49 protein-coding genes (2 of these 49 running past the window's edge) are annotated in these 57,671 nt (G+C 61.7%); 17 read left to right on the top strand and 32 right to left on the bottom strand.

Annotation, left to right across the window (positions count from 1 at the left end; all coding sequences use genetic code 11):
* The 4 genes from carB to BT108_RS00500 all read right to left on the bottom strand — a co-directional run.
* Window positions 1-1,961 carry the 5' portion of a carbamoyl-phosphate synthase large subunit gene (gene carB / locus BT108_RS00515; RefSeq protein ID WP_072292599.1) on the bottom strand. It extends 1,270 nt beyond the left edge of the window, so 1,961 of the gene's 3,231 nt are visible here — the first part of the coding sequence; it begins with the start codon at window positions 1,959-1,961; its stop codon lies beyond the left edge, outside the window.
* A gap of 60 nt (window positions 1,962-2,021) precedes the next feature.
* Complete coding sequence (gene carA / locus BT108_RS00510) at window positions 2,022-3,161, bottom strand: glutamine-hydrolyzing carbamoyl-phosphate synthase small subunit (RefSeq protein ID WP_072292598.1); 1,140 nt, start codon at window positions 3,159-3,161, stop codon at window positions 2,022-2,024.
* 143 nt (window positions 3,162-3,304) lie between these two features.
* A complete protein-coding gene (dapB, locus tag BT108_RS00505; protein WP_072292597.1) occupies window positions 3,305-4,123 on the bottom strand; it encodes a 4-hydroxy-tetrahydrodipicolinate reductase in 819 nt (272 codons plus the stop codon).
* Window positions 4,124-4,266: 143 nt separating this feature from the next.
* Window positions 4,267-4,890, bottom strand: a complete 624-nt coding sequence (locus BT108_RS00500; RefSeq protein ID WP_072292596.1) for an outer membrane protein assembly factor BamE — start codon at window positions 4,888-4,890, stop codon at window positions 4,267-4,269.
* Between the two features lie 73 nt (window positions 4,891-4,963).
* On the opposite strand from BT108_RS00500, the gene fur reads away from it, so the two are divergent.
* The 7 genes from fur (at window position 4,964) to pgm (ending at window position 13,143) form a co-directional block, all read left to right on the top strand.
* Window positions 4,964-5,392: a ferric iron uptake transcriptional regulator gene (fur, locus tag BT108_RS00495; RefSeq protein WP_072292595.1), complete on the top strand. Its 429-nt coding sequence runs from the start codon at window positions 4,964-4,966 to the stop codon at window positions 5,390-5,392.
* Window positions 5,393-5,564: 172 nt separating this feature from the next.
* Complete coding sequence (locus BT108_RS00490; RefSeq protein WP_072292594.1) at window positions 5,565-7,268, top strand: acetolactate synthase 3 catalytic subunit; 1,704 nt, start codon at window positions 5,565-5,567, stop codon at window positions 7,266-7,268.
* A 94-nt stretch (window positions 7,269-7,362) separates the two neighbouring features.
* Window positions 7,363-7,854, top strand: a complete 492-nt coding sequence (gene ilvN / locus BT108_RS00485; protein ID WP_072292593.1) for an acetolactate synthase small subunit — start codon at window positions 7,363-7,365, stop codon at window positions 7,852-7,854.
* A gap of 68 nt (window positions 7,855-7,922) precedes the next feature.
* On the top strand, window positions 7,923-8,939 hold the full coding sequence (gene ilvC, locus BT108_RS00480) for a ketol-acid reductoisomerase (RefSeq protein WP_072292592.1): 1,017 nt from the start codon (window positions 7,923-7,925) through the stop codon (window positions 8,937-8,939).
* A gap of 69 nt (window positions 8,940-9,008) precedes the next feature.
* On the top strand, window positions 9,009-9,782 hold the full coding sequence (gene pssA, locus BT108_RS00475; protein WP_143142322.1) for a CDP-diacylglycerol--serine O-phosphatidyltransferase: 774 nt from the start codon (window positions 9,009-9,011) through the stop codon (window positions 9,780-9,782).
* Window positions 9,783-9,792: 10 nt separating this feature from the next.
* Complete coding sequence (gene pgi, locus BT108_RS00470) at window positions 9,793-11,433, top strand: glucose-6-phosphate isomerase (protein WP_072292591.1); 1,641 nt, start codon at window positions 9,793-9,795, stop codon at window positions 11,431-11,433.
* Between the two features lie 27 nt (window positions 11,434-11,460).
* Window positions 11,461-13,143, top strand: coding sequence for a phosphoglucomutase (alpha-D-glucose-1,6-bisphosphate-dependent) (gene pgm, locus BT108_RS00465; protein ID WP_255369554.1), 1,683 nt, complete (start codon window positions 11,461-11,463; stop codon window positions 13,141-13,143).
* Window positions 13,144-13,158: 15 nt separating this feature from the next.
* On the opposite strand, the gene ppk2 is transcribed toward pgm, so the two are convergent.
* Both ppk2 and BT108_RS00455 read right to left on the bottom strand, forming a co-directional pair.
* Window positions 13,159-14,133, bottom strand: coding sequence for a polyphosphate kinase 2 (gene ppk2, locus BT108_RS00460; RefSeq protein WP_255369553.1), 975 nt, complete (start codon window positions 14,131-14,133; stop codon window positions 13,159-13,161).
* A 10-nt stretch (window positions 14,134-14,143) separates the two neighbouring features.
* The gene (locus BT108_RS00455; protein ID WP_072292589.1) at window positions 14,144-15,751 is read right to left on the bottom strand and encodes an inorganic phosphate transporter; all 1,608 of its coding nucleotides are present in this window, start codon (window positions 15,749-15,751) and stop codon (window positions 14,144-14,146) included.
* A gap of 1,798 nt (window positions 15,752-17,549) precedes the next feature.
* Here BT108_RS00455 and BT108_RS00445 point away from each other — a divergent pair.
* The gene (locus tag BT108_RS00445; RefSeq protein ID WP_072292587.1) at window positions 17,550-19,181 is read left to right on the top strand and encodes a hypothetical protein; all 1,632 of its coding nucleotides are present in this window, start codon (window positions 17,550-17,552) and stop codon (window positions 19,179-19,181) included.
* A 386-nt stretch (window positions 19,182-19,567) separates the two neighbouring features.
* A complete protein-coding gene (locus tag BT108_RS00440; RefSeq protein WP_255369552.1) occupies window positions 19,568-20,914 on the top strand; it encodes a porin in 1,347 nt (448 codons plus the stop codon).
* Between the two features lie 33 nt (window positions 20,915-20,947).
* Here the strand turns inward: BT108_RS00440 and BT108_RS00435 are convergent, their stop codons facing one another.
* The 10 genes from BT108_RS00435 to BT108_RS00390 form a co-directional block, all read right to left on the bottom strand.
* Entirely contained in the window at window positions 20,948-21,388 is a 441-nt protein-coding gene (locus BT108_RS00435) for a GNAT family N-acetyltransferase (protein WP_255369551.1), read from the bottom strand.
* A gap of 49 nt (window positions 21,389-21,437) precedes the next feature.
* Complete coding sequence (locus BT108_RS00430; protein WP_072292585.1) at window positions 21,438-22,742, bottom strand: adenylosuccinate synthase; 1,305 nt, start codon at window positions 22,740-22,742, stop codon at window positions 21,438-21,440.
* A 52-nt stretch (window positions 22,743-22,794) separates the two neighbouring features.
* Window positions 22,795-23,967, bottom strand: coding sequence for an ATP phosphoribosyltransferase regulatory subunit (locus BT108_RS00425; protein WP_072292584.1), 1,173 nt, complete (start codon window positions 23,965-23,967; stop codon window positions 22,795-22,797).
* A gap of 159 nt (window positions 23,968-24,126) precedes the next feature.
* Window positions 24,127-24,312, bottom strand: coding sequence for a DUF2065 domain-containing protein (locus BT108_RS00420; protein WP_072292583.1), 186 nt, complete (start codon window positions 24,310-24,312; stop codon window positions 24,127-24,129).
* A gap of 96 nt (window positions 24,313-24,408) precedes the next feature.
* Complete coding sequence (gene hflC / locus BT108_RS00415; protein WP_072292582.1) at window positions 24,409-25,287, bottom strand: protease modulator HflC; 879 nt, start codon at window positions 25,285-25,287, stop codon at window positions 24,409-24,411.
* Window positions 25,288-26,481, bottom strand: a complete 1,194-nt coding sequence (gene hflK, locus BT108_RS00410) for an FtsH protease activity modulator HflK (RefSeq protein WP_072292581.1) — start codon at window positions 26,479-26,481, stop codon at window positions 25,288-25,290. It abuts the gene before it with no gap.
* A 220-nt stretch (window positions 26,482-26,701) separates the two neighbouring features.
* Entirely contained in the window at window positions 26,702-27,847 is a 1,146-nt protein-coding gene (hflX, locus tag BT108_RS00405) for a GTPase HflX (protein WP_072292580.1), read from the bottom strand.
* A complete protein-coding gene (gene hfq / locus BT108_RS00400; RefSeq protein WP_072292579.1) occupies window positions 27,840-28,085 on the bottom strand; it encodes an RNA chaperone Hfq in 246 nt (81 codons plus the stop codon). Before hfq ends, hflX begins: the two co-directional genes overlap by 8 nt.
* Before the next feature lie 296 nt (window positions 28,086-28,381).
* Entirely contained in the window at window positions 28,382-29,380 is a 999-nt protein-coding gene (locus BT108_RS00395; protein ID WP_072292578.1) for a cytochrome-c peroxidase, read from the bottom strand.
* Window positions 29,381-29,620: 240 nt separating this feature from the next.
* Entirely contained in the window at window positions 29,621-30,172 is a 552-nt protein-coding gene (locus BT108_RS00390) for an RNA pyrophosphohydrolase (protein ID WP_072292577.1), read from the bottom strand.
* Between the two features lie 207 nt (window positions 30,173-30,379).
* Here BT108_RS00390 and BT108_RS00385 point away from each other — a divergent pair, with 207 nt between their 5' ends.
* Entirely contained in the window at window positions 30,380-32,089 is a 1,710-nt protein-coding gene (locus BT108_RS00385) for a proline--tRNA ligase (protein WP_072292576.1), read from the top strand.
* A 44-nt stretch (window positions 32,090-32,133) separates the two neighbouring features.
* Here the strand turns inward: BT108_RS00385 and BT108_RS00380 are convergent, their stop codons facing one another.
* The 5 genes from BT108_RS00380 to ilvA form a co-directional block, all read right to left on the bottom strand.
* The gene (locus BT108_RS00380; protein ID WP_072292575.1) at window positions 32,134-32,640 is read right to left on the bottom strand and encodes a TlpA family protein disulfide reductase; all 507 of its coding nucleotides are present in this window, start codon (window positions 32,638-32,640) and stop codon (window positions 32,134-32,136) included.
* Window positions 32,637-33,887 (bottom strand): YihY family inner membrane protein, encoded by a 1,251-nt coding sequence (locus BT108_RS00375; protein WP_072292574.1) that lies wholly within the window; start codon window positions 33,885-33,887, stop codon window positions 32,637-32,639. The genes BT108_RS00380 and BT108_RS00375 overlap by 4 nt, the downstream gene beginning before the upstream one ends.
* An 83-nt stretch (window positions 33,888-33,970) precedes the next feature.
* Window positions 33,971-35,503 carry a 2-isopropylmalate synthase gene (locus BT108_RS00370; protein ID WP_072292573.1) on the bottom strand — a complete coding sequence of 511 codons (1,533 nt, stop codon included), beginning with the start codon at window positions 35,501-35,503 and terminating at the stop codon, window positions 33,971-33,973.
* 542 nt (window positions 35,504-36,045) lie between these two features.
* Window positions 36,046-37,332: a porin gene (locus BT108_RS00365; RefSeq protein WP_255369550.1), complete on the bottom strand. Its 1,287-nt coding sequence runs from the start codon at window positions 37,330-37,332 to the stop codon at window positions 36,046-36,048.
* A 606-nt stretch (window positions 37,333-37,938) separates the two neighbouring features.
* The gene (gene ilvA / locus BT108_RS00360; protein ID WP_072292571.1) at window positions 37,939-39,456 is read right to left on the bottom strand and encodes a threonine ammonia-lyase, biosynthetic; all 1,518 of its coding nucleotides are present in this window, start codon (window positions 39,454-39,456) and stop codon (window positions 37,939-37,941) included.
* Window positions 39,457-39,693: 237 nt separating this feature from the next.
* Between ilvA and BT108_RS00355 the strand changes: the two genes are divergently transcribed.
* Together BT108_RS00355 and BT108_RS00350 are read left to right on the top strand one after the other, a co-directional pair.
* Window positions 39,694-40,566 carry a phosphoribulokinase gene (locus BT108_RS00355; protein WP_072292570.1) on the top strand — a complete coding sequence of 291 codons (873 nt, stop codon included), beginning with the start codon at window positions 39,694-39,696 and terminating at the stop codon, window positions 40,564-40,566.
* Window positions 40,567-40,670: 104 nt separating this feature from the next.
* Window positions 40,671-42,914, top strand: a complete 2,244-nt coding sequence (locus tag BT108_RS00350) for a UvrD-helicase domain-containing protein (protein WP_072292569.1) — start codon at window positions 40,671-40,673, stop codon at window positions 42,912-42,914.
* Window positions 42,915-42,934: 20 nt separating this feature from the next.
* On the opposite strand, the gene BT108_RS00345 is transcribed toward BT108_RS00350, so the two are convergent.
* The 4 genes from BT108_RS00345 to BT108_RS00330 all read right to left on the bottom strand — a co-directional run bounded on the left by BT108_RS00345 (window position 42,935) and on the right by BT108_RS00330 (window position 46,000).
* On the bottom strand, window positions 42,935-43,657 hold the full coding sequence (locus tag BT108_RS00345; RefSeq protein ID WP_072292568.1) for a BPSS1780 family membrane protein: 723 nt from the start codon (window positions 43,655-43,657) through the stop codon (window positions 42,935-42,937).
* A gap of 57 nt (window positions 43,658-43,714) precedes the next feature.
* Window positions 43,715-44,665, bottom strand: a complete 951-nt coding sequence (locus BT108_RS00340) for a homoserine kinase (protein WP_072292567.1) — start codon at window positions 44,663-44,665, stop codon at window positions 43,715-43,717.
* Between the two features lie 188 nt (window positions 44,666-44,853).
* Complete coding sequence (locus tag BT108_RS00335; RefSeq protein WP_072292566.1) at window positions 44,854-45,213, bottom strand: DUF2782 domain-containing protein; 360 nt, start codon at window positions 45,211-45,213, stop codon at window positions 44,854-44,856.
* Window positions 45,214-45,271: 58 nt separating this feature from the next.
* On the bottom strand, window positions 45,272-46,000 hold the full coding sequence (locus BT108_RS00330; RefSeq protein WP_072292565.1) for an LOG family protein: 729 nt from the start codon (window positions 45,998-46,000) through the stop codon (window positions 45,272-45,274).
* Between the two features lie 20 nt (window positions 46,001-46,020).
* Between BT108_RS00330 and polA the strand changes: the two genes are divergently transcribed.
* The 5 genes from polA to rplS all read left to right on the top strand — a co-directional run bounded on the left by polA (window position 46,021) and on the right by rplS (window position 50,987).
* Window positions 46,021-48,753 carry a DNA polymerase I gene (gene polA / locus BT108_RS00325; protein WP_072292564.1) on the top strand — a complete coding sequence of 911 codons (2,733 nt, stop codon included), beginning with the start codon at window positions 46,021-46,023 and terminating at the stop codon, window positions 48,751-48,753.
* A gap of 168 nt (window positions 48,754-48,921) precedes the next feature.
* Window positions 48,922-49,191: a 30S ribosomal protein S16 gene (gene rpsP, locus BT108_RS00320; protein ID WP_072292563.1), complete on the top strand. Its 270-nt coding sequence runs from the start codon at window positions 48,922-48,924 to the stop codon at window positions 49,189-49,191.
* A gap of 16 nt (window positions 49,192-49,207) precedes the next feature.
* Window positions 49,208-49,720 carry a ribosome maturation factor RimM gene (gene rimM / locus BT108_RS00315; RefSeq protein ID WP_072292562.1) on the top strand — a complete coding sequence of 171 codons (513 nt, stop codon included), beginning with the start codon at window positions 49,208-49,210 and terminating at the stop codon, window positions 49,718-49,720.
* Window positions 49,721-49,780: 60 nt separating this feature from the next.
* Entirely contained in the window at window positions 49,781-50,602 is an 822-nt protein-coding gene (gene trmD, locus BT108_RS00310) for a tRNA (guanosine(37)-N1)-methyltransferase TrmD (RefSeq protein WP_072292561.1), read from the top strand.
* Window positions 50,580-50,987: a 50S ribosomal protein L19 gene (rplS, locus tag BT108_RS00305; protein WP_072292560.1), complete on the top strand. Its 408-nt coding sequence runs from the start codon at window positions 50,580-50,582 to the stop codon at window positions 50,985-50,987. Before trmD ends, rplS begins: the two co-directional genes overlap by 23 nt.
* A 33-nt stretch (window positions 50,988-51,020) precedes the next feature.
* Here rplS and BT108_RS00300 read toward each other — a convergent pair whose 3' ends face one another.
* The 7 genes from BT108_RS00300 to aceE form a co-directional block, all read right to left on the bottom strand.
* Window positions 51,021-51,566: a c-type cytochrome gene (locus BT108_RS00300; RefSeq protein ID WP_083566066.1), complete on the bottom strand. Its 546-nt coding sequence runs from the start codon at window positions 51,564-51,566 to the stop codon at window positions 51,021-51,023.
* A gap of 89 nt (window positions 51,567-51,655) precedes the next feature.
* Window positions 51,656-52,102: a DUF411 domain-containing protein gene (locus BT108_RS00295; RefSeq protein ID WP_255369566.1), complete on the bottom strand. Its 447-nt coding sequence runs from the start codon at window positions 52,100-52,102 to the stop codon at window positions 51,656-51,658.
* Between the two features lie 210 nt (window positions 52,103-52,312).
* Window positions 52,313-52,780 (bottom strand): 23S rRNA (pseudouridine(1915)-N(3))-methyltransferase RlmH, encoded by a 468-nt coding sequence (gene rlmH / locus BT108_RS00290; RefSeq protein ID WP_072292557.1) that lies wholly within the window; start codon window positions 52,778-52,780, stop codon window positions 52,313-52,315.
* A gap of 34 nt (window positions 52,781-52,814) precedes the next feature.
* The gene (rsfS, locus tag BT108_RS00285; protein WP_083566065.1) at window positions 52,815-53,294 is read right to left on the bottom strand and encodes a ribosome silencing factor; all 480 of its coding nucleotides are present in this window, start codon (window positions 53,292-53,294) and stop codon (window positions 52,815-52,817) included.
* Window positions 53,291-53,965 carry a nicotinate-nucleotide adenylyltransferase gene (gene nadD / locus BT108_RS00280; protein WP_072292556.1) on the bottom strand — a complete coding sequence of 225 codons (675 nt, stop codon included), beginning with the start codon at window positions 53,963-53,965 and terminating at the stop codon, window positions 53,291-53,293. Before nadD ends, rsfS begins: the two co-directional genes overlap by 4 nt.
* A gap of 100 nt (window positions 53,966-54,065) precedes the next feature.
* Window positions 54,066-55,391 carry a dihydrolipoyllysine-residue acetyltransferase gene (gene aceF / locus BT108_RS00275; protein ID WP_255369549.1) on the bottom strand — a complete coding sequence of 442 codons (1,326 nt, stop codon included), beginning with the start codon at window positions 55,389-55,391 and terminating at the stop codon, window positions 54,066-54,068.
* Window positions 55,392-55,408: 17 nt separating this feature from the next.
* Window positions 55,409-57,671: the 3' portion of a pyruvate dehydrogenase (acetyl-transferring), homodimeric type gene (gene aceE, locus BT108_RS00270; RefSeq protein WP_072292554.1), read on the bottom strand. It continues 410 nt past the right edge of the window; 2,263 of the gene's 2,673 nt are visible here — the last part of the coding sequence; the start codon falls outside the window, past its right edge; it ends in the stop codon at window positions 55,409-55,411.

The following is a 57,671-nucleotide window of genomic DNA, read 5'->3' as shown; positions in this document are numbered from 1 at the left end:
GGCACGCCGCAGGATTCGAGATCGCGCGCCAGCTTCAGAGGCGTCTGTCCGCCGTACTGCACGATCACCCCGAACGGCCGTTCCACTTCGACGATCTCCAGTACGTCTTCCAGGGTGAGCGGCTCGAAGTAGAGGCGATCGGAAGTATCGTAATCGGTCGAAACGGTCTCGGGATTGCAGTTGACCATGATGGTCTCGAAGCCGTCCTCCCGAAGAGCCAGCGCCGCATGGACGCAGCAGTAGTCGAATTCGATGCCCTGGCCGATGCGGTTGGGGCCACCGCCCAGCACCATGATCTTCTTGCGCCCGCTCGGCAGCGCCTCGCACTCTTCCTCGTAGGTAGAGTACAGATAGGCCGTGTGCGTGGCAAATTCGGCGGCACAGGTGTCGACGCGCTTGTATACCGGGTGCAGACCGAGCTGATGGCGCCTGGCGCGCACTGCGAGCGGGGTCGTGTCCATCAGTTTCGCCAGGCGCTGGTCTGAGAAACCGCTGCGCTTCAGGGTGCGTAGCGACACCATGTCGAGTGCTTCCGGCCCGGCACCGGCAAGCAGCCGCTCTTGCCTGATCAGGTCCTCGATCTGCGCCAGAAACCACGGATCGATATGCGTCAACTGATGGATCTCCGGGAGCGTCATCCCGCATCGAAATGCATCCGCCACATACCAGATGCGCTCCGGCCCCGGGTCGCCCAGCTCGGCCTTGATGACCTCGACGTCGACACTTTTCTCGTCCAGCCCGCTGACGCCGATCTCGAGCCCCCGCAGGGCCTTCTGCAGCGACTCCTGGAACGTGCGCCCGATCGCCATGACCTCGCCCACCGACTTCATCTGGGTGGTCAGGCGGTCATCGGCCTGGGGGAATTTCTCGAACGCAAAGCGCGGTATTTTGGTGACCACGTAGTCTATCGCCGGCTCGAACGAGGCCGGCATCGCCCCGCCGGTGATGTCGTTGGCAAGCTCATCCAGCGTGTAGCCCACCGCGAGCTTCGCAGCCACCTTGGCGATGGGGAATCCGGTTGCTTTCGAAGCCAGCGCGGAGGAACGCGAGACGCGCGGGTTCATTTCGATGACGAGCATGCGGCCATCCTGTGGATTGATCGCGAACTGCACGTTGGATCCGCCCGTCTCCACGCCGATCTCGCGCAGCACCGCGATCGACGCGTCGCGCATGATCTGGTATTCCTTGTCGGTCAGCGTCTGGGACGGCGCGACGGTGATGGAATCCCCGGTGTGGACGCCCATGGGATCGACGTTCTCGATCGCGCAGACGATGATGCAGTTGTCCTTCCGGTCGCGGATCACCTCCATCTCGAATTCCTTCCAGCCGATCACCGATTCCTCGATCAGCAGTTCCCGGGTGGGCGAAGCCTCCAGCCCGCGCTCGCAGATGCCGAGGAATTCCTCGCGGTTGTAGGCAATACCGCCACCGCTCCCGCCCATGGTGAACGACGGACGTATGATGGCAGGATATCCGACCATGGCCTGCACCTGCAGCGCCTCCTCCACGCTGTGCGCGATGGCGGAACGCGCGCTGCCCAGGCCGATCCGGCTCATGGCCTGCTTGAACTTCTCCCGATCCTCGGCCTTGTCGATCGCCTCCCGCGAGGCGCCGATCAGTTCGACCCCATACTGCTTCAGCACGCCGTTCTTCGCCAGGTCGAGGGCACAGTTCAATGCCGTCTGCCCCCCCATGGTCGGCAACAGCGCATCCGGACGCTCCAGCGCGATGATCTTCTCCAGCATGGGCCAGATGATGGGTTCGATATACGTCGCGTCCGCCATCTCGGGATCGGTCATGATCGTGGCGGGGTTGGAGTTCACCAGAATGACGCGATATCCCTCTTCGCGCAACGCCTTGCACGCCTGTGCCCCAGAATAGTCGAACTCGCACGCCTGGCCGATGATGATCGGGCCAGCGCCGATGATGAGTATGGAATGCAGATCGGTGCGCTTAGGCATGGCCGCGGCCCGAGGCGAAGCATGCGGAAGAAGGGCGCTCAGGCCCGCGTCCCCCGCATCTCATCGATGCTCCTCCATCAATCCCGTGAATCGGTCGAAAAGATAGTCCAGGTCGTGCGGTCCAGGGCTGACCTCCGGATGCCCCTGGAAACAGAAGGCACGTCGGCCGCTCAGCTCGAATCCCTGCAGGCTGCCATCGAACAGCGACACATGCGTGACGCGCGCATGCCCGGGCAGCGTATCCATATCGACCGCAAAACCGTGATTCTGGCTGGAGATCATGACCCGCCCGGTATCCACCTCCTGTACCGGGTGATTGGCGCCGTGGTGGCCGAATTTCATCTTGACGGTCCGGGCCCCGCTGGCCAGCCCGAGGAGCTGGTGCCCCATGCAGACGCCGAAGATCGGCACGTCCGCCGCGAGCAGTTCCCGGGTGGCAGTCACGGCGTAACCGCAGGCTTCCGGATCGCCGGGGCCGTTGGAGAGGAACACGCCGTCGGGTCGCAGGGCCAGGACTTCATCCGCACGGGTAGCTGCGGGCAGGACGGTGACGCGGCATCCGCGCTGCGCCAGCTTGCGCAGGATGTTGCGCTTGATGCCGAAATCGAGAGCGGCCACATGAAACCGCGGGTCTTCCCGAACTGCATGGCCCGATCCCCATTCCCACTCGCCTTCGTTCCATTCGTAGCGCTGCCCGCAGGTCACCTCGCACGCCAGATCCATGCCGACCAGGCCGGGAAATTCGCGCGCGCGCGCAAGCGCCGCAGCTTCGTCGCAGTCGCCCGCCATGAGACACCCTCCCTGCGCGCCCTTCTCCCGCAGGATGCGGGTAAGCCTGCGCGTATCGATGTCGGCGATCGCCACGACGCCCTGCCGCTCGAGATATGCCTGCAAGGTCCCGGTCTGGCGCCAGCTGCTGGAGACAAGGGGAAGGTCGCGGATTACCAGGCCCGCCGCGTGTACCCGCTCGATCCCGCCGGATTCGACATCCTCGGCGTTGACGCCGGTACTGCCGATGTGGGGATAGGTCAGCGTGACGATCTGCCGGCGGTAGGAAGGATCCGTAAGGATTTCCTGATACCCGGTCATGGCGGTGTTGAACACCACCTCACCGGTACTGGTGCCCGGCGCGCCGATGGAGGTGCCGCGGAACACGGTGCCGTCGGCAAGTGCGAGAACAGCATGCGGGCGTTGCGGCACGAAGAACTCCTGAGAATGCACGGGCACAGCGTGAAAAACGGGACAAACCAGTCATTCGCCCCGTTTACAGGGTCGAGATTATACGCCCAAAGGGCAGACCCCACAACGAAACCCGGCGCACAGCCTGTTTCGGACGACAGGGATCAGGAGGCGGAAGCGCGCAGCCCGAGCACGTCCTGCATGTCGAACAGGCCTCGTCGCCGGCCGGCAAGGAAACGGGCGGCACGCAACGCCCCCTCGGCGAAGGTGGCGCGGCTGCTCGCCTTGTGCGAGATTTCGATGCACTCGCCCGTGCCGGCGAACAGCACCGTATGATCGCCTACGATGTCGCCGCCGCGCACTACCGAAAAGCCTATGGTGCCGGGCATGCGCTCGCCGACGTTGCCTTCCCGGCCATATACCGCAATCTCCGGCAGGCTGCGGCCCAGCGCCTGCGCCACCACCTCGCCCATGCGCAAGGCAGTGCCGGAAGGCGCGTCGACCTTGTGCCGATGGTGCGCTTCGATGATTTCGACGTCATATCCCTCGTTCAGAACGCCGGCGGCCATTTCCAGCAGCTTGAGCGTGATGTTCACGCCTACGCTCATGTTGGGCGCGCACACGATGGCGATGTCTGCCGAGGCCGCCTCGATATCCCGCTTCTGGAGTGCCGAAAATCCGGTGGTGCCGATCACCATGTTCACGCCCAGCCTGCGGCAGGCCTCGAGATGAACGAGCGTTCCCTCCGGCCGGGTAAAGTCGATCAGCACGCCGCTGCCGCTCAGCGCCGCATCCATGTCATCCGTGATGGCGACACTGCAGGAAGCGCCGATCAACTCCCCCGCGTCCCGATCCAGGTAGGGGCTGCCTTCCCGCTCCAAGGCCGCGGACAACCGCATGTCCGCCGTCCGCGCGAGCGCCTCCAGCAGCGCCCGGCCCATACGCCCGGCGCTGCCGGCGATCGCCACGTTGAGAATCGTCATCTATCCATGTCCCGGAGGTTCGGCGAATGCTGCAGATCGAGGGCTCGTTGCCTGGATCCACGGCGCCGACCCCATCATCGCGGGTCCTGCGATACCGCTTGCGGCTCCAGTCTTCATCCCATTCGGCTCTTCTTCCTGCTTTTTTATTCCTTGGGCAGGTCCACTCCCGCGTGGCCCCTGTCAGCCGCCCGCAACGGAACCTGCCGCGGCACCACCGGTTGCAGTGTCGGCAGAACGGGAGCCTTGCCCGGGATCGACGCACCGCCAAGAACCGCACCTCTGCCCGAATCCCGGACGTCATCCGTCGCGATGGCACTCAGCACCGGCGCATCCTCCCCGGTCTCCTCCCCCGTCTCCGCCTCAGCATGCGGCGCGGACTGCCCGGTTGTATCGGTGAAGGAAGCCATACCGGCTTCGCTCTCCGATGGAGGCGACGTGAAGGCAACCGGGGGAGCGAAGCTGCCTTCCGTGCGCACCACCTCGTCGCCCTCAAAGAATACCGTCAACTGACGCTGCTCCATCAGCCTGCCGCGTTGTTCCAGTCGATAGACGTAATCCCATCGATGGCTGTGGAAAATGTCACTGATCATCGGCGAACCCAGGACGAAGCGCACCTGCGACCGGGTCATGCCCGGCTTCAGCTTGTCCACCATTTCCTGAGTGATCACGTTCCCCTGCTGGATCTCGATCTTGTAGAGCAACGAGGGAACGGAAGAGCATCCGGCGAGCGGCAAAAATGCCAGCAGCGTGAGTATTTTCGCGCGCATCGCGGCAGCGTATGTTTTCAAAGCAGGCCTGACGTTATATGATACCGTAAATGACCTACCGGATGAACAAGCCATGAGCAAGCCAAGCGACCTGAAGACCATGGGACTCAAGGCCACGCTGCCGCGGCTCAGGATACTCAGGCTGTTCGAGAACAGCCCGGTGCGGCATCTGTCCGCCGAAGACATCTACAAGACGCTGATCAACGATGGCGACGACATCGGACTTGCCACCGTCTACCGCGTATTGACGCAGTTCGAACAGGCGGGCCTGCTGGAGCGCCACCATTTCGAGAGCGGCAAGGCCGTGTTCGAACTGGCCAGCGACGCCCATCATGATCACCTGGTGTGCCTGCAGTGCGGTCGCGTCGAGGAATTCTACGATGCGGAGATCGAAAGGCGTCAGACCAGGATCGCCAAGGAGCGCGGCTTCACCATCAGCGAGCACTCGCTCGCGCTCTACGCGGATTGCACCAAACCGGCCTGTCCCCACCGCAAAGAGTAACATAAATCCAGCACCCGGACCGTCGCCTCCGCATCCGTCGAGCACCCATCCGGCTCCGCCGCCGGGATCGGTGCAAAGGGATTGACCAAAGACCGGGTAACCATTACTGTTCACTGTTTCACTCATCGTCATTCACCATTAACTGTCGCCACTCAACGGAATCCACGAAAGCATGAGCACGGAATTGACAGGCGCGGAAATCACGGTGCGCTGCCTGCAGAAGGAGGGGGTGGACTACGTCTTCGGCTACCCTGGCGGAGCCGTGCTGTATATCTATGACGAATTGTTCAAGCAGGACAAGGTCAAACATATCCTGGTACGGCATGAACAGGCGGCACTCCATGCCGCGGACGGCTACGCCCGGTCGGGGAACAAGGTCGGCGTGGCCCTGGTCACCTCTGGCCCCGGCGTCACCAACGCGGTCACAGGCATCGCCACCGCCTACATGGATTCGATCCCTCTGGTCGTCATCAGCGGACAGGTGCCCACTCCCGCCATCGGCCTGGACGCCTTTCAGGAGGTCGACACGGTGGGCATCACGCGTCCCTGCGTCAAGCATAATTTCCTCGTGAAGGACGTGGATGAGCTCGCCAACACCATCAAGAAGGCATTCTACATCGCTTCGACCGGCCGGCCTGGTCCGGTGCTGGTGGACATCCCCAAGGACGTGAGCCAGCAAAAAGCGCATTTCGCGTATCCGGAAAAAATCAGCATGCGCTCCTATAACCCGGTCACGAAGGGCCACTCGGGGCAGATCAAGAAAGCTGCCCAGCTCATTCTGGGCGCCAGGCGGCCAATGATCTACACCGGTGGCGGCGTGATTCTGAGCGATGCTGCCGCAAAGCTGGGAGATCTCGTGAGAACCCTGGGCTTTCCCTGTACCAACACCCTGATGGGGCTGGGAGGCTATCCGGCCACCGATCGGCAGTTCGTCGGGATGCTGGGGATGCACGGCACCTACGAAGCCAACATGGCGATGCAGCACTGCGACGTGCTGATCGCCATCGGCGCCCGCTTCGACGACCGCGTCATCGGGAACCCCAAGCATTTCTATAATGAAGACCGCAAGATCATCCACATCGACATCGATCCCTCGTCCATATCCAAGCGCGTCAAGGTCGACGTTCCCATCGTCGGCAGCATTCCCGACGTGCTGGAGGCGCTCCTCAAGCTGCTGAAGACCGGCAAGGACAGCCCGGACCACTCGGCGCTGGACGCATGGTGGGCGCAGATCGACTCCTGGCGTGCGCGCGACTGCCTCAAGTACGATCGCGCCAGCGCCATCATCAAGCCGCAGAGGGTGATCGAAACTCTCTACAAGGTCACCAAGGGCGCCGCCTTCATCACCTCCGACGTCGGCCAGCACCAAATGTGGGCGGCACAGTTCTACAAGTTCGACCAGCCGCGCCGCTGGATCAATTCCGGCGGTCTGGGCACCATGGGCTTCGGCCTTCCGGCGGCGATGGGGGTACAGTTCGCCAACCCGAAGGGGACGGTAGCGTGCGTCACCGGCGAAGCGAGCATCCAGATGTGCATACAGGAACTCTCCACCTGCAAGCAGTACGGACTCCCGCTCAAGATCATCAACCTGAACAACCGCTACATGGGGATGGTGCGACAGTGGCAGGAATTCTTCCACGGCAATCGCTACGCCGAGTCCTACATGGACGCGCTGCCCAACTTCGTCAAGCTGGCCGAGAGCTACGGGCATGTCGGCATGAAGATCGAGCAGCCCGGCGACGTCGAGGGGGCGCTGAAGGAGGCATTCAAACTCAAGGACCGGCTGGTGTTCATGGATTTCATCACCGACCAGACGGAAAACGTGTTTCCGATGGTGCCCGGCGGCAAGGGACTTTCCGAGATGATTCTGGTATGAGCCCGTTCACCAAAGCGGGGGATGTCGTGGCAGAACCCGCCGTGCAGGATTGTGCGGCAGGGGCGCGCCGAACCACTGCCGGACTGCCGTAGCCATGCGACACATCATTTCCCTGTTGATGGAAAACGAGGCGGGCGCGCTGTCGCGCGTGGCCGGGCTGTTCTCCTCGCGCGGATATAACATCGAATCCCTGACCGTGGCGGCTACCGAAGACCCGACCCTGTCGCGCATGACGCTGGTCACCGCCGGATCGGACGATGTCATCGAGCAGATCACCAAGCAGCTGAACAAGCTGATCGAGGTGGTCAAGGTGGTGGATCTGAGCGACGGCAACCACATCGAGCGCGAACTGATGCTGATCAAAGTGCGCGCGATCGGCAATGATCGCGAGGAGATCAAGCGCATGGCCGACATCTTCCGGGGCCGGATCATCGACGTCACCGACCGCTCCTACACCATCGAACTCACCGGAACCGGTGCAAAGCTGGACGCCTTCATCGAGGCCATGGAGCCCAGCGCCATCCTGGAGACAGTGCGTACCGGCGCCTCGGGCATCGGCCGGGGCGAGCGCATACTCAAACCCTGAGGCGCCGGCAGGACGAGGTCTTCCAGCTTTCGGCCGCGGTAATTTTTCATCTGAGCGAAAAGGAAATCATGAACGTCTATTACGATAAGGATGCCGATCTGTCGCTGATACAGGGCAAAAAAGTCACCATCGTGGGCTACGGGTCGCAGGGCCACGCGCACGCCAACAATCTCAGCGATTCCGGTGTGACGATCACCGTAGGCCTGCGGCGCGATGGCGCATCGTGGAGCAAGGCCGAGGCAGCCGGACTGACAGTCAGGGAAGTGCCCGATGCGGTCAGGGAAGCCGACGTCGTGATGGTGCTGTTGCCGGACGAGCAGATCGCCGCCGTCTACGCGTCGGACATCGAGCCCAATCTCAGGCAGGGTGCCGTGCTTGCATTCGCGCACGGCTTCAACATCCACTACGGTCAAGTTTCGCCGCGTGCGGATCTCGACGTCGTCATGATCGCCCCCAAGGGACCCGGCCATCTGGTGCGCTCCACCTACCTGCAGGGCGGCGGAGTGCCTTCGCTCATCGCAGTGCACCAGAATCCGTCCGGGCAGGCGCGCGAACTGGCTCTCTCCTACGCCGCCGCCAACGGCGGCACCCGGGGAGGCGTGATCGAGACCAATTTCCGCGAAGAAACCGAGACCGACCTGTTCGGCGAGCAGGTCGTCCTGTGTGGGGGCCTGACAGCCCTGATCCAGGCCGGTTTCGAAACCCTGGTGGAGGCGGGATACGCACCGGAAATGGCCTATTTCGAATGCCTGCACGAGGTCAAGCTGATCGTGGATCTGATCTACGAAGGCGGGATCGCCAACATGCGCTATTCCATTTCCAACAATGCCGAATATGGTGATGTCTCGCGCGGACCGCGCATCGTGACCGATGCCACTCGCGCCGAGATGCGCAACATCCTGCGCGAAATCCAGACGGGACAATATGCCCGGGAATTCATCCTCGAGAATCGTGCCGGCGCACCCATGCTGAAGGCCAGTCGGCGCCTGGCGTCCACGCATCCGATCGAGACGGTGGGTGCCAGGCTGCGCGACATGATGCCCTGGATCAGCAAGAACAAGCTGGTCGACCAGGCGAAAAACTAGCGATCGGCCCCGCCCTGCGCGATGTCGATCGGTTATACCACGACGCCGGCACCCCCGGCGCTGCACGCTATGATGCATGATCCCCATCTCCCGCGCCTCATGCTCAAATCCAAGCTGCGGCGGCGTGGCATCTATCTGCTGCCCAACCTGTTCACCACTGCGGCATTGTTCGCCGGGTTCTACGCCATCATCCAGGCGATGAACGGACGCTTCGAGCACTCCGCGGTATCCATCTTCATCGCCATGATGCTGGATGGACTGGACGGCCGGGTGGCACGCCTGACGCACACCCAGAGCGAGTTCGGCGCAGAATACGACAGCCTGGCGGACATGGTCTCGTTCGGGGCCGCACCCGCCCTGGTGGTCTACGAGTGGGCCCTGAAGGATCTGGGCAAGCTGGGCTGGATCGCGGCATTCGTCTACTGCGCCTGCGCCGCGCTGCGGCTGGCTCGCTTCAATACCAACCTGGGCATCGTGGACAAGCGTTTTTTCCAGGGGCTGCCCACCCCGGCCGCCGCCGCACTGATCGCCGGACTGGTGTGGGTGATGCTGGACTTCGACTTCACCGGACGGGACATACGCTGGCTGGCGTGGGGAATCACCCTGTTCGCGGGCCTGACGATGGTCAGCAACCTCCCCTATTACAGCGGCAAGGACATCAACCTGCGCAAAAGCGTACCGTTCATCACCATCCTGCTGCTGGCCCTGTTCTTTTTCGTGCTGATACCCAGCCATCCACCCATGGTGCTGTTCTGCCTGTTCCTGCTCTATGCCCTGTCGGGCTACGCCCTGTGGCTGTGGCGACGGGTCAAGAAAAGAAAGGCCATGGAAGCGACACCCTGACAACGGTGCCATGACCCGAATCCCGCCCCTGACCGACCTCCCCGCCTGGCAGGCACTCAAGACGCACCACGCAGCGATCAAGGGGCTGCACCTGCGCCAGCTCTTCGCGGAGGACGCCGGACGAGGCCAACGCTTCGCGGCCGAAGCGGCAGGCATCTACCTCGACTACTCCAAGAACAGGATCACCGCCGACACACTGCGACTGCTCGTGCGACTGGCCGAGGCATGTGGCCTGCGCGAGCGCATCGACGCCATGTTCTCCGGCGAGCGCATCAACCTGACGGAAGACCGCGCCGTCCTGCACGTCGCCCTGCGCGCGCCGGCGAGCGAACGTATCCTCGTCGACGGCATCGACGTCGTTCCTGTGGTGCACGCCGTGCTGGAGCGCATGGCCGCGTTCTCCGACCAGGTGCGCAGCGGCCGATGGCAAGGCCACACGGGCAGACGCATCCGCACCGTCGTCAACATCGGGATCGGCGGCTCGGACCTGGGGCCGGTGATGGCCTATGAGGCCCTGCGCCACTACAGCACGCGAGATATCGATTTTCGCTTCGTCTCCAACGTGGATGGCACGGATTTCAAGGAAGCCGTATCCGATCTGGCGCCGGAAGAGACGCTGTTCATCGTCTGCTCGAAAACCTTCACCACCTCCGAGACGCTCGCCAATGCCCACGCAGCACGCCAGTGGCTACTGGATGCCATGGTGAGCAGCCGCGCCGTGCGCAGGCATTTCGTCGCAGTCTCGACCAATGCCGAGGCGGTGGCGGCGTTCGGTATCGATCCCGTCAACATGTTCGGTTTCTGGGACTGGGTCGGGGGACGCTACTCGATGAGCTCGGCGATCGGCCTCTCGACCATGCTCGCCGTCGGTGCGGACAATTTTCGCGCCATGCTGGCCGGCCTGCACGCCATGGACCAGCACTTCCGCCGTACCCCTTTCGAGCGGAATCTTCCTGTTCTGATGGGGCTGCTCGCGGTCTGGCACGCCAATTTCTTCGACGCCCGGACGATGGCCGTGCTGCCCTACGATCAGTACCTGAAGCGCTTTCCGGCATACCTGCAGCAGCTGACGATGGAAAGCAACGGCAAGCACGTCACCCTTGCCGGCGCGCGGGCCGACTACCAGACCTCGCCGGTGATCTGGGGCGAACCCGGTACCAACGGCCAGCATTCGTTCTATCAGCTTCTTCACCAAGGCACGCAACTGATCCCTTGCGATTTCATCGGATTCTGTCAGACCCTCAATCCCGTGGCGCACCACCATGACCTGCTGATGGCAAATCTGTTCGCCCAGACCGAGGCCCTAGCGTTCGGCAAAACCACCGAGGAGGCCAGGGCCGAAGGAACGCCGGACTGGCTCAGCATGCATCGCAGCTTCGAGGGAAATCGCCCCACCAACACCCTCCTGGCGGAGCGGCTCACGCCGCACGCGCTGGGAGCACTGATCGCGCTTTATGAGCACAGCGTTTTCACTCAGGGCGTAGTCTGGCAGATCGACTCGTTCGACCAATGGGGAGTCGAGCTCGGCAAGGCGCTGGCACAGCGCATCATGCCGGAACTGCAGGCCGCGGACCGGTCGCCGCTGGCGCACGACAGCTCGACCAACGCGTTGATACGACGCTATGTCGGGATCCGCGATACCCGCACCTGAGCGGCGGTATTTCCGGCAGGGGTGGTCGTGACGGATCGCGCCCCTGCAGCGTACGGCATGGCCGGACAGGTCAATCCCCTGGCGGGAACGCCGGCGCCCCCCGCAATGCTGTTGAACGTGCCCCGGCTCGTTACCGCCTACTACACCCAGCAGCCCGACTGGTCGATACCCACGCAGCGGATCGCCTTCGGTACCTCGGGGCATCGCGGCAATGCATTCGATGCCAGTTTCAACGAATGGCATGTGCTGGCCGCCACCCAGGCCATCTGCCGATACCGCAAGCGGCAGGGGATCGACGGCCCGCTGTTCCTGGGAATCGACACGCATGCCTTGTCCGAACCGGCCTACGCCAGCACGCTCGAGGTGCTGGCCGCGCACGGCGTCGACGTGATGTTGTCGGCAGGGAACGAATATACTCCTACCCCTGCCGTCTCTCATGCAATCCTGGCATACAACCGCGGCCGCGCGCGAGGTCTCGCGGATGGTATCGTCCTCACACCCTCGCACAACCCGCCCGAAAGCGGAGGACTCAAGTACAATCCGCCCCACGGCGGCCCGGCCGGCGTCGAGGCCACCACCGTGATCGAGTCCATGGCCAATACCTTCTTGAAGAACAGGCTCAGGGGGGTGAAGCGGCTGCGCTTCGAACAGGCCCTGTGCGCGGCAACCACGCACCGCTATGATTTCCTGGGCGCCTACGTCGGCGATCTCGGCCACGTCATCGATCTGAAAGCGATCCGTGACGCAGGCATCCGCATGGGAGTGGATCCGCTGGGTGGTGCAGGGGTACGCTACTGGCAGGCCATCGCCGAACGCCACCGGCTGGATCTGAGCGTCATCAACGACACCGTGGACCCCACCTTCCGGTTCCTGACCCTGGACTGGGACGGCCGGATCCGCATGGATCCCTCCTCTCCCTACGCCATGCGCGGCCTGATCGGCATGAAGGATCGTTTCGACATCGCCTTCGCCTGCGACACCGATCACGACCGGCACGGCATCGTCACTCCCAGCGCCGGGCTGCTGCCGGCAGACCGCTATCTGGCCGTGGTCGTACGCTACCTGTTCCGCCATCGCCCTGCCTGGCGCGACGGGGTGGCGGTGGGCAAGACGATGGTGAGCAGCCGGATCATCGATCGCGTGACCGAGGCGCTGGGTCGGCCGCTGTACGAGACGCCGGTCGGCTTCAAGTGGTTCGTGGCCGGCCTCCACGACGGCAGGCTCGGGGTCTGTGGCGAGGAAAGTGCAGGAACATCGTTCCTGCGCCGGGACGGCACGGCCTGGACCACGGACAAGGATGGCATCGCGCCGGCACTGCTATCGGCCGAGATCACCGCACGCGAGGGCCGGGATCCCGGCCTGCTCTACCAAACGCTGGAGCAGCAGTTTGGCGCCTCCCTGTTCGAACGCCAGGATACGCCGGTCACACCGGAGCAGAAGAACCTACTGGCACGGCTTTCGCCGCAGCAGATACACCTCCCCCGGCTGGTGGGCGAACCCGTCGAGGCCGTGCTCACGCACGCTCCCGGCAACGACGCGCCCCTGGGCGGCTTCAAGGTGATTGCGCGAAACGGCTGGTTCGCAGTGCGCCCGTCCGGAACCGAGAATCTCTGCAAGCTGTACGCCGAGAGCTTCGCGGGAAGCGACCATCTCCACCGCATCCTGGAAGAGGCCCGCCACCTCGTCGCCGCGGTGCTGACGACAGCGTAACGCGCCAGAACCGAATCAGTATACGTCGGGAACGAACATCTCGCGCGGCACCGGATGCCGCGAATAGTCCGGATGATGGATGCGATCGGGCAGGATGACGGTTTCGCGCTCCACCTCGGCGTAGGGAATCTGGTCCAGGAAATGGCGGATACAGTTGAGTCTGGCCTTCTTCTTGTCCACCGCCTCGACGATCCACCACGGCGCCTCGACAATGTGGGTGCGCTCCAGCATATACTCCTTGGCCTGGGTATACTGCTCCCACTGGCGCCGGGACTCCAGATCCATCGGGCTGAGCTTCCACTGCTTCAGGGGATCATGCATGCGCATCCGGAAGCGCAGGTACTGCTCCTCGTCGGTGATGGAAAACCAGTACTTGATGAGGACGATACCGGAGCGGACCAGCATCTTCTCGAATTCCGGAACGCTGCGGAAGAATTCCTCGTACTCCTCATCATTGCAGAAACCCATGACCCGCTCCACGCCTGCCCGGTTGTACCAGCTCCGGTCGAACAGCACGATCTCGCCGCCCGACGGCAGGTGCGACACGTAGCGCTGGAAATACCACTGGCTGCGTTCGCGCTCGTTCGGCGCCGGCAGCGCCGCCACCCGGCATACGCGGGGATTGAGCCGCTGGGTGAAGCGCTTGATGACACCCCCCTTGCCCGCCGCATCGCGCCCTTCGAACAGCACGGCCACCTTGAGCTTCCTGTGCACCACCCAATCCTGCAGCTTGACCAACTCTCCCTGCAGACGGAAAAGCTCCATGAAATAGAACTTCCTGTCCACGTCCCTACCAGCCGCATTCGCCCCAGTGTCGGCGATCCATTCATCCAGGCGGCGGTCGTCGAACTCCATCTCCAGTTCCTCGTCCAGGCTATCCGTCCTGTCGGCCCGGATATGGCGCTCCAACTCCAGGCTTGCCGGATTCTCGCAGTGCGCTTCGGCGTCCAGCGGGACCTGGGCGGATTGGATGGGAGTCGGATGGTCCAAGGAGTGAAAACTAGAATAGGGTTGCGAACAACCAGTACAGGGAACCGGAAAGCAGCATCGCGACAGGCAGCGTCAGCACCCAGGCCATGGCGAGGTTGCGCACGGTACCCCATTGCAGGCCGGACTGGTTGGCCACCATGGTACCAGCCACGCCCGATGACAGCACCTGGGTGGTGGAAACCGGCAGGCCGTAGAGGTCGGCGGCGCCGATGGTGGCCATGGCCACCAGTTCCGCGGACGCGCCCTGGGCGTAGGTCAGGTGGGATTTTCCGATTCTCTCGCCCACCGTCACCACGATGCGCTTCCATCCCACCATGGTGCCCAGCCCCAAAGCAACTGCCACGGCCACCTTCACCCAGAGCGGAATGAACTTGGTGGCATCGTCGATATTTTTCTTGAAGGCCTTGAGGTTGGCGCGGGTATCCTCATCCAGCCCCACTGCCTCATCCTTTTCCAGGAAACGAATGGTTTCGGAAGTGAGGTACATGTCGTTACGGACGTTGGAGATCGCCTGCATCGGTACCCGAGCGAGGCTGCCATACTGTTTCACCTGCCTGCCGATGTCGCCGACCATGCCGGCAAGCGCCGGCAAAACCGCGGCATCGTACATCCGCGTGCGCACGTACTCGGAAAGCACCTGGCGAGGATCGGCAGGAACCGCCCCGGTGCCGGTGCCGAGCAAGGCCTCCTCGGTGACATGCGCAACTGCCGCGAACTGCGTCACCCGGTCCACGGGCATCGCGCGGTTCAAGGCATAGGCAGTGGGCACGGTACCGATCAGTATCAGCATGATCAGCCCCATTCCCTTCTGTCCATCGTTGGAACCATGGGCGAATGAAACCCCGGTACAGGTCAGGATCAGCAGGCCACGAATCCACCAGGGCGGCGGCGTATTGCCCTTCGGTTCCCGGTAGAGCGCCTGGTTTTTGACCAGGGCGCGCAGCGTGAGGAGCAGGAGCGCAGCGCAGAGGAAGCCGATGAGGGGCGAGAGCAGAAGAGAGTAGCCGACCTTGCTCGCCTGGCCCCAGTCCACGCCACTGGTGCCGTCACGTCCGTGCATGAGTGCATTCGCGATGCCGACGCCGATGATGGAGCCGATCAGGGTATGGGAGGAAGACGCCGGCAGCCCCAGCAGCCATGTAGCTAGATTCCAGACGATGGCCGCGATCAGCAAGGCAAACACCATCGCGAACCCGGCACTGGAGCCCACCTGGAGGATCAACTCCACCGGCAGCAGGGAAATGATGCCGAAGGCAACGGCGCCACTCGAGAAAAGCACCCCGAGAAAATTGAACAGCCCGGACCAGAGCACGGCGAAGTTGGCGGGTAGCGCGTGCGTGTAGATGACCGTGGCCACCGCATTCGCCGTATCGTGGAAACCGTTGACGAACTCGAAGCCGAGCGCGATGAGCAGCGCGATTCCCAGCAGGATATAAGGCAGCCAGGCGATGGCCACGTCTCCCGCGGCGCTGATGTCCGTCGTCAAGCTGTATGCGGCAAACGCCAGACCCGCGGCCAGCAGGCCGAAAAAAATGAGGACGGTGGCGAGGCCCGCATGGTGATCGAGCTCGGGACGAGGATCGGAGGAAACCGGCGTGAAATGCCCAACTGTGGTCATGGAGGAACCTGCTTGCGGAAACTGGATGGAAAAATCCTAGCAGCGTTATTATGCAGAAATATTACAATCATCCTCCAGACGGTCCGGGGTGCGCATCACCTTCCCTGCATCGGTTCGCAAGTCTTCCACGGCAGGCGGAATCCGACGGGAGGCCTGCTCATCTGCCTGCACCCGCCCATGCTGGTATCGAGCGCGCGGGCTGCCACGGTGCGCCGGGGAGAATATATTGCACCCACCGTGGAATGACCTCCGGAATGCGCTGCAGACCATCCGTGCATACGGATGACGGCAATGGCCGTCATTATGGCCGACCCCTGCCGCGATCTCCCTCCTGGGTGATACCGCAGCATGCGTCTGGAGGAAGAAGGAATCGGCGGGGCACTCGCCGCCGTATATCTGAAAACCCGGCAGAAAGCGGAATGGATGGACCCGGAAACAAGCTGCTCCTTGCCATCCTGATGAATCTCTTACAACAAGATGACATTTTCTTCACCGGTGCTGTGCTAAGCTGAATAGACATGGGCACCGGATTCGCATATAGATGCCATCAACATATTAACGCGCATGATGGGTCTTCCCTGCTCTGATAGGGCTGCCAAAGGCGTCCATCACCATCGCCCCGTACTCTCCGAACATGAACGGACAGACTGGAAACGCAAGACCGTTTCGGCGAGCGCACTCGACGAGCGCGCATCCGTCAACCGGATGAATAAGGTTCATCACGGAACAGCGTGGAGCGAATCAGCGGGGCATACGAAGATCGGACCAGGAATACTTCTTCCTGAAGATCCGTGCCGCTTTTCCGGCGATCTTCGATGGACCATGAGTAAGCATATGGGGTGCCGGCTACCGGGTACGGGACGCCTTATGCCATTCGCTGCCGGTATGTTGCAGCGCCGCAACAAATCAGGAGAGAATATGGATCGGGCTGCCTCACCTGCGCTCATGAATCACTCGGTCCGCAGCGCGCAACCTTAACGGGAACCTGGCGAAATGGAAGAAGCAGCTGGACGGACGGAACATGGATCCCTCTTGAGGAAGGGTATCGCCCCTGCCCTGTCCCTACTCGCGACCTGGAAGGCGGCAATGCATGGTGACACGTTCCAAAACACCGCCTCCACGGGACTTGCCGTGATCCTGATCGGAATTGCGAGCATCATTCCTGCCGAGGTACTCCATGCTCGGGTCGATCCACATGGCCACGAGCCTGCGGTGCTTGAACTGCCGGGGACCGCTCTCGCCGAGGAGAAGAAGACTCCGCTGAGAAGTGCCGATGCGAAAACACCGAATCGGGGCGAGAAACCCTCCGATCCTCCACGCCCTACGCAACGCCAATGGGGAGAAGACCCATCCTTGCCCCCTGAGGAAGAAGGATTCCTCGACAAACTCATACGGATTTTCTACGGGCCCGATCGTCCTCGAGGACCGGATCCGGACGTGGACACCAATATTTCAGCTGGGGGTGCAGGAGGGTAGAGTCCACCAGACCTGCCTCACGTTCTTGCAGACTTTCCCGCAACGCCAGCCCCGCATTTCTCCGATCCACCCATTTCCGCCCGACCGATCGCACCCTTGGCGTCCGCGCCGCCAGGTCGCCTTGCGCATGGAAATTGCCGCCCTTAACAATTTAACAACAAATCCATGATGTTTGCTTGACATCGGGCATGCTAATTTCTTCTCTTCCATGCTGGTGTTTCGAATTGCAGGGACGTCGCGGCGACGCCTTCGCATACCGCCCACTACGGGCAAGCATCCTTGCATATATCGCGTCTTTTCATTCTAGAGTCCGGAGCGCCTGATGAAGCCAAGCTTGCCACTTACCCTGATTACCTGCTGCCTCCTGCCCAGCGCCGTGTTCGCGCAGGCCATCGATCTGTACGTAGACACCGCAACCAAGCAAATCTATGCGGAGCCCGGCCCGGGACGCGTGCACATGGGTTCCTTTCAGAAGATTCCCGACGCACCGGCCTCGTCGTCCGCCAATCCAGTTGCAGGGCAGCAGGTCCCGGCTGCCCAGAAGGACCAGGATGTTGGCGTCGCGCAGATACAGAAGTATCCGTCCATCGCCGTCAATCCCGATCCCGCCGGCCAATCGACGGGAAAGGACTCGGATTCCCAGAAAGACGGATTCGGCTATGCAAACTGGAAGGAAAAGGATCCCTTCAAATGGAACCTGAACGGGGATGGAAGCCAGTACGTCAAGATCGGCTTCCTGAACCAGGCATGGTTGCGGTATGAGCAGAACAATCCCGGTTCCAGTGTCTTGGGCCAGCCTGTGGATGACACGCAGGACATCGCGCTGCGCAGGACCCGTTTCGTATTGCAAAGCCAGCTCACCGACCGGGTATATCTCTACGCCCAGTACGGCATGAACAATTTCAATTTCCTGTCGCAAAACGGCAGCGGCACCAATAGCGGACCGGACAATCTCGGCAACAGGAAGATCCAAGCTTTCTTTCACGATGCCTTCGGGGAATTGCGCCTGACGCAGGGCCACCAGATGATCGTGGGGGGAGGCCTGGTCATGGCCAATGGCATGTCCCGTTTCAGCAGCCCCAGCGTCAGTACGATCATGACGATGGATATTCCGCTGTTCGCACAGGCAACCGCCGACCGTGCCGATCTGTTCAATCGGAGCCTGAGCGTCTACCTCAGGGGGCAGATCGGCAAATTCAACTACCGATTCACGGCCAGCGATCCGTTTCCCATCAATACCGACGGCGTGGCGATCGAGCCCATTTCGCCGGATAACGCTCAGTTTGCCAGGGTCGGGCATAAAAAACGCTATCAGGGCTTCTACGTCTGGAATTTCTGGGATACGGAGCCGCTCACCAATCCCTACTGGCAAGGAACATATCTGGGCAAGAAGAGCATACTCAACCTGGAGGCGGGGTTCATTACGCAGAAGAATGCGACCTGGACCGGAACCACCGAAGCCAATGCCCAATTCCATGACATGACGTTGTGGTCGGTGGCAGGCTACCTGGATGCTCCGATCGACAAGGTGAAGGAAACGGCCATCTCCGCCTATATAGGATATTTCAACACCAATTACGGGCCCAACTATCTGCGCACCAACGGCATCGGGATGACGCCTGCGACCGGCGGCAATACGCTGAACGGGGGCGGGAATGCGTTTCCCATGTTCGGCACCGGCGATATCTGGTACGGACAAATCGGATATCTCATGGCAAGAGATCTGCTGGGGGGGAACAATGGTCAGCTGATGCCTTATTTCTCCTTTACCAGCGCCAATTTCAAACGTCTGCACGATCAGATGAATGTATTCAACGCCGGCGTGAACTGGCTGATCAAGGGACACAACAGCAAGCTGACCTTCGACTATCAGAATAGACCCATATTCAACACGGATGGCTACAAGATCTCGAATCGCGGCCAATTCGTTCTGCAATATCAGGTTGCGTTCTAGGAACGCAGGTAATCGGCGTGGGGAAGGCTCCGCCAACAGGGGCCATCTTAAGGTGTGGATGACCCGTGTCCGGACAACCGTGACTGGCCAGAAGCAGGCAGACATGATCACCCTCTCCGGTGCCCCGCCCACGCCCTGCACCCTGGTGCTCCCCCTTCATCTTGGCGGCATGCCTCCGGACCGTTGATCCCGGTCTGCATGAGGGCAATTCCGCCGGCATTGAGGGTTATTAACGGGATTGATCACAAATTCACAACAAATTACTTTCTATAATTTCACATATATCATGCTACGTTTCCCCAATACCTACTTTGAATGTAGTGCTTTATTCATACAGAGGGAAAGGGGCATCGCGCATGACATGCTTGCCATTCAGCAGAGGCCGGATGATACCGGCCTTCGTAGGTAGCCTGCTGTTCCAGCCATTCGCCGATGCCGTCGCCACTGAGGCCATCGTCTCCGGCGTTGCTTCAAATGATACCTCCCGTACCCTGCTCGATCTCTACAAGGAAAGCGAAATACGGATCGGAGGCTGGATCAATGGAGGAGCGACCTTCAACCCGAGCAATATAGATGGTTTCAACGGACCGGTGACCTTCGATGATCAGGCGAACCGATTCCAATTGAACCAGTTGAATATCTTCGTTGAGCGCGCCGTGGTGGCGGAGGGGAATTCCTGGGATTTCGGCGGACGCTTCGACATCCTGTTCGGCACGGATGCGATTTTCACCCAGGCGTATGGCGTGCCGGCATTCGACGTCAATTCCGGGCAGCCTCTGGCCAGAAGCAATTGGGATCTGGATCTGTGCTGTGCCTCGACACGATACTACGGAATCGCCATCCCGCAGGCCTATGTGGAAGCATATGTCCCGGTCGGCAACGGCATGAATGTCAAGCTAGGGCACTTCTATACGCCCATTGGCTATGAGTCTGTTCCTGCGCCCGACAACTTCTTCTATTCCCATGCCTATACCATGCAATATGGTGAGCCCTTCACCCATACCGGCATACTGGCGAATTACTACATCAGCAAGAATTGGATGCTCATGGCGGGAACCACGACGGGCAGTGCGACCGGTGGCTGGGATGGCGGCTTTGACAAGCAACTGGGAAACTGGGGCGGACTGGCCGGCATCACCTGGTCCAGCGACGATATGGGCAGTTCGGCCAATCTCAGCGGGAGTTATGCCGAAACCTCCACGCGCAGTACCGAGCCATGGGGGATGTACAGTGTCGTCCTGAAGCACCGTGTCGGCACGAGAATGAATGTCGTCCTACAGCATGACCACGGCTACGCCGGAGGGGTTTTGCTGAATGGAATCACCAGGAATGCGGAATGGTATGGCATCAACACGCACGTGTACTATGACATTACGCCCGACTTGTCGATCGGTGTCCGTGCCGAGTGGTTTCGGGACAAAGACGGATTCCGTGTCTTCTCCCCGGGTCGCGTGGGTGCCGCGACCAACAACCGCGGACTCAGCTACGCATTGGGATCGGGGCAGCTCGGCAATGCGGTCAGCGCACCGGCGGACTACTATGCCGTGACGCTGGGGATGAACTGGAAGGCCATGAAGACCCTGAAGAAGGATTGGAGCGCGATGAAATCATTCAACGTTCGTCCAAATGTTCGCTACGACTCCGCCGATGGCCTGCACGGGGTCGACTACCGGCCCTTCAACAGGCACAAGGACCAGGTGGTATTGTCGCTGGATTTCATGCTGTCGTTCTGATATCCGCGAGCCTGCGCATCCGCATCTGCGAGCTCAAGTGAGTTTCAGGCTCATTCTTATGTGACAGATACCTGCGTCCGAAAATGTCTCGCCGCTGCCCCGGAAGCCGAACCTGGTATAGAATGCCTGGGCCCGCAATTGAGCGTTCAGCACCACCTCCTGCATCTGCCGTTTCTTCGCTTCTTCCACCATCCGCGCAAGCAGCGCACTGCCGATCCCGCATCCCCGCACTGGCTTGAGCACCGCCATGCGTCCAAGAATGCCGTCCGCCAGCAGGAGGCGTGCCGTGCCGAGCGCGCGTCCAGCAGCATCCACCGCCAGCAGATGCAGGCAATGCGCGTCGAGACCGTCCCACTCGAGTTCCGGCGGGACGTGCTGTTCCTGGACAAACACGCTTTCGCGCACGCTGCGCAATGCCGCCTCATCACGCTGCCAGCTTGCGGCACGCAACGTGTAGGCAGGAATCGCGCTCACGATGCGCGAATCATCCATTCTGGACGACCACTCTGCGCCGGAATTGCGGCTATCCGAAGGGATGGCGCAGCACGATCGTCTGCTCTCGGTCCGGCCCGGTCGATATCATGTCCACCGGCACCCCGCACACCTGCTCGATGCGCTTCAGGTAATCCCGGGCTGCCTTGGGAAGGTGCTCGAGATCCCGGATGCCGAGAGTGCTGTCGCACCATCCCGGCATCTCCTCGTAGATCGGTTCGCAGTAGGTCAACTCGTCGGCTCCCATGGGAAGAATGTCGCTGAATCTCTCCTCCTCACCGCCAATCACCCTATAGCCCACGCCGAGCCGCAGCGTCTCGACCCCGTCGAGCACGTCCAGTTTGGTCACGCACAGTCCGGATACGCCATTGATCTGAATGGAACGTTTCAGTGCGGCGGCATCGAACCAGCCGCAACGACGCGGACGTCCCGTGGTCGCACCGAATTCCTTGCCGCGCTCGGCGAGGTGTCTCCCCACCGCATCATCCAGCTCTGTGGGAAAGGGCCCGGCACCGACCCGCGTCGTGTAGGCCTTGGTGATCCCCAGCACATGGTGCAGCATCTGCGGCCCGATCCCGCTGCCGGTGGTTGCGGCGCCCGCAATACAGTTGCTTGAGGTGACGAAGGGATAGGTGCCGTGGTCCACGTCCAGCAACGTTCCCTGTGCGCCCTCGAACAGCAGTCGGCTACCTGCGGCGCTGGCGTCGAACAGAAGTTTTGGAACATCCGCCATCATGGATCTGATGCGTTCCCCTAGGAGCAGCGTATCGTCCATGGTCCGCTGGAAGTCCACGATCGGCGCGTGAAAGTAGTGCTTCAGTACAAAGTTGTGATAGTCCAGCATCTCACCGAGTTTGGCGGCAAAACGATCCCGGTGGTACAGATCCTGCAGGCGGACGGCACGTCGGGCCACCTTGTCCTCGTAGGCCGGGCCGATGCCGCGCCCCGTCGTGCCGATCTTGCCCGTTCCCCTGGCGGCCTCACGAGCCCCGTCCAGGGCGACATGGCACGGAAGGATCAGAGGACATGCCTCGCTGATGCGCAATCTTTCCTGGACGCTGATTCCCGCCTGCTCGAGCATGTCGATCTCGTCCAGCAGCGCCTGGGGCGACAGGACGACGCCGTTGCCGATGTAGCAGGCCACGTCGCTGCGCAGGATCCCCGAGGGAATGAGATGCAGGACGGTCTGCTTGCCGGCGATGACCAGGGTATGCCCGGCATTGTGTCCTCCCTGGAAGCGCACCACACCCTGGGCATGATCGGTGAGCCAGTCCACGATCTTGCCTTTGCCCTCATCTCCCCACTGAGTGCCGACGACGACCACATTCCTTGTCATACTTCAGGTATCCGGTTGGTTCTGTTCATGGGTTTATTGGCACCATGCCATGTCAGCCATCGACGACAATCCAGCAGTGCTCCTGGCATACCAATCTTCTGTCGCAGTCGAACGTTTCCTCCGCGACCTCGTGTCCCGGCAGCGCCGTGATCACAATCTCCCCCTCGCTGCGAAGCTGCCGGACCTTCTCATCCAATGTGGGGTCGTTGCCGGCATAGGGAGCCAGTATTCCCCTGGGACGACGCTCGGACGGCACCAGCCGTGCCAGTTCCCGCAAATCCATGCTGAAGCCCGTCGCCGGCCGGGCCCTTCCAAACGCCTTGCCGATCTCGTCGTAGCGCCCCCCCAGTGCGATGGCGTTGGGATAGTCGTCAGTATACGCGGCGAATACCATACCGCTATGATAGTGATAGCCTCGCAGATCCGCCAGGTCGAATGCCAGCGAGCTCACGATGGATTTCAACTGCAGGGCGATCGTTTCCAGTTCGTCCAGTGCCAGCCGGATCTCGGGGTAGTCCGGCAGGGAGGCGCGTGCGACCGCCAGGATCTCCTCGCCGCCGTAGAGCTCCGGCAGCAGCAGCAGCGCTCGCCGCACATCTGCATCCGCGTAGTCTCTGAGGGTGGTGGCGCAGAGCTGGTCCAGCCCGGGAACGTCCTTGGCCTGCAGCAGGCCGAAGAGTTCCGTTTCCAGATCGGGCGGGATGGCCGCACCCCTGATCAGTCCCCGAAACACGGCAACATGGCCCAGATCGAGATGGATGGCTCCCATGCCGGCAATATCCAGCGTGTGCAACATCAGCCGCTGCACTTCCAGGTCGCTCTCGAGCCCGGCATGACCGTACAGTTCTGCGCCGATCTGCAGCGGCTCACGGGTCCGCGTCAGTCCCGACGGCAGCGTGTGCAGCACGCTGCCCGCATAGCAGAGCCGGGTGACTCCCCGGCGATTCAGAAGGTGGGCATCGATGCGGGCCGTCTGGGGCGTCATGTCCGCCCGCAAACCCATCATTCGACCGCTCAACTGATCCACGACCCGGAACATGCGCAGATCCGTGTCGCCGCCGCTGCCGGACAGCAGGGATTCCACATATTCCAGTAGAGGAGGATGCACCAGCTCGTAGCCATGCACCAGCAGACAGTCGATGATGCGCCTGCGCAGCCTCTCGATGCGCAGCGCATCGGCAGGAAGAATATCCTCGACATATTCTGGAAGAAGCCATTTTCGCATGGCTCAGTCGCTACGACGTGGAAATGGAGAACGACGGCGAAGGCCGCCGCTTGCGGATGTCATCAGATTTCCGCCTTGAAGTCCGCAGGAGTCAGCATTCTTCCCGCCAGGCACGGGTCTTCGGTATTCCGGACACACTTCGATTCTTCAAGCAGGCTGCTAGTTCACGAAATAGAGCAACAGCAATCCGATCAACATGGATGTCAGACCGATGAACCGCACCTGGCCGTCTCCGGCTTCGGTCAGCCTCCTGAAGGTTTGGCGCCACACGCCGGGCATCAGGAAGGGAAGAATGCCCTCCATCACCAGCATCAGCGCTACTGCGAGCAACAAGGTATCCCACATGCCACTTCCCCGGTGAACGATCCGGCAGTTCACGACGCTACACGGATGACCGGCTCGATACGGAACCCCCCACGTCTGACGGCATTGCCCTCGGGGCTACTTGGCAGCCCTTCCCGCACTTTTCAGATACTTGAAGAATTCCGAACTGGGTTCCAGCACCAGCATGTCGGTTCTGTCCTTGAAGCTTTGCTTGTAGGCTTCAAGGCTGCGATAGAAGGCATAGAATTCCGGGTTCGGCTGGAAGGCCGCAGCATAGATGGCCGTTGCCTTGGCATCCCCCGAGCCCTTTATCTCCTGGGCCTGGCGATAGGCCTCGGCCAGGATGACTTCCCGCTGGCGGTCTGCATCCGCGCGGATCTTCTCCGATTCCGCCGCACCGGTCGACCGCAGTTCGTTGGCGACGCGCTTCCGTTCGGCTTCCATGCGCCGATACACCGATTCGCTGACTTCCTGGGGCAGATCCACGCGCTTCAGGCGTACATCCACCACTTCCACGCCGATCTTGCGGGCATCGGCATCCGCCTTCTGCCGCATGATCTCCATGATCTTGTCGCGTTCCCCGGAGACCACGTCATGCACCGTCCGGTTGCCGAATTCGTCGCGCAGGCTGGAGTTCACCGTTTGCGACAGCCGGGTCTGCGCCAGTATCTCATCGCCTCGTACGCTCACGTAGTACTGCTTGACGTCCACGATGCGCCATTTGACGAACAGGTCCACCAGCACGTTCTTCTTCTCAGAAGTGATGAATCGCTCCGGTTCCGCCGTATCCATAGTCAGAATGCGCGAGTCGAAATAACGCACGTTCTGCGCCACGGGGATCTTGAAGTAGAGGCCTGGACTGGTCTTGACATCGACCACCTCGCCCAGTTGGAACAGGATCGCCTGCTGGCGCTGATCCACGACATACAACGACGAACTGGCCAGCAGGAACAGGCCGACGAGAATACTCAGCAGGATAGGGGTTTGATTTTTCATTTATCGTGTCTCCCGTTCGCGCCCACGGAACGCGTCGCGCGAACGCGACGGGTCGGGGATGGCTTCGGGGATGGCGGCAGAGGCCGGATCGGATGCCTGTGCCGCCGCACTGGAGGCGCCACTGGCCTGCATGAGCTTGTCCAGCGGCAGGTAGAGCAGATTGTTGCTGCTCTTCTGATCCACCAGAAGCTTGCTGGTACTCGACAGCACCTGCTCCATCATGTCCAGGTACAGTCGATCACGCGTCACGCCTGGCGCCTTGTTGTACTCGGCGAGAATCTGCTTGAAGCGGCTAGCGTCCCCTTCGGAACTGGCGATCACTCTCTGCTTGTATCCTTCGGCCTCTTCCAGCAGGCGGGCAGCGTTACCTTTGGCTTTCGGGATAATATCGTTGGCATAGGCCTGCCCCTCGTTCTTCTGCCGCTCCCTGTCCTGTCCTGCCTTGACGGCGTCGTCGAAGGCGGCTTGCACCTGCTCCGGCGGCTGAGCATTCTGCATGGTTACCTTGCTGATAGCTATACCGATCTTGTATCGGTCGAGAATCTCCTGCATCAGGTCGGTCGCCTTCGCCGCCACCTGTTCGCGCCCTTCGTAGAGGACGAAATCCATCTTGCTCTTGCCGATGATTTCACGGATGGCGGTTTCAGCGGCTTGCAATACCGCATTTTCGGGCTCGCGGTTGTTGAACAGGAATTCCTCCGGGTTCTTGAGGATATACTGCACCGCAAACTGGATGTCGATGATGTTTTCGTCATCGGTCAGCATGAGCGATTCCTTCAGCACCTTGCTTCTGACATTGTTGCGGTAGCCGATCTCCACGGTCCGCACCTGGCTGACATTGACCGTCTCCACGATCTCGATCGGATAGGGCATATGCCAGCGCAGACCCGCCTGGGCGGTTTCGACATACTTTCCGAATCGCAGCACCAGGCCACGCTGTCCTTCGTTGACGATGTAGAATCCGCTGGCGATCCATGTCAGCAGAAGCAGCCCGGCCAATAACCCGATACTGATGCCATAGCGTCTGGGGCCACCCCCGGATCCCTCCCCACCGCCCGTGCCATTGCCGCCCGGGCCGCTCTTGCGCTTGAACAGACTATTGAGCTTCCTGTTGAAGTTACGCCATAATTGATCCAGATCGGGTGGTCCCGAGTTTCCCTTCTTTCTTCCCCACTGTGGATCGTTTAATCCCATGATGATTCCTATGTTTCGTTCTGATATCAATACGCAATATACTTGCTTATTGAAAGCATTGGAATAGGAGCGATGATTCCAGCATTCCGTCTGGCATCAATGCGGGCGCTCGCGCCCGCGCATTATCAATACCCCGTTCCGCTATGCTCATGCGCGAACACGGGGCTGGCAGGCCGCGCACAGGCGTCGGGGGCAACGGCGCGACAGGGTTGGCCGCGACCTACCCCGCAATACCCGCATGCTGTCGCCCGGCGTGCTCCTGCATGACCTCTGAAAGGGCCAGCTTGATGAATTCCAGCCCCTCCCCGGTTTTCGCACTCAATCGGATTTGCTCGATTCTACCACACTCGTTGCGTCCATACCCTGCCGTGCCGGTCGGCAGGCGCATCATGTCGATCTTGTTCAGCACCAGTATCTGGGGAATCGAGTCGGCACCGATTTCCTTCAGCACCTTGTTCACCTCGGCAATCTGCTCATCCCGTCCAGGGTTGCCTGCATCGACCACGTGCAGCAGGACATCGGCCTGCACCGTCTCCTCCAGAGTCGCCCGGAAGGCCGCGACGAGCGTATGCGGCAGGTCGCGGATGAAGCCCACCGTGTCGGAGACAACCAGCGGCCCCCGGTCCGGAATGAACAGCTTGCGGGTGGTGGCGTCCAGCGTGGCGAACAACTGGTCCGCAACATAGGTCTGTGCGCGGGTCAACCGATTGAACAAGGTCGATTTGCCGGCATTGGTGTAGCCGACGATCGAGGCCGACAACGTCCGGGCACGCTGCCTGGAACGACGCTGCAGCGTCCGTTGCCGCTGGAATTTCACCAGCTTTTCCTTGAGCAGCTTGACGCGCTTGCCGAGCAGGCGGCGGTCGGTTTCAAGCTGTGTTTCACCGGGACCGCGCAGGCCGATGCCACCTTTCTGCCGCTCCAGGTGGGTCCATCCCCGTACCAGACGGGTGGCAAGATGTTCGAGTTGTGCAAGTTCCACCTGCAGCTTGCCCTCGTGGCTCTGGGCGCGCTGCGCGAATATGTCCAGTATCAGGCTGGTGCGATCGATGACGCGACATCCGAGATCCCGCTCCAGATTACGTTGCTGCGCCGGAGAGAGGTCGTGATTGAATACCACCAGGGATGCCCCGGTTTGTTCCAGGGCCGCCGCGATCTCGCCTATCTTGCCGCTGCCCGCAAACGTGGCGGAATCAGGCCGGGAGCAGGTTCCCCGGACGACTGCCGTGATTGCAAGCGCATCGCTTACCGCCAATTGCCGGAACTCCTCCAGGCCTTCTTCGGCATGGCCACCGCCACCGAGATCCAGACTGACCAATACGGTGGCATGCACCTGAGGTACGTTGCCGGCAGGATGATCAGGCATCAGGTGCGGCAGGCGCCTCGGATGGAATGGTGACGGTTCTGGCGGGGACGACGGTGGAAATTGCATGCTTGTACACCATCTGCGTGACGGTGTTCTTCAGCAATACCACATACTGGTCGAACGAATCGATGTGTCCTTGCAGCTTGATGCCGTTCACCAGATAGATCGACACCGGAATATGCTCTCTACGTAATGTATTCAGAAATGGGTCTTGTAGCAATTGCCCTTTCGCGCTCATCTGGGACTCCACATTTTAATTGTTCGGAAAGTAACTCTACTTGATTTCAGGGCTTAAATCCATATCCCCGATAGAAGATAAAATAAGGATATTCAGCATTTTGCCCCGGCGGATGCCGCCGGTCTTTCGATTGCCACATGGCATTGAAAAGATTCTACACGGTTTCCATCAGCGTGCCATCCGCATGCACGCCGGGGTATGGGCAGAATGCCTGGACTCCGATGCGCCCGGCCGTATTCACGGCCCGGGCGCATCGCGGTGGCAGAGACGGGCGCGCAACCCGCATTGCACGGAAATCAACCAAAAGGCTTGGGTCGCGGGGTCTCGTTGGTCGAGGGAGGCAGGATCGGCAGCGTGATGTCCGGTTGCTTGCCCGTGAGGGTTTTCAGGAAAGCGACGATCTTGTCGGTTTCATCCTTGCTGAATTTTCGTCCCAGTTGCAGCCTGCCCATCAACTCCACCGCTTCCTCCAGGGTAACGGCTGCGCCATCGTGAAAATACGGGTAGGTCAACTCCACGTTACGCAGGGTGGGGACCTTGAACAACAACCGGTCGGCGTCTTCTCCGGTCACCCCAAAGCGGCCCTGGGCGGCGTTGGTGGTCTTGTAGGCCTCATGGATGCCGAACTTCTGGAACGACCCCCCCCCCACGGCGGGGCCGTTGTGGCAGGCAACGCATCCACTCTCCTTGAAAATCTGGTAGCCTTCGAGCTCGGTTTTGCTCAATGCCTTCTTGTCCCCCTTGAGCCACTTGTCGAAGCGGGAATCAGGCGTCACCAGCGTTTCCTCGAAGGCCGCGATCGCCTCGGTAACCATGCCGATGTCGATCTTGTCGGAGCGGAACAGTTGCTTGAAGCGCTCCCGGTATTGCGGAATGGAGTGCAGCACGCCTATCGCCAGCTCATGAGTGAATCCCATTTCGCCCGGGTTTGCGATGGGGCCACCCGCCTGCTCCTTCAGATCCTTGGCGCGGCCATCCCAGAATTGAGCCACGTTCATGCTTGAATTCAGTACCGTGGGCGCGCTGATCGGACCTTCGAACCATTTATGGCCGATGGAGGTCGGCAGGTTGTCCGTGCCCCCCAGGCTCAGATTGTGACAGGAATTGCAGGAAATGAAACCGGATTTCGACAGACGCGGGTCGAAGAACAGCATTTTCCCCAGCTCCACCAAACCTGGATTCTTTGGCTTCGCCGCCTCGATTGGCTGAATCGGCTCATCAGCGGCAGGCGTCCCCGCTGTGGCTGAGATGGCTCCAATGGACAGCAGCGATATGATCAACGTCCGCATAATCATCGATGGTCTCCTAAACTGCGGCTGTAATGGCGCAGCCGATTACGCCTGCGAATTATCCGTGACGGCATCTCTTCGATGGATGCCTCGGTAAGGCTCAAACATTGAAATCGGATACAAAACCGGGCGGCCTTGCAAGGCGGCTGAAGCCCCTTCTGGACGGCGTACGTGGAGGCCGGGCATTTCGATGATGACCATGGAACAGACTGGCAGGCCGGAGAGGTATCGCGTGCCGTTGATCGATCAGGCCCCGCTTCTTTTTTCCGACTCGATCTGCCTTCGGTCGGCCCGGGACCCATCGCCATAGCCGACCTCGGGGGGGGCCTGCTCGAGCAGGTGGGCGAGTTCGGTCAACGCCTGCCGGTAGACCTGGCGTTTGAATTCGACGACGGATTCCAGTTCCACCCAGTACTGGTTCCAACGCCACGCATCGAATTCCGGGCGGATGCTCGCGCGCAGCGAAACGTCGCAATCGCGGCCGATCAGACGCAGGAGATACCAAATCTGCTTCTGTCCCTTGTAGTTTCCACGCCAATCACGGCGAATCCACTGGTCCGGGACCTCATAGCGCAGCCAGTCACGCGTCCGGCCGATGATCTCGACATGCCGGGGATACAATCCCACCTCTTCCGTCAGTTCCCTGTACATCGCTTGTTCCGGGCTCTCCCCCGGTTTGATACCACCCTGGGGAAACTGCCAGGCATCCTGCCTGATGCGTTTGCCCCAGAAAACCTCATTCTTCGAATTCAGCAGAATAATGCCCACATTGGAGCGATATCCGTTACGGTCGATCATGGATTCACCCGTTGTTGGTGTCCCTTGCAGGAAAGAGGACAATTTTTTCATATTCTATCCCATATTGAAAGTTGCCACGAAATTAATGAAGCGCCGATGGATCGCAAGCTCCATGGCTGTCTGCAAGGCCCATGGCGACATTCCAGCGGGTGGCGAAAGTATTTCAGGGTAGAATGGACATCATCCAATCGCCATGAAGGGGCAGGTATGCGAGTAACGAATTTCTTCCTTTCCACGCTCAAGGAAGCGCCGGCGGAGGCGGAGCTGGTGAGCCACAAGCTGATGCTGCGTGCCGGGCTGATCAGGCGTCTGGGCAGCGGCCTCTATACATGGATGCCTCTTGGCCTGCGGGTTCTGCGCAAGGTGGAAGCCATCGTACGGGAGGAAATGGACAGGAGCGGTGCGCTGGAACTGCTGATGCCGGCGGTGCAACCCGCCGAACTGTGGCAGGAAACGGGACGCTGGGAGGTATTCGGCCCGCAGATGCTGAAAATCAGCGACCGTCACCAGCGCGACTTCTGCTTCGGCCCCACGCACGAGGAGGTCATCACCGACATCGCACGGCGGGAAATCAGGAGCTATCGCCAGCTGCCTCGCATCTTCTACCAGATCCAGACCAAGTTCCGCGACGAAATCCGTCCCCGCTTCGGCGTGATGCGGGCACGGGAATTCGTCATGAAGGATGCCTATTCCTTCCATGCCGGAAGCGCCAGCCTGGAGCAGGCCTACGCCGCCATGCGCGACGCCTATCACAGGATATTCACCCGGCTGGGACTCGAGTTTCGGATCGTGACCGCAGATACCGGCGCGATAGGCGGAAGCGGATCGCACGAATTTCATGTACTGGCGGAGTCGGGCGAGGACGCCATTGCCTTCTGCCCGGATTCGGACTACGCCGCCAATATCGAGATGGCCGCATCGCTGCCGCCGTCGCAGCCTCGGAAGCCGGCCGATGCCGCGATGCACAAGATGGAGACGCCGGGCATGAAAACCTGCGAAGCGGTTGCTGGGTTTCTCGGCTTTCCAGTCGAGCGGACGGTGAAGACCTTGGCGGTGGTCGCGGGGGGAAGAATGCACCTGCTGCTGTTGCGCGGCGATCATCAGCTCAACGAGGCGAAGGTGCGCAGAATTCCCTTTCTGGCAGATTTCCGCCTGGCAACGGCGGCCGAGATCCTGGAGGAAACCGGGTCTCCCCCGGGCTATATCGGTCCGGTCGGCTCGGGCCTTCCGGTCGTTGCCGACCGTTTCGTGAACGTGATGGACGATTTCGTATGCGGTGCGAATCAGGAGGGCCATCATCTCGTCCACGTCAACTTCGGCCGCGACGCAAAGGAACCCGATCATGTGCTGGACATCCGCGACGTGGTGCCCGGGGATGCATCCCCCGATGGCAGAGGATTCCTGGAGATCTGCCGTGGCATAGAGGTGGGGCACGTCTTTCAGCTGGGAACCAAGTACTCGGAGGCAATGGGCGCCACCTATCTCGACGAGTCCGGCGTGGCGCAGCCGATGGAGATGGGATGCTACGGGATCGGCGTATCGCGTGTCGTGGCGGCCGCCATCGAGCAGTCCCACGATGCGCGCGGTATCGTCTTTCCCGAGGCGATCGCACCGTTCCAGGTCGCGATCGTACCCATCGGGCTGAGGAAAAGCGCGCAGGTGGGCGCACAGGCGGAAAAGCTGTATGCGGCGTTCCGGCATGCAGGGGTCGACGTCCTGCTGGACGATCGCGACGAGCGTCCAGGCGTGATGTTCGCCGATATGGAACTGATCGGTATCCCGCACCGTGTCGTGATCGGGGAGCGCGGACTGAAGGATGGAAACGTGGAGTGCCAGGGACGACGGGAGGAAACGCCTCGGGCCATTCCTCTGGCGGATGCCGTCCATCATGTCAGGAGGCAGATGGCCGGAGCATGAGGCGACAGCGCGGCCTGCGTGAGGAACGGCTCCGGGATGAGCCCTCAGGGTTTGCGCGATCTGCTCCCGGGAAGGCCGCCGCGGGAGGAAGAGGAATTTCCTTGCATGAATGCCTCCAGGCTTTCTCGCGAGACCAGCCCGACCTTGTACGCCGCCGGCTGACCGGTGGGATCGAACAGGTAGGTGGTGGGCAGCATCGATATGGGGCCGATCTGGGAAGCGATTTTCCTGTTTCCCAGCACGATGGGGTAGGTGATGGACAGCGAGTTGACGAATTCCAGCACCGTCCGCGGGTTCTGGTACTCCATGGCCACACCGATCACCACCACGTCCTTGCGGCTCTCATGCAGGGATACGAGGTCAGGAATCTCCTTCAGGCAGGGTGGGCACCAGGTTGCCCAGAAGTTGATCAATACCCACTTCCCCCTGTAATCGGAAAGTGCGAGTCTTCTACCGTTCGAGTCCGTAAACACGAAATCCTTTGCCGCCAGGGCGCCGGACGGCAGCCAGACGAGCAGGCACAGGAGCGCGGCGACTATGCCCCGCATCATGTGCCCCGACCTTCGGTCGCGGATGGAATGGCATGCTGCACGACGTCCTCGTCCAGCAACGACGTGAGCGGCATGTCGATGTGCTGGTCCATGCCGGCCGAGATTCCGTCGAGCAGGTGTCTCAGGGCAGGATCGTTTTTCGTCGCGGCACGCATCGTGTCCGGGCGGAATACGACCAGCCGGTAGACATCGGCGACCTTTATCCGGGCCGGATCCATGGCCAGTACCCAGCCGCCGGCCTTCACTTGCTGCACCCAGTCGGCGCGGCTCATCAGCTCAAGTATCTGTTCCATTTCCTCGAAGCTTAGCACGAGGCGGGTGCGCAGAGATGCGTAGGTTTCGACCTTTCCCTTCCGGAAAGCTTCGGTCAGCACCCGCAGCAAGCGCAGGGTGTCGACGAATCGCCTGCCTTGGGCCGCCTCATGCCGCCATTCGGCAAAGTGCCAGCTCCCGAGCGATGCTGCGATCACCGCGCCCAGCAGTACCATCAGCCAGGAAAGATACACCCACAGCAGGAATATGGGGATCGTCGCGAATGCGCCGTAGACGGCCTGATAGGTCGGGAAATGGGTGATATAGAAGGCAAACCCCTGTTTCATGAATTCGAATCCCACCGCTGCCGCGATGCCTCCGGCCACCGCATGGCGCCAGGCAACTCGCCGGTTGGGCACGATGAGGTAGGGAATCGAAAACGCAAGGCTCGTGAGCAACAGCGGAACGAGTTGCAGCAGGGCGATCTTGATCCCCGGGATATCCCCCGTCACCCCCATGGACAAACCGATCAGCCAGGAGGTCAATGACAGGCTCGCGCCGATCAGCAGCGGCCCGATGGTCAAAGTGGCCCAATATATCAGCAGGCGATGATGCAGCGGACGCAGCCGGGTGACCCGCCAGATGGCGTTCAAGGCCTTGTCGATGGTCAGCATGAGCGCAAGCGCCGTGACACCCAGGAACGCGGTACCGATGGAAGTGAGCTGTACCGCATTGTCGGCGAACTGCTGCACATAAACCGCAATGACGCGATTCGCGGCCTCCGGCATCATGGTGGTGAGTATGAATCCCTTGATCTGCTCCGAAAATCCCGCGAATGCCGGGAATGCCGCCACCACGGACAATCCGATGGCGATCAGCGGCACCAGCGACAACAGGGTGGTGAAGGTCAGGCTGGCGGCCACCTGGGTGCAGTTGTGCTGCATGAAGCGGAGCAGCACGTAGTGCAGGAAATCCAGGAATCGGGAAGATTTCATGGACGGGGACCCGCAGCGCCGGAGGCGGCGCGTGTCACGGACCGGCTGCGGGTGAATGCTTCATGCTGCGCCGCCATCCGGGGTCATACCTGCGGGTGTGCCCGGTCCAGCGAGCCGTGGAGCTTGTTGAGCGCACTGAGATAGGCTTTGGCGGAGGCCACCACGATGTCGATGTCGGCGCCGTTGCCGTTGACGATGCGCCCCGATTTCTGCAGTCGCACCGTCACCTCTCCTTGTGAATCGGTGCCGCTGGTGATGGCATTGACGGAGAACAACTGCAATTCGGCGCCGCTGGCCAGAATCTTCTCGATGGCGCGGAAGGTGGCATCGACCGGGCCGCTGCCGCTGGATTCGGCGCGCGATTCCCTGCCATCCTCGGCGATCACGATGCTGGCGTACGGATCCTCGCCGGTTTCGCTGTGCGCGACCAGCGACAGTAGCTTGTAGTGCTCGTGCGGCGTCAGCGCATCCTCCGACACCAGGGCGTGCAGATCCTCGTCGAAGATGTCGTGCTTCTTGTCGGCCAACTCCTTGAAGCGCATGAAGGTGGCGTTCAGCGCCTCTTCGGATTCCAGTTCGATGCCCAGTTCCGCCAGGCGGCTGCGAAACGCGTTGCGCCCGGAATGCTTGCCCAGCAGCAGCTTGTTCGTGCCCCAGCCGACATCCTCGGCGCGCATGATTTCGTAGGTTTCGCGGTGTTTCAGGACACCATCCTGGTGGATGCCGGACTCGTGGGCGAATGCATTCGCCCCGACGATGGCCTTGTTCGGCTGCACGGGAAAACCGGTAATGCCCGATACCAGCTTGCTCGTCGGCACGATGTGGGTGGCATCGATGCGCGTTTCGCAAGGGAAATAGTCCTGGCGCGTACGCACCGCCATCACGATTTCTTCCAGGGAGGCGTTTCCCGCCCGTTCTCCCAACCCGTTTACCGTGCATTCCACCTGCCGGACACCGTTTACGACCGCCGACAGCGAATTGGCCACGGCCAGCCCAAGATCGTTGTGGCAGTGCACCGAGAACACGACCCTGTCGGAATTGGGAATGCGTTCACGCAATGTACGGATGAGCTGGCCAAACTGCTCCGGCATGGTGTAGCCGACGGTGTCCGGAATATTGAGGGTCTTAGCGCCCGCGTCGATCACCGCCTCCAGCACCCGGCAGAGAAAAGTGATGTCGGAACGGCCGGCATCCTCCGGGGAGAACTCCACGTCATCCGTGTACTGCAATGCCCATTTCACGGCCTTGACCGCCTGCTCCACCACCTGTTCCGGGGACATGCGCAGCTTTTTCTCCATGTGAATCGGCGAAGTGGCGATGAATGTGTGGATGCGCGCCGAGTCGGTTCCTTTCAGCGCTTCGCCGGCGCGCCGGACATCGGCCTCCATTGCCCGTGCCAGCGCACAGACGGTACTGTCCCGGACCGTGTCCGCTACCGCCTTCACGGCATCGAAATCGCCATTGGAGGCAGCCGGAAAACCGGCCTCGATGACATCGACCCGTAGGCGCTCGAGTTGCCGGGCGATGCGCACCTTCTCCTCCCGGGTCATGGATGCGCCGGGACTCTGCTCGCCGTCGCGCAATGTCGTATCAAAAATTATCAGATGATCTTTCACTCTGGCCTCTCCATTTCAGAAACTGCGTCATGGATACGAGACCCGGGGAACGGGTTTCGCGGGAAGGGTAAAGCCTTTGAGAAGAAATGGATGTCGTCAGCGCACGGGGCGCAGCAGCGGCCCCGCCGGGAAAGGCAGGGGGTGCAGAAAGCAACCTGGGAGGACTGAATGGGTTTGATCCATATGGGAAATATAAAGGGTTTCCGGAATTCCTGCAATAGTCTCCGGACCGGACAGGACACCCTCCGCCGGGTTTTCCCACAGGACGGGACCGCTTTCCTGGCGGAGGACATCGTTTTCATGCACATGCACTCCGAGAAGGCGACACGGCACCCGGTGCGACGGCATTCTTACCCACGATCATGCCGCTTGCCGCATCCCGGGAGTCATCGTTCACCCGCGTCTTTTCAGGGGCTTCTCCACCTTCGTTCCGGCGAAGGGCTGGTTCACGTTATATCAGGGCGTCCTCCCGGGCTCCGGAAGACTGCGGGGCGATCCGACCCACGCTTCCACCCCTGGAGAATGGCTCTGCGCATGCAAGGCTAAAAGGGGATCATCACATCCAGGGAAAGGAGAATCTGGTCTTTCCTGTTATCGAACGGCCGATAGGCCTGATGGATTCCGCTCGCCCGATCATAGCGGATATTGGGCCGGATATTCAGTTTCTGCACTGGCTCCCAACTGACTCCCAGTCTCTTCCCCGGCTTCCAGTTCATGCCCAGAGTCACTGCATAGTAATCGGCGGGAGCCACCGTAGGCGCGAAGTCTCCGGCAAAATTCGGGCGGGCGTGATTCGTGGCGGCCGCGACTCGGAACGGCGAGTAGGTGCGAAAACCATCCCTGTCGCGGAACCACTCCCCCCGTATCCCCACGGACAGGTCTTCCAGAATATCGTGATACAGATACGTTGCCACTCCCAGCCACTCGGCATCTCCAGGCACGCCGTCCAGCAGGACGCCCCCGGCATACCCGTGAGTATGATGCAGCACCCAGTGGGTCCGGGGCATGATCCTGTGTTGCAGAACGATGCTGTACATCCCCCAGAACCGGCTGCTTCGCGTGGAGATCTCGCCGTAAGTACCCGTAATGCTGAGCGAGCTGCGCAGATCATCGCTGGTCCAGGTGGCTCCCCCCAGGCCGCCCCAATTCCCCAGTTGCCTGTCGAACCCCCCGTCCCATCCCCCGGTGGCGCTGCCAAAGGTGGCCCCCGCCATCAGCGACCAGTTTTTGCCGATCGGATAATTTCCGACTAGCCCGGTGTGCGTGATCGGCTCGCCGTTATTGTAGATATAAGTGCGCGTATAGAAGAAATTGTCCGGGGCGGCAGCGGTCTCGTATCCGGTCGGCGAATAAAAATGGCCCATCTTGACACTCAGGCCGTTGCCAACCGGAATATAGGCCTGGACATAGGCTTGCGGAATCGCGATGCCATAGGTACGGGTCGAGGAGCAGCACAAATCCAGGTCCCAACTTGCCCGGCCCAGCGGCTGTCCGGAATGGACGTCATAGGCAGGAATGCCGAAAGCCTGGGTATAAATGGCGTCGGTCCCGAACATCACGTCGAAACGCCCCCCGATATCGAATGACGCCCCCTCTGTCAGGACGGTGCGCTGCACGTACATATTGAGCTGGTTCAACTGGATACGATTCGCCCGGTCGGCGAATGTCACGGGGCCGTTGTAGCCATTGCCCGGAAATCCCGGGTTGAAGGTCACGCCGGCGTTGATCCATCCCCCCACTTTCACGCCGCTGTCTTGCAGGAAATCCGCCAGGCTATCCGCATGGGCACCACCGAGGAATACGGAGAGTAGCAACACGCTGCCGGCCATGGGAACCCATGTCCGTCGGCATCGACGTCCCATTTACGCGCTTCTCCGGTACTCTGGATATCTCATTGGTTCCCGGAGCGGGAAGCCAACCGGATTGCCGCCATCGCTTCAAGAAGGCTCGTCAGTCCTCTGGAAGAAACCGGGAGCTCGATCGCTGCCCCAAGGCGAGCGCGCACGTCGATCAGGAATCGTGTCATCGCCGTCTCACGATGATATCCCGGAACCTGACGATTCACGAACGATCAGCCGAACGGCGGGAAATTCTGCGGAGCGGCAACAATCTCGCTCCATTACCCGGCACTACCGGTGTCGACGCAGAAATCGGGCATACCGGACATGCACCCTCTTTTGAGGTCAACTGGACGATATCGAGTGCTCGTGTCCGGTAGCGACGGCATCGGTGAAAGGCTGGAGCAGCGGCGGTGGGTTTAATCGAAAATCATTCGATTCTTGTCAAACGGCAGGCAAATCATGCCATGGCATCACCATCCCATGAAGTCGCGAGACGGTAACACAACATATGTGAAATTATCGTAAATAATTCGTTATAAATTTATTGTTCATCACGAATCTGATCCACGCACTCCGCAGCAATGCGTGCGCTCCTTACCCCAGAAACAATCTGTATGCCGGGTTATCGCTCTCATCCCAGTAACGGTTGCCCGTCTGCTTGAGGAAGGCCCTGAACTCGGTCTTCTCGCCGGGTGGAACCTCCATGCCCACCAGCACACGGCCGTAATCGGCACCGTGATTGCGATAGTGGAACAGGCTGATGTTCCAGCGATGACCGATGCTGTCCAGGAACTTCATCAGCGCGCCGGGGCGATCAGGGAACTCGAAGCGGTAGAGAAGCTCATGCTCGACCTGGTGGGCGCGCCCTCCCACCAGATGGCGCACGTGCAACTTCGCCATCTCGTTGTCGGTCAGATCCACAGTGTGCAGGCCGCTGTCCTCCAGACTCAGGATCAGCTTCGTTGCCTCGTCCCGGTTGCGTACCGACACTGCCACGAACACGTGGGCTTCCTGCGGGTCCGCATAGCGGTAGTTGAACTCGGTGATGCTCCGGGTGCCCAGCATGGTGCAGAACTTCCGGAAACTGCCGGGTTCCTCGGGGATGGTGACCGCCATGACCGCCTCGCGCTGCTCGCCGAGTTCAGCGCGCTCGGAAATGTGGCGCAACCGGTCGAAATTCATGTTCGCGCCGGAAGTGACCGCGACCAGGCTGCGGTCGCGAAGCTTTTCCCGCTTTACGTACAGTTTCGCACCGGCAACCGACAACGCGCCTGAGGGCTCGAGGATGCTCCGGGTGTCCTCGAAGACATCCTTGATGGCAGCGCAGATGGCGTCGGTATCCACCAGGATGACCTCGTCCAGCAACTCTCGGCACAGGCGGAAAGCCTCGGCGCCCACCTGCTTGACCGCCACGCCGTCGGCGAACAATCCGACCTGGGGAAGCCTGATGCGGCGGCCGGCACGCAGCGAGTGGTGCAGGCTCCCCGCATCCGTCGGCTCGACACCGATCACCTTGACCTGAGGATATAGCCGTTTCACGTAGGCGGCGATGCCGGAAACGAGGCCTCCCCCGCCCACCGGCGCAAATATCGCATGCACCGGCCCGCTGTGCTGGCGCAGGATTTCCATCCCGATGGTGCCCTGCCCCGCGATGATGTCCGGATCGTCATAGGGATGCACGAAGGTCATGGCCCCCTCCTTCGCCAGTTTCAGCGCATGGGCGTAGGCTTCGTCATAGGAGTCGCCATGGATCACCACGGTGGCGCCGCGCGCCTCCACCGCCTGCATCTTGATCTGTGGCGTGGTGACCGGCATCACGATGAGCGCACGGCACCCCAGGCGCTGCGCCGCAAGCGCCACACCCTGCGCGTGGTTGCCCGCGGACGCCGTCACCACGCCCCGCTCGAGCGCAGCGGCCGACAGCCTTACCATCTTGTTGTAGGCTCCGCGCAACTTGAACGAGAACACCTCCTGCATGTCCTCGCGCTTCAGGAACAGGCGATTGCGAATACGGCTCGACAGATTGGCGGCCAGCTCCAGCGGAGTTTCCCTTGCCACCTCGTAAACACGGGCGGTCAGGATTCTTTCGAGATAGTCGTTCTTGTTTTTCATCGCGACGCGCAGGGTCGTGAACCGGAAGCCCGGGATTTTAGCACGCGTGAAATCTCCTCATCCGCAAAAACAGGGAAATGGTGACGCGGGGAATACCCGATTGCGCCCGCCATCCCGCTCATTGTCCACCAATATTTCCGGGAAAACGGGTATCATACCGACGGTCGGCGGCGGTCGGCAGCGCACTTGCGCTGGCTGCATCCAATAATAATTATTTTCATCCGAGGAGAGCGTTTTATGTCACAAAAGCACCCCGTCATCGCCGTCACGGGATCATCAGGCGCCGGCACGTCGACCGTCAAGAACAGTTTCGAACACATTTTCCGCCGGGAAAAACTGACGGCCGCCGTAGTGGAAGGCGACAGCTTCCACCGTTACGATCGCAACGCCATGAAGACGGCCGTCGCGGAATCCGAAAGGGATGGCAACCACCCTATCAGTCACTTCGGACCGGAAGCCAATGAGTTCGAGAAGCTGGAGGCCTTGTTCAAGGAATATGGCGAAAGCGGCGGTGGCATGACACGCCTGTACCTGCACAATGACGAGGAAGCCGCGCCCCATGGGCAGGCAGCCGGCACATTCACGCCGTGGGCGCCCATCGAGCCGGGTTCCGACCTGCTGTTCTATGAAGGCCTGCACGGCGGGGTGAAGAGCGATACCGCCGACGTGGCAAAATACGTGGATCTGCTGGTCGGCGTGGTACCGATCGTGAACCTGGAATGGATCCAGAAGATCCATCGAGACATGAACGCTCGCGGCTACTCCGCAGAAGCGGTGACCCACACCATTCTGCGCCGCATGCATGATTACGTGCACTATATCACGCCGCAATTCTCACGTACGCACATCAACTTCCAGCGGGTACCGACGGTCGACACCTCCAACCCTTTCGTCGCACGGGACATCCCGACCTTGGACGAAAGTTTCGTGGTGATTCGCTTTCGCGATCCCAAGGATGTGGACTTTCCCTACCTGCTTTCCATGATCCACAATTCGTTCATGTCGCGCCCGAACACGATCGTCGTGCCGGGCGGAAAGATGGGGCTTGCGATCGAACTGGTCCTTACGCCGTTGATCCTGGATCTCGTTGCCAGGAGTCGGAGAGAGTAGCGACCAGCAAGCAGCTCATGAAAGGTGGCGTTCATTCGGACGTGCCTGCTCCTCGCATGCATCTGCAGGAAGGTAGTTCCCGCGCAAGCGAAGATGATTCACGCATGTCTCCTCTCGTTTCGGATCTGAATCCCGAGCAACTGGAAGCGGTGACGCTGCCACATCAGTCGGCGCTGATCCTCGCAGGGGCAGGCAGCGGCAAGACGCGCGTGCTCACCACCCGGATCGCGCACCTGATCCAGTCAGGTCAGGCCAGTCCTCACGGCGTGCTCGCCGTCACCTTCACCAACAAGGCGGCAAAAGAAATGCTGGTGCGCATCGGCGCCATGCTGCCGATCGACACGCGCGGCATGTGGGTGGGCACGTTCCATGGACTGTGCAATCGAATGCTGCGCGCACATCACCAGGACGCCGGGCTCCCGCGGACATTCCAGATCATGGACGGAGCCGACCAACTGGCGCTGATCAAGCGGCTGGCGAAAGCGGCAGGCGCCGACGACGGCAAATTTCCGCCGCGTCAGCTGCAGTGGTTCATCAACGGCGCCAAGGAGGAGGGCCTGAGGGCGTCGCAGGTGGAGGTGCACGACGATTTCGCACGCGGGATGGCGGAGCTCTACCGAATCTACGAGCAGCAGTGCAACCAGGAAGGCGTGGTGGACTTCGCCGAACTGCTGCTGCGCAGCCATGAACTGCTGACCCGCAACGAATACCTGCGGGACCACTATCGCGGCCGTTTCGACCATATCCTGGTCGACGAATTCCAGGACACCAACCGCCTGCAGTACGCTTGGCTGAAACAGCTTGCGGGCGAGCAATCGGCCGTTTTTGCGGTCGGGGACGACGATCAGAGCATCTACGCGTTCCGCGGCGCCAATACCGGAAACATGCGGGATTTCGAGCGGGACTTTCGCATTCCCAAGGTCATCAAGCTGGAACAGAATTACCGTTCGCACGGCAACATCCTGGATGCGGCCAATGCCTTGATACGCAATAATGGCAGTCGGCTGGGAAAGAATCTATGGACCGCGGAAGGCCATGGCGAACCGATACGCGTCTACAACGCTCCGACCGATTTCGATGAGGCCGCATTCATCGTGAACGAGGTGAAATCCCTACAAGCCGCAGGCACGCCGCTGTCGCAGATCGCACTCCTCTACCGCTCGAACGCCCAATCGCGCATCCTGGAACACGCGCTGTTCAATGCCGCACTCGCCTACCGCGTATACGGCGGCATGCGTTTCTTCGAACGTCAGGAAATCAAGCATGCTCTGGCGTATCTGCGGCTGATCGCGAACCCGGAGGATGACAACGCACTGCTGCGCGTGGTCAACTTCCCGGTACGCGGGATCGGCACGCGCACACTGGAGCAACTGCAGGATGACGCCCGCCGGCAAGGAAGCAGCATATGGGCAGCCATCCTGCAGCGCTGCGGAATCGCATCCAACCCGCCGGAACGGACACCAGGCGGGCCTGCGCGTCTCTCCGAACCGGATAGGCCGAAGAAAGGCATCGAAAGCTTCGCAGTACTGATCGAATCGATGCGTCGTGCATGCGAGGCCCTGCCCTTGGGGGAAATCGTCGAACACATGCTGGCCCACAGCGGACTGGCCGCGCACTACCGGGCGGAACGCGAGGGCGCAGAACGCCTCGAGAACCTGAACGAACTGGTCAATGCCGCCACCGGCTTCGTACACGAAACCGAAGACGACAGCCTCGCCGCATTCCTCGCCCATGCATCGCTGGAGGCAGGCGAGCACCAGGCCGGCAGCGGCCAGGATGCGCTGCAACTGATGACGGTGCATGCGGCAAAAGGCCTGGAGTTCCACAGCGTCTTCCTGAGCGGACTGGAGGAAGGCCTGTTCCCCCATGAGAACAGCCGCAACGAGACCGGGGGCGTGGAGGAAGAGCGGCGCCTCATGTATGTAGCGGTGACGCGGGCACGGCGACGCCTGTACCTGAGCTTCGCCCAGAGCCGCATGCTGCACGGCCAGACCCGCTACAACATCCCTTCCCGTTTCCTGCACGAGATTCCGGAAGGCCTGCTTCTATGGTTGCGCCCGCTTCCGCAGGCGGCGGCCCTTCGCGACGAACGGCAAGTACGGCTGCCGGAACCGGGCAGCCTCTCCAGCGGGAGGATGGGACAGGGTGTCCCGGACGTGCCGGTATTCCAGGATTCGGCGACGCGCTGGCGCATCGGACAAAACGTGACTCACGCAAAATTCGGTACGGGCGTGATCGTGAACTGCGAAGGGCGGGGAGCGGATGCCCGCGTCGAAGTGCGCTTCCGCCGTAGCGGCACGAAATGGCTGCTCCTGGAGTACGCCAGGCTGATGCCGGCCGACGCGTAACCGGCCTCGACGCGCACGGCCTACACCGGTTCTTCCGCCTCCCTGAATATATCCCGATAGCTCACGTAGATGGACGCGAACATCGTCGGCACCAGCACGAACAGGCCCAGCCCATAGGGCATCGCCGCAAGGACGATGAGAACCACCAGCGTGACGCCATAGATCTGGAATGCGATGATATTCTTCAGGCAGGCCACGAAGCTCATCCTCATCGCCTCCAGGGGTACCATGTCGTTGAATACCACCAGCAGGGGAGAAAACCACGTGGCCATCATCAGGGGAATGGAAAGCATCAGCCCGATCAGCGAGGCGGTCAGCATGTCGCCGGACACACTCTTCAACTCGTTCTCATCCACCCGCTTGCCATCGATCAGCAGGTCCATCAGCACGTCGCCCCCGACGAACATGAAGACGCCGAGTATCAGCACCTGCCCCACGAGGTAGATGCCGCCTATCGTGATCAATGCCGCAGGGTCGCGCCTGAAACCCGCCAACAGATGCGCAACCTCGAGATTTCCACCCTGCTCCAGGGCTCTGCAGCCCAGCATCAGCCCGGCGAGGAATACGGGCGAAACGAGTGTGAAGACGAACTGCCCCACCACGGGAATGAGCGCCAGCGTGGCGGCGATGAGCAGCAGCACGGCGCACAATACGATCCACATCACCGGAATCTGGCGAAACAGGTAAAACCCGGTCACGATCCACTGCCACCCCTGCTTTGCATCGACTTGCCTGATCTCCATGTTCCGTATCTCCAATGCCAGTGACCCCGCTCCCCTCCCGGGCCACACCTTCGCCGTCTACACCCAGAAACTCGCCAGTTCCGGATGGGCCGCCACATGATTCCTCAGTATATGCATGAAATGCACGGGGTTCTTGGTGTGCGTCAACTCTCCCACGCGCGGCAGGTGATGATCGTACAGCCGCGACAGCCAGAAACGCAAAGCCCCGGCGCGCAGCATGGCCGGCCAGGCGGCATGTTCGGCAGCGGTCAACCGGCGCACGCCCTGATAGGCGTCGAGCAGGTATCGCACGCGCTCCGCGTCCAGCCTGCCGCCCTCGTCCAGGCACCAGTCGTTGGCCGTGATGGCGATATCGTACAGCAGTCTGTCGTTGCAGGCGAAATAGAAATCGATCACCCCTCCTATCGCATCCCCCCAGAACAGGACATTGTCGCGAAACAGGTCCGCGTGGATCACCCCGTGCGGCAATCCGTCGAAATCGCAGGCCGCCTGGAAGCGCAACTCCTCTTCGAGGAGAATGACCTCGTCCGTGGCAAGGAAAGGCATGACATGGGGCGCCGTGGCCTCGCACCACCTGGCACCCCGCGGGTTCTGCATGACTTCCGGATAACGTGAACCGGCTTCGTGCATGGTCGCCAGCAGCCTGCCGATCATGGTGCAATCGGAAGGCGTCGGACGCTCCCTGGATTCGCCGGGCAGGCAGGTGACGATGCTGGCCGGCCGGCCGCTGAGTTCGCCCAGATACTCCCCGTTGAAATCGGCGATGGGACGGGGACAGGGAATGCCACGTTGCGACAGGTATGCCATCAGATTCAGATAGTACGGAAGCTCGAAGGCTGTGAGCTTCTCGAACAGGGTCAGAACGTACCTTCCCTGGGTGGTGGTAACGAAGTAGTTCGTGTTCTCGATGCCGGAAGAGATGCCTTCCAGACCTACCAGCGTACCCAGCGGATAGTTTTTCAGCCATGCGGACAGTTGGCCTGGCGCGACGGTAGTGAAGACGGACATGAACGAAAGGGAAAAGGGGAAGAGGCGGTTAGAATCCCGCGCGACCTTCTTGCTTGTGTGGATATATTAACCCAAAGAGGCCAGGATCGGGGACATTCCGGTTCCACGGCCCGGGTCCGGCACACGCACGAGCATGTCGCATCGGGTGTCATCCCGCCCCCCGCGGGACAAGAATCGTGCGCCAGGCCCTAGAACTGGCGCAATATCCACATGGGCGGACGGACGTTCTGATCCAGTCCTCCCGAGCCGCCTGCGGAAAACGTGCCGTCGCCCTGATTGTCGATCAGATAGTACGGCAGGCCGATGCGAGGAGTCACCTTGATCATGTAGAGGTGTCCATTGATGCGGTATTCCTCGATCTGATCCTCGCCGCGCTTGATGATGGTGACCTGCGGCTCGAGCATGGGATCGTCCGTGTCGCCGGGAGACGGCATGGGTATCTCCGGAGGTTCCGGCACATCGGGGATCGGCTGCAGGTCTTTCGGCCCGGACTGCGCCGCCGCCGGCAGGCTGATGCTCAGCAGCAAGGCTAGGATCATCGGATGCATGGACTGCTCCTGGCAGGTCGAGCACCCATTCTATCCGAAAGGATGCGCGCATGACACTTCACAGATTGAGCTGAATCTCCCTTTCCGCCGCAGAAGGTTCGAACCCGCTGGTCTCATAATAGCGGAATATCGCCTTCACCACTTCGTCTGGCGCATCGATTACCTGGATCAGATCCATGTCCTCCCGCGCGATCATGCCCTCGGCAACGAGCGTCTGCCGCATCCAGTCGAGCATGCCACACCAGAAATCGGTGCAGACCAGGATGATCGGCATCTTGCGGGTCTTGCCGGTCTGGACCAGGGTCAGGGCTTCCATCAGCTCGTCCAGCGTGCCGAATCCGCCGGGCAGCACGACGTAGGCGGTGGCGAATTTCACGAACATGTACTTGCGCGCGAAAAAATGCCGGAATGTCTGGCTGATATCCTGGTACACGTTGCGATGCTGCTCGTGCGGCAACTGGATGTTCAGGCCGACACTGGGCGAAACCCCGAGGTAGGCGCCCTTGTTCGCGGCCTCCATGATTCCCGGACCACCGCCCGAGATCACGGAAAAACCGGCGTCGGACAGCTGTCGGGCGATCTGCTCGGCCAACGTATAGTAGGGGTGGCCTGGATGGGTACGTGCACTGCCGAAGATGCTGACCGCAGGCTGGATCGCGTTCAGACGTTCCGTCGCCTCGACGAATTCTGCCATAATGCCGAACACGCGCCACGACTCTCTGGCCGACCAGTTCTTTTCATGAGCATCGTCCGTCATCAGGCGGGCCATCTTGTCTTGCGTACTCATTGGACACCCTTGGAAGTAAGATGAAAACGTTGCTGCTGGTGGATGGCTCATCCTACCTGTATCGCGCATTCCATGCGCTTCCGGATTTGCGAAACCGCGCCCAGGAGCCGACCGGTGCGATCTACGGCGTGCTCGGCATGCTGCGCCGACTGCTCAAGGACTACCGCGCCGATTATATCGCGTGCGTATTCGATGCAAAAGGCAAGACCTTCCGCGACGACATCTATCCGGACTACAAGGCACACCGTCCGCCCATGCCGGATACCCTGGCAACCCAGATCCCCCCATTGCACGCGTGCATCAAGGCCCTGGGGTGGCCTCTGCTGATCGTGGACGGGGTGGAGGCCGACGATGTGATCGGTACGCTGGCAACGCAGGCGGCGCGGGAAAACATGCGCTGCATCATTTCCACTGGCGACAAGGATATCGCGCAACTGGTGAATCCCCAAGTAATGCTGGTCAATACCATGAGCAACGAGACGCTGGACGAGGCAGCGGTGCTGGCGAAATTCGGTGTACCGCCTGCACGCATGCTCGACTACCTGGCACTGGTGGGCGACGCGGTGGACAACATCCCCGGGGTGGAAAAGGTGGGTCCGAAGACCGCCCTCAAGTGGCTCAACCAGTACGGTACGTTGGACGCGGTCATCGCGCACGCCAGCGAGATCAACGGTGCAGTCGGCATGAACCTGCGCACCGCACTCGGCTGGCTGGATCGCTCCCGCGAACTGCTGACCATACGATGCGACGTGCCGCTGCCCGTCGGCCTGCACGACCTGGCACCGGGAAGAGCCGACACCACGAAGCTGGCCCAGCTGTATGCGCAGCTGGACTTCCGGTCCTGGTTGCGAGAGATACAACTGGAAGCTTCCCCCGGGCAGGAGAGCACGCAGGACGATGCCGCGGCCGGGGGCACGGCCATGGATCAGCCCGGGAAGGAGGCCGCCCCAGCCGAATACCACACTCTCCTCACGCACGCCGACCTTGATGAATGGCTCGTACGGATGCGGGCAGCGCCCCTGGTGGCATTGGATACCGAGACTACGGGACTGGATCCGATGCGCGCCCGGCTCGTCGGCATCTCCTTTTCGATGGAACCCCATCGGGCAGCCTATCTGCCGCTGGCGCACCGATATCCGGGAGCACCCCAGCAGCTGACGACTGACGCCGCCCTTGAAAAGCTCAGGCCATGGCTGGAAGACGCCGGCCGACCCAAGGTAGGCCAGAACCTCAAGTACGACAGGCATGTCCTGGCCAACCATGGCGTTTCTCTGGCAGGCATCGCGCATGACACGCTGCTGCAGTCCTACGTGCTGGAATCCCATCGTCCACACGACATGGACAGCCTCGCCTCCCGCCATCTCGACGTCAAGACCCTCACCTACGACGAAGTCACCGGCAAGGGATCGGCGCGCATCGGCTTCGACCAGGTCGAGATCGAACGCGCGACGCAGTATGCTGCGGAGGATGCCGACGTCACGCTGCGACTGCACCTGTGCCTGCATCCCGCCATCGAAGCGGACGAAAAACTCGCATACGTCTATCGCTCGCTGGAGATACCGGTATCGCACATCCTGTTCGACATGGAACGCAGCGGGGTGCTGCTGGATCTGAAGCTTCTGGAAGTGCAGAGCCGTGAACTGGGCGAAAAAATGCTGACGCTGGAAACACGGGCACATGCGCTTGCGCGCCAGCCGTTCAATCTCAATTCACCCAGGCAGATTCAGGAGATTCTGTTTACCCAGCTGAAGCTTCCCGTCATCAAGAAGACACCGGGCGGAACCCCTTCCACCGACGAGGACGTGCTGCAGCAACTCGCGCTGGATTATCCCCTGGCAAAAACCCTGCTGGAGTACCGCGGCCTCGCCAAGCTCAAGTCCACCTACACGGACAAGCTGCCGCGCATGGTGGATGTCGCCACCGGGCGCGTGCATACCAACTACGCGCAGGCGGTGGCGGTGACCGGGCGGCTCGCCAGCAACGAGCCCAACCTGCAGAACATCCCGGTGCGCACCGCCGAGGGCCGCCGCATCCGCGAAGCGTTCATCGCTCCCCCCGGGCATTGCATCGTCTCCGCCGACTACTCGCAGATCGAACTACGCATCATGGCGCACATCTCCCAGGATGCAGGCCTGCTTCGCGCCTTTGCGGCTGGAGAGGACATCCATCGCGCCACCGCTGCGGAGATTTTCGGTATCGCGGCGGAAACGGTCGACAGCGAGCAGCGGCGCTATGCCAAGATCATCAATTTCGGACTGATCTACGGCATGTCCGAATTTGGCCTGGCCACCCAGCTGGGTATCGAGCGGGCGGCCGCCCGTGCGTACATGGATCGCTACTTCGCACGCTATCCCGGGGTGGCGCAGTACATGCAGCACATTCGGGAAACGGCGAGGGAGGCCGGTTACGTCGAAACCGTGTTCGGCCGCCGGCTGTGGCTGCCGGAGATCAACAGCCCCAACGCCAACCGCAGGCAGGGTGCGGAACGTGCGGCCATCAACGCACCGATGCAGGGAACCGCAGCGGATATCATCAAACGGGCCATGATCGCAGTCCATGCATGGCTGAACGGCGCCAAGCTGCGCAGCAGGCTGATCATGCAGGTCCACGACGAGCTCGTGCTGGAAGTCCCGGATGATGAAATGGAAATCGTCAGCACCACCCTGCCGGGGATGATGAACGGAGCAGCACGGCTGGATGTCCCCCTGCTGGTGGACATTGGGACAGGCCCGAACTGGGAACAGGCGCACTGAGAAGACCGATCGCGCATCCTGCGGGCAGGGGCGCCTGTACGAGCGCCCGACCCCCGACATGGATCCCGCACGTTCGCGCGGGGGGTATTTATCCGCTTGCTAACAGGATGAAAATTACCGTAAAATCACACCCTTTTCAGTCCCGGGCAGGCAAAGGCACATATACACATGGTCATTATTCGATTGGCACGAAGCGGCGCCAGAAAGCGCCCGTTTTTCAACCTGGTGGTCGCAGATTCCCGCAGCACACGTGACGGCAAGTTCATAGAGCGCATCGGTTTCTACAATCCCAGGGCCGCCGAAGGCGAGGAGGGATTGCGCGTCCAGCTGGACCGGATCAGCCATTGGCAATCCCAGGGCGCACAGCTGTCCGATACCGTCAGGAAACTGGTCAGGCAGTTTGGTGCAAGACAGGCAGCCGCAGGCAGCAGTACCTGAACCCGATGAATCAGCCATGGTCGTCATGGGGCACATCGCCGGCCCCTTCGGCGTGCTGGGCTGGGTCAGGGTGACCCCGTATACCGAGCATCCGAATGGCTTGCTCGATTATCCCGTCTGGTGGCTGGGGAAGGACGGCCCACCCTGGAGAGAGGCCAGGGTGGGCCGGTGCGAGGTTCGCGGAAGCACGCTGACCGTCGCGCTCGAAGGCTGTACCGATCGCGCTGTGGCCGCGCAGTTGCAGGGCCTGCAGATCGCGGTGCCCAGGAACAGCCTGCCGGATCTGGCGAAGAACGGCAGGGAGGGCTACTACTGGGTGGATCTGATCGGCCTGGAAGTGATCAATCTCCAGGCTGAAGAACTGGGAAAAGTGACCGGCCTGCTGGAAACCGGCGCCAACGACGTGCTCAGGGTGTGCAATCCGGTGGAAGGCGACAAGGAGCGGTTGATCCCTTTTGTCGATGCCGTGATCGCCGGGGTCGATCTGGAGAAAGGACGGATAACGGTAGACTGGGGAGTGGATTACTAGCGTGCCGAAACGGGTACTCGGGGCCGGATCCGACGGGACGGCCGGCTGCCCGGAAGCAGAATGACCTTCGAGTTCGACGCGATTACGCTGTTTCCCGAGATGTTCGACGCCGTCACCCGGTATGGCGTCACCGGTCGGGCCGCGGAAAACGGGATCTATCGCCTGCGCGCCTGGAATCCACGCGACTTCACGGAGGATGCCCACCGTACGGTGGATGATCGGCCCTACGGCGGCGGACCGGGCATGCTGATGCTGGCACAGCCGCTGGAACGGGCGATCGGCGCAGCCAGAGCCCGGCAGGCGGACAGCGGCATCGCGGAGGCGAAAGTGATCTACCTCTCGCCGCAGGGACGCCTGCTGGATCACGAGCTGGTGATGTCTCTCTGCCGGCTGCCCGCATTGATCCTGCTTGCCGGACGCTACGAAGGAGTGGATGAACGCGTGATCGCGCGGGCAGTGGATGATGAAATCTCGATCGGCGACTATGTGCTCTCGGGAGGAGAGCTGGCGGCGATGGTGCTGATGGACAGCATGGTACGGCAGATGCCCGGCGTACTGGGGGATACGCATTCGGCCACCCAGGATTCCTTCGTGGACGGGCTGCTCGACTTTCCTCAATACACGAGGCCGGAAGTATATGAGGGGGATCGCGTACCGGATATCCTCTTATCGGGCAACCACGCCGATATCCGGCGATGGCGCCTGCGGCAGGCACTGGGCAGGACATGGCTGCGCCGCCCGGATCTGCTGGCAGTAAAAATGGAGCAGGGCCTCACCGGCGAGGAAGCGAGGCTACTGGAAGAATTCAAGCGCATCCATGGGCGCGATGAAGCCCTGGGACAACAGCAAGGAGCGGAAAATGAATCTGATCGAACAGCTTGAGAACGAGGAAATCAATCGCCTGGGCAAGACCATCCCGGACTTTGCACCGGGCGACACGGTCATCGTCAGCGTGAGGGTGGTCGAGGGTGATCGCAAGCGCGTTCAGGCCTATGAAGGGGTCGTGATCGCAAAACGCAACCGGGGACTCAATTCTGCATTCACGGTGCGCAAGATATCCAGCGGCGAGGGCGTGGAACGTACCTTCCAGACCTACTCGCCACTGATCGCCAACATCGAGGTCAAGCGTCGCGGAGATGTGCGCCGTGCCAAGCTTTACTACCTCAGGGAACGTTCCGGCAAGTCCGCCCGCATCCGCGAGAAGCTTCCGGCCCGGGCAACTTCGAAAAAGGAGGCTCCCAAAACGGCGGACCCGACACCGGAATAGCGAGAGCTCGAAGCCACCTCGCATCCCCTCGCCCTATCCAGGTTGCGAAGGATGCTCGATTTCCTTGTACCAGATATCGTAGATCTCATCCGACCATAGTGACTTGATCCAGGCGACCACGTCGCGGATCTGCTGATCGGTCAGCCTGCCGTCCCATGCGGGCATGCCGCTCCCCCCCACTCTGATCATCTTTTCCAGCGTTTCGCTGGAATGATGCCAGGCGTGGGCGCTGTCATCCAGCGGCGGCGGTGGATACTTGCCGTCGGCACCGGGCGTCCGCCAGCCGGTGGTGGCCTCTCCCTGGCGCCCGTGGCAATTCGCGCAATGCGCGCGATACACCGCAGCGCCCCGATCGACCTCCGCCGTATCGAGCTTGCGCGCCACCTGCTGCACGGGAGCGACGGACGGAGCTGATTCGACCGCAGGTTCGGCGGCCGGATTGGCGGCTCCGGCGGAAGGAGAGGCCGGATCCCCGGAAGATGCTTCCGGCCCGGCAACGGCGGGTACCGCCGGAGCGGAGGGAGCACCGGACTGACCGCAACCTCCGATCAGGATGGCGACAAAGACCGGCAGCAACATGCGGACACTGCAAGACGCCCTCGCTTCCGGCGCCGTCTCCTCCCGCCCTCTTTGCCCACGGACGGCGACGACCGCGGATCGCCCCACCCTCACTTGAGTCTCATCAGGGAACCGGGCCGATCAGATGAAGGATAACTGCTGTATACGGAAGTGCCGCCCTGCTTGTCGATCAGAAGCACGTCATAGGGATCGCTGCGCCCGCCTTCCATTCCGGGAGAGCCATGCGGCATGCCCGGTGCGGTCAGGCCGATCGCCCTGGGACGTTCTTTCAGGAACCGCTTGATATCCTGTGCAGGCACGTGGCCCTCGATGGCGTAGCCGTCGACCAGCGCGGTATGGCACGAGCCCAGCCCAGTGGAGATGCCTGCGCGTTTGCGGGCCTCCTCGTTGCCTACGTCATGGACATTGACGTTGAAGCCGTGCGCGCGCATGTGGTCGACCCATTTCGCACAGCAGCCGCAGGTCGGGCTCTTGTAGACCTCGACCGTGGCCGGAGCGGCAGCCGCAGGAGCGCCCGACAGCATGCCCATGAGCATGCATCCTGACAGCCACGCATAAACTGGTTTATTCATTTGACCTCTGTTCGGTTCTTGCATATCGCATGAGTCCCGTCCTCCCGGTGTTACCGCGGCGATTGCGATCCTCACCAGGGGCAGACATTCTACACCATTCGACCCCGTTTCCAGACGATAGACTGAAAAGCACCCCTGGAGTTCCGGCACCAACGGTCCCGGCGCCGCCCGTTTTCACGTCCGATGATACGGGTGCCCCTTGATCAGGGATACCGCACGATACAGCTGCTCCGCCAGGATGACGCGTACCAGTCCATGGGGCAGCGTCAGCGCCGAGAGGGCCAGCACCCTGTCCGCAGACGCCCTGATGGTGCCGTCCAGTCCATCCGCACCCCCCACGACGAAGGCGACGTCCCTGCCGTCCCGCATCCATCCGGCGATGGACTCGGCCAGCCCGGCCGTGGTCCACTGCTCGCCGCGCTCGTCCATCGCCACCACCCGGCACCCTGGCGGCAGCACCGCCCGGATGCGGGCGGCCTCGACCACCAGCCGCTGCGCGGCACTCCTGCCATCGTTCTTCTCCGGCTTCACCTCCCGAAGTTCCACGGCAGCCTCACGTGGCATTCGTATGGCATATTCCTCGAAGCCTGTCGCGATCCAGTGCGGCATCCTGTTCCCCACCGCATAGACAAGAAATTTCATCGCGCGGGCCGAATGAAGCGGAAACGACGGCCGCTCAGGCCGCCCCCCCGGAGCCGGCAGGCTTTTTCCTGGCGGACGAGGCCGGCACGGTGGGTGTCTGGCGCATGCCGGCGGGCAGTGGCCGGGAAGCTGCGAAGGCGGGAACGGATGCTGCCTTGCCTCCCGGGGCACCGGGGGATCCGTCCGGCTGCCCCCCCTCTCCCCACAACCCTTCGAGGTTGTAGTGCGTCCGTACCGCAGCCTGCATGACGTGAACCAGAACGTTCCCCAGATCCACCAGTATCCACTCTCCCGTCTGCTCGCCTTCCACGCCGTATACCGCGCCTCCGCCCGCCTTCACCTTCTCCACCACATTGTGGGCGATGGCTCGGGCGTGGCGGGTGGAATCCCCGCTGGCGATGATCATGCGGTCGAACAATGCAGTCATGCGGGCCACATCCAGCGACTCGACATCGCGCGCCTTGATCTCCTCCAGCGCGGCAACGACGATTTGCACCAACTTGGCGAGTGTCATCCTCCTCCCGAATACAGATGATTGGCCGAAATATATCCGATAACCGCCTCTGGAAGCAGATAGCGCACGCTTCGACCGCTGGCGATGCGCGCCCGGATGACGCTCGCGGAAATATCCAGAAAGGTCGTCGGCGCAACGAAAATCGATCCGCAGGACGCCCGGTCGAGATCCTCCGCGCTGGGCACCCAGCGGTGCGCACACGCTTCTTCAAGCACCGGCGGCAGGATCGGACGATGCGCCGCGGAAGTCCATCCGGGACGTCCGACGACGACGAAATGACACAATTGGAACAGTTCGCGCCAGCGATGCCACTCGGCAAGCCGCGTGAACGCATCCGCCCCGATGATGAAGCAGAGTCCACTGTCCGGCCCCAGCTCATCCTTCATCTCACCCAGGGATTCCACGCTGTAGCTGATGCCGGAACGGTGTATCTCCCGTGCATCCAGCCCGAACCGAGGATTCCCCTGTATCGCGATCCGGGCCATCATCAGGCGATGGTCGGGCGACGCCTCGGGGGTCTCGCGCAACCGAGGCCTACCGGCAGGCAGGAAGCGCAACTCCCGCAAACCAGCCATCTCCGCGACCTCTTCCGCGACACGCAGATGCCCGTGATGAATAGGGTCGAAAGTCCCTCCCAGAACCCCGATCAGCGATCCCTCGCGGGCCGTCACCTGCGGATGCCCTGCGCCCCCGTGCGCCGCTCACTCGCCACGGTCGGATGCCGCGAATTCCCGGCTGCATGCCTGCACTGCGATGCACGCGACGAAAATCTCACAGCAGTATCCGGCGCATGTCGGCCAGCACTTCTGACAGGTGCGAGGTGAACCGGGCAGCGGTCGCGCCATCGATGACCCGGTGATCGTAGGACAAAGAAAGCGGCAGCAGCAGGCGGGGCACGAACTCGCCTTCGTGGTAGACCGGCCTGATGCCGGCGCGCGACACGCCCAGGATCGCGACTTCAGGCGCATTGATGATGGGCGTGAAGGCGGTGCCGCCGATCCCTCCCAGGCTGGAGATGGTAAAGCTCGCGCCCTGCATCTCGGCCGGCCCCAGCTTGCCGTCGCGCGCCCGGTTCGCAAGACCGGCCGCCTCCCGGGCGATATCGATCACGCCCTTGCGGTCGACGTCGCGTATCACCGGCACCACCAGGCCGTTCGGCGTATCCGCAGCGAACCCGAGGTGGTAGTAGGATTTCATGACCAACCCCGGTTCGCCGCCCGAGCTGTCGAGCGAGGCATTGAATTCGGGAAACTTCTTCAGCGCTGCCACCGCCGCGCGCATCAGAAAGGCCAGGATCGTGACCTTGACCCCCTCATCCTTCAGGGTATCGTTGGTCTCCTTGCGCCAGGCTTCCAGATCGGTGACGTCGGCCTCGTCGAACTGGGTGACGTGCGGGATCATGACCCAGTTACGATGCAGATTCGCGCCGGACAGCCGCTTGATGCGCGACAGCGGCTTGAATTCGACCGGACCGAATCGCGCGAAGTCCACCTGGGGCCAGGGCAGCAGGTCGAGTTCGCCGCCACCGCCGCCGCGCCGCCCGGAAAGCTGCGCCTTGACGTAGGACTGCACGTCCTCCCGGAGTATGCGCCGCTTCGGCCCGCTGCCGTCCACCCGAGCGAGATCCACGCCCAGTTCGCGCGCGAAGCGCCGCACCGAGGGACTCGCATGCGCCTTCGCGAACGCGGCCTCATCGATCGGCCGCTGCATGACGGCCGGGTGGCGGGGCGGGGCCTCGGGCGCCGGTTCCGACGCACCGGAACCGGTCTTGCCGGAAGAACCAGGAGCATCGGCGGCGTCAGGTGCGGTCTCGACTTCCGCCGTCGCGGGTTTTTCCGGCTCATCCACCGCCGCCTCGTCCGCCTGCAACGCGAGGATGGGAACACCTTCCGAAACCTTGTCCCCCACCTTCACGAACACCTCGGCAACCACCCCGGCGTGAGGAGACGGTACCTCTATCGTCGCCTTGTCCGACTCCAGCACGATCAGCGAATCCTCGGCCTGGATCGCATCGCCCGCCCGCACCAGCACTTCGATGACGGGAACGTCGCTGAAGTCGCCGATGTCCGGAACCGATACCTGCCTGGTATTCGCCACGCCTTGCCCCTTCGCGCTCATGCGGTGGCCGGATTCGGCTTGTCGGGATCGATGCCGAACCTGCCGATCGCCTGCGCCACCTGTTTCGCCGGTATCCTTCCCTCGTCGGCCAGCGCCTTCAGGGCGGCCACGACGACACAGCCGCGGTCTACCTCGAAAAATCGGCGCAGCTTCTCGCGCGTATCGGAACGGCCGAAGCCGTCCGTTCCCAGCACCTTGTACGGGGCGGGCACGAACTCCCGTATCTGGTCCGCGTACAACTTCATGTAGTCGGTGGACGCAACCACGGGATCCCCCCGGCCGCCAAGGCAGGATTCCACGTAGGATGCCCTGCGCGGCTCCTCCGGGTGCAGCAGGCTCCAGCGCGCGGCGGCCAGGGCCTCGCGCCTCAGTTCGTTGAAACTGGTCACGCTCCAGACGTCGGCGGCGATGCCGTACTCTCCCTCCAGCAGCTCCGCCGCCGCGATCACCTCGCGCAGGATGGTGCCGGAGCCCAGCAGTCGCACGCGCAGGCCCGCACCCTCCCCCTGCGCGCCTTCCTTGCCGCGCCGGAACAGGTACATGCCTTTCAGTATGCCCTGTTCCGCATCCGCGGGCATCTCCGGATGCGGGTAGTTCTCGTTCATGACGGTAATGTAGTAGTAGACGTCCTCCTGAGCCTCGACCATGCGGCGCAGGCCTTCGCGAACGATGACCGCGAGCTCGTAGGCGAAGGTGGGATCGTAGGAGACGCAGTTGGGGATGGTCGAGGCGAGGAGATGGCTGTGCCCGTCCTCGTGCTGCAGGCCCTCCCCGTTGAGCGTCGTGCGCCCCGCCGTGCCGCCCATCAGGAATCCCCGGCAGCGCATGTCCCCCGCCGCCCAGGCCAGATCGCCGACCCGCTGGAAGCCGAACATGGAGTAGAAGATGTAGAACGGGACCATCTGCACCCCATGCGTGCTGTATGCGGTGGCGATGGCCATCCAAGACGACATCGCGCCCGCCTCGTTGATCCCCTCCTGCAGGATCTGCCCTCCCTTGTCTTCCTTGTAGTACATCAGCTGATCGGCGTCCTGCGGCGTGTAGAGCTGGCCCGCCGAGGACCAGATGCCCAGTTGCCGGAACATGCCCTCCATGCCGAAGGTGCGGGATTCGTCCGCCACGATCGGCACCACGTGCCGCCCCATGTTCTTGTCCTTCACGAGCACGTTGAGGATGCGCACGAACGCCATGGTGGTGGAGGATTCCCGTCCCTCCCCGCTCGCCTTGAGCAGCGTCTCGAATGCCGAAAGCGGCGGCACCTGGAGCGGCCCGGCCCTGCGCTGGCGGCGGTGGATGAATCCGCCCAGCGCCTCCCGCCGCTGCCGCATGTAGGCGTACTCGGGCGCATCCTTGTCGAACCGGAGATAGGGCACGGCGTCGATCTCGTCATCGGGGATCGGAAGCCCGAAGCGGTCGCGAAACGCCTTCAGCGACGTGGTCCCCATCTTCTTCTGCTGGTGGGTGATGTTCTGCGCCTCGCCCGCCTCGCCCATGCCATAGCCCTTGATGGTCTTCGCCAGGATCACCGTCGGCTGGCCGCGGTGCCGGACCGCCGCCGAATAGGCGGCATAGACCTTGTGCGGATCGTGCCCGCCCCGATTCAGCCGCCAGATATCGTCGTCGGACATGTTGGCGACCATCTCCAGCAGCTCCGGGTACTTCCCGAAGAAGTGCTCCCGCACGTAGGCTCCGTCGCGCGACTTGAAATTCTGGTACTCGCCGTCCACGCATTCCATCATGCGCTGCTGCAGCAGCCCCTTGGTATCCTTGGCCAGCAGGGAATCCCAGTAGGAACCCCAGATCACCTTGATCACGTTCCAGCCGGCGCCGCGGAACGCGGCCTCCAGCTCCTGGATGATCTTGCCGTTGCCGCGCACCGGGCCGTCCAGCCGTTGCAGGTTGCAGTTGACGACGAAGATCAGGTTATCCAGGTTCTCGCGCGATGCGAGCGAGATCGCGCCCATGGACTCGGGCTCGTCCATCTCGCCGTCGCCCAGGAACGCCCAGACCTTGCGCCCCTGCGTCTGCACCAGGCCGCGGCTGTCCAGGTACTTCATGAAACGCGCCTGGTAGATCGCCATCAGGGGCCCCAGCCCCATCGACACCGTGGGAAACTGCCAGAAGTCCGGCATCAGCCAGGGATGCGGATAGGAAGAGAGGCCCTTGCCATCGACTTCCTGGCGAAAATGATCGAGCTGCTCCTGGGACAGTTCGTCCAGCAGGAAAGCGTAGGCGTAGAGCCCGGGCGAAGAGTGCCCC

Origin of the sequence: Nitrosovibrio sp. Nv17 (genome assembly GCF_900119085.1) — a bacterium.
Taxonomy (GTDB): domain Bacteria; phylum Pseudomonadota; class Gammaproteobacteria; order Burkholderiales; family Nitrosomonadaceae; genus Nitrosospira.
The sequence above is the reverse complement of the archived record's forward strand: the minus strand, read 5'-3'. Positions and strand labels throughout refer to the sequence as shown.

What these genes read in the sequence shown, in the direction of transcription:
- dapB (WP_072292597.1), bottom strand. Translation starts at nt 4,123, where the DNA reads ATGACGATTCTCAACGTGGCGATCGCCGGCAGCGCCGGGCGTATGGGC.
- BT108_RS00500 (WP_072292596.1), bottom strand. Translation starts at nt 4,890, where the DNA reads ATGCGCGCGAAAATACTCACGCTGCTGGCATTTTTGCCGCTCGCCGGA.
- fur (WP_072292595.1), top strand. Translation starts at nt 4,964, where the DNA reads ATGAGCAAGCCAAGCGACCTGAAGACCATGGGACTCAAGGCCACGCTG.
- BT108_RS00490 (WP_072292594.1), top strand. Translation starts at nt 5,565, where the DNA reads ATGAGCACGGAATTGACAGGCGCGGAAATCACGGTGCGCTGCCTGCAG.
- ilvN (WP_072292593.1), top strand. Translation starts at nt 7,363, where the DNA reads ATGCGACACATCATTTCCCTGTTGATGGAAAACGAGGCGGGCGCGCTG.
- ilvC (WP_072292592.1), top strand. Translation starts at nt 7,923, where the DNA reads ATGAACGTCTATTACGATAAGGATGCCGATCTGTCGCTGATACAGGGC.
- pssA (WP_143142322.1), top strand. Translation starts at nt 9,009, where the DNA reads ATGATGCATGATCCCCATCTCCCGCGCCTCATGCTCAAATCCAAGCTG.
- pgi (WP_072292591.1), top strand. Translation starts at nt 9,793, where the DNA reads ATGACCCGAATCCCGCCCCTGACCGACCTCCCCGCCTGGCAGGCACTC.
- BT108_RS00455 (WP_072292589.1), bottom strand. Translation starts at nt 15,751, where the DNA reads ATGACCACAGTTGGGCATTTCACGCCGGTTTCCTCCGATCCTCGTCCC.
- BT108_RS00445 (WP_072292587.1), top strand. Translation starts at nt 17,550, where the DNA reads ATGAAGCCAAGCTTGCCACTTACCCTGATTACCTGCTGCCTCCTGCCC.
- BT108_RS00440 (WP_255369552.1), top strand. Translation starts at nt 19,568, where the DNA reads ATGATACCGGCCTTCGTAGGTAGCCTGCTGTTCCAGCCATTCGCCGAT.
- BT108_RS00430 (WP_072292585.1), bottom strand. Translation starts at nt 22,742, where the DNA reads ATGACAAGGAATGTGGTCGTCGTCGGCACTCAGTGGGGAGATGAGGGC.
- BT108_RS00425 (WP_072292584.1), bottom strand. Translation starts at nt 23,967, where the DNA reads ATGCGAAAATGGCTTCTTCCAGAATATGTCGAGGATATTCTTCCTGCC.
- BT108_RS00420 (WP_072292583.1), bottom strand. Translation starts at nt 24,312, where the DNA reads ATGTGGGATACCTTGTTGCTCGCAGTAGCGCTGATGCTGGTGATGGAG.
- hflC (WP_072292582.1), bottom strand. Translation starts at nt 25,287, where the DNA reads ATGAAAAATCAAACCCCTATCCTGCTGAGTATTCTCGTCGGCCTGTTC.
- hflK (WP_072292581.1), bottom strand. Translation starts at nt 26,481, where the DNA reads ATGGGATTAAACGATCCACAGTGGGGAAGAAAGAAGGGAAACTCGGGA.
- hflX (WP_072292580.1), bottom strand. Translation starts at nt 27,847, where the DNA reads ATGCCTGATCATCCTGCCGGCAACGTACCTCAGGTGCATGCCACCGTA.
- hfq (WP_072292579.1), bottom strand. Translation starts at nt 28,085, where the DNA reads ATGAGCGCGAAAGGGCAATTGCTACAAGACCCATTTCTGAATACATTA.
- BT108_RS00395 (WP_072292578.1), bottom strand. Translation starts at nt 29,380, where the DNA reads ATGATTATGCGGACGTTGATCATATCGCTGCTGTCCATTGGAGCCATC.
- BT108_RS00390 (WP_072292577.1), bottom strand. Translation starts at nt 30,172, where the DNA reads ATGATCGACCGTAACGGATATCGCTCCAATGTGGGCATTATTCTGCTG.
- BT108_RS00385 (WP_072292576.1), top strand. Translation starts at nt 30,380, where the DNA reads ATGCGAGTAACGAATTTCTTCCTTTCCACGCTCAAGGAAGCGCCGGCG.
- BT108_RS00380 (WP_072292575.1), bottom strand. Translation starts at nt 32,640, where the DNA reads ATGATGCGGGGCATAGTCGCCGCGCTCCTGTGCCTGCTCGTCTGGCTG.
- BT108_RS00375 (WP_072292574.1), bottom strand. Translation starts at nt 33,887, where the DNA reads ATGAAATCTTCCCGATTCCTGGATTTCCTGCACTACGTGCTGCTCCGC.
- BT108_RS00365 (WP_255369550.1), bottom strand. Translation starts at nt 37,332, where the DNA reads ATGGCCGGCAGCGTGTTGCTACTCTCCGTATTCCTCGGTGGTGCCCAT.
- ilvA (WP_072292571.1), bottom strand. Translation starts at nt 39,456, where the DNA reads ATGAAAAACAAGAACGACTATCTCGAAAGAATCCTGACCGCCCGTGTT.
- BT108_RS00355 (WP_072292570.1), top strand. Translation starts at nt 39,694, where the DNA reads ATGTCACAAAAGCACCCCGTCATCGCCGTCACGGGATCATCAGGCGCC.
- BT108_RS00350 (WP_072292569.1), top strand. Translation starts at nt 40,671, where the DNA reads ATGTCTCCTCTCGTTTCGGATCTGAATCCCGAGCAACTGGAAGCGGTG.
- BT108_RS00345 (WP_072292568.1), bottom strand. Translation starts at nt 43,657, where the DNA reads ATGGAGATCAGGCAAGTCGATGCAAAGCAGGGGTGGCAGTGGATCGTG.
- BT108_RS00340 (WP_072292567.1), bottom strand. Translation starts at nt 44,665, where the DNA reads ATGTCCGTCTTCACTACCGTCGCGCCAGGCCAACTGTCCGCATGGCTG.
- BT108_RS00335 (WP_072292566.1), bottom strand. Translation starts at nt 45,213, where the DNA reads ATGCATCCGATGATCCTAGCCTTGCTGCTGAGCATCAGCCTGCCGGCG.
- BT108_RS00330 (WP_072292565.1), bottom strand. Translation starts at nt 46,000, where the DNA reads ATGAGTACGCAAGACAAGATGGCCCGCCTGATGACGGACGATGCTCAT.
- polA (WP_072292564.1), top strand. Translation starts at nt 46,021, where the DNA reads ATGAAAACGTTGCTGCTGGTGGATGGCTCATCCTACCTGTATCGCGCA.
- rpsP (WP_072292563.1), top strand. Translation starts at nt 48,922, where the DNA reads ATGGTCATTATTCGATTGGCACGAAGCGGCGCCAGAAAGCGCCCGTTT.
- rimM (WP_072292562.1), top strand. Translation starts at nt 49,208, where the DNA reads ATGGTCGTCATGGGGCACATCGCCGGCCCCTTCGGCGTGCTGGGCTGG.
- trmD (WP_072292561.1), top strand. Translation starts at nt 49,781, where the DNA reads ATGACCTTCGAGTTCGACGCGATTACGCTGTTTCCCGAGATGTTCGAC.
- rplS (WP_072292560.1), top strand. Translation starts at nt 50,580, where the DNA reads ATGAATCTGATCGAACAGCTTGAGAACGAGGAAATCAATCGCCTGGGC.
- BT108_RS00300 (WP_083566066.1), bottom strand. Translation starts at nt 51,566, where the DNA reads ATGTTGCTGCCGGTCTTTGTCGCCATCCTGATCGGAGGTTGCGGTCAG.
- BT108_RS00295 (WP_255369566.1), bottom strand. Translation starts at nt 52,102, where the DNA reads ATGCTCATGGGCATGCTGTCGGGCGCTCCTGCGGCTGCCGCTCCGGCC.
- rlmH (WP_072292557.1), bottom strand. Translation starts at nt 52,780, where the DNA reads ATGAAATTTCTTGTCTATGCGGTGGGGAACAGGATGCCGCACTGGATC.
- rsfS (WP_083566065.1), bottom strand. Translation starts at nt 53,294, where the DNA reads ATGACACTCGCCAAGTTGGTGCAAATCGTCGTTGCCGCGCTGGAGGAG.